The organism is Paenibacillus sp. SAFN-054, assembly GCF_051966755.1.
In the GTDB taxonomy this organism is placed as follows: Bacteria; Bacillota; Bacilli; order Paenibacillales; family Paenibacillaceae; genus Paenibacillus_AQ.
Genome location: NZ_JBQCKS010000001.1, coordinates 1150654 through 1208324 on the forward strand (window position 1 = coordinate 1150654; position 57671 = coordinate 1208324).

A 57671-nucleotide genomic window follows, 5' to 3' on the forward strand; every position below is an offset into this window, starting at 1 on the left:
TACCTTGAAGAACCGTATTACGATCGCTCTCGCCCCAGTCGGAGAAGCCTTGTTGCCGTTTGGCGAAGGGATGGTCGCTGCGATGGAGTTTGTCATGAAATATGCGGATATTATGGGCGCTGCCCTCCTCGGCATGAGTGCCGTATTGATCACCGCGTTTGCACCTGCTCTCTGGGCTTCGGTTACCGCTTTATGGGCATCCGCCATGGCATCCTGGGCGCTGGTCCTTCCATTTTTACCTTTAATCCTCATCGTTGCCGCAGTTGGAGCCGCATTCGCCTTATTGGCCTACCTGGTCAAATACCATATGGAGGATATTCAGAATATCATCGAATGGATTTCCGACGGGATCGTTACCGGCCTCAAGCGAGCTTCCGATTTCATAACGAATGGCTTCAATTCGTCTCTTGAAACCGTGATGGGGATCATAAGCAGCATCGGGACGGCTTGGGACGGCATATTCGGCGGCAATTCGGCTGCCGTCCATGTAAACACGGGCACGACGGGTCAAGTTGTTTCCGCCGGCGGGCCTCCTCAGAGCCGTTACCACGGTCTCGACTATGTTCCTTATGATGGCATGATGGCCAGACTGCACAAGGGAGAAAGAATTATGACAGCCAGCGAGAACCGGGAATTCTCCCGGGAAGGAACTAGCGGATCGATTTCCATTTCGGGAAATACGTTCAACGTTCGCCAGGAATCCGACATCGATGCGATCGCGAGAGCACTGGCCCGTGAGATCAAAGCGGCGGGGGGATTGATGGCATAATGGCTTCACTCGAATTCTGGCTGAAGACGATTGATGAAAAAGAGTGGTTGCGGCTGCCCGTCAACCCGGAGCAAATCGCAGTTAAAACCTCCCATGGCTATGAGGATATCCAAGTGACCCAACTGGGCGAGTACACGGTGATCGGAGAGTCGTTGCTGAAAGAATACGCGTTCGCCTCCTTTTTTCCACGGGATTATCACCCCGGCTATTGCGAATATGAAGATTTTCCGGAGCCGTGGGCGGTCGTCGATACTATTGAACAATGGAGGAGTGCGCGAAAGCCTGTACGGCTCGTCATCACGGGTACCCCCATCGAAAGTCTGGTTACCATCCGGAATTTTCAATACAGCGAGCGTGCAGGAAACCCGGGCGACGTATTTTTCGATCTGGAGCTCAAGGAGTACAGGGAAGTCAAGTTCAGGCAGGTGGAAACCTCTGGAACAGGCAAGTCTATGGTGGTTACGGGTGATTACCGGCCAGACACCAAGACGCCGCCCGCCTTTTATATCGTGGTACCGAATGACACGTTGTGGAAAATCGCCCAACGTACACTGGGCAGCGGAGATAGATGGAAGGAAATTTATGCGGCGAACGAAAAAGTCATCGGCAAAAACCCGAACCGAATGATTCCAGGACAAAAGCTGGTGATCCCGTCATGAGTCTCAGCGTCACCTACAAGGATCTGAAGCACGACGTGCACTTGGATCCGATCGTCAAGTCGGTCCGTTGGTCAGGAGATATCAAGCAGGCGGCCCGGAAGCTTGTCGTTGACATATCGAACACGGGAGACTTGCGCGAGTTGTACATGATGTTTGAAAAGGGCGGCGAACTGCGGCTGATTCTAGACGGGAAACAGGAACTGTTTCGAGGCGTGATTTTTGCGGACCAGGTTAATGCAAAGGGCCAGATGTCCCTGACAGCTTATGATGAAAATATTTATTTAACGAAAAGCAAAGACACGAAAATTTTTCGAGGCGAATCTGCTTCCGCCATCATCAAGCGGCTGTGCAATGAGTATTCCATCCCTACGGGAGAAATACAAGATACCGGTTACGTCATTCCGAAGCTGGTATTTCGCGAGAAAACGCTTTTTGAAATGATGGTGATGGCGCTCACCGAAACGCAGAAACAGAACGGACAGCATTTCTGGATCACATCGAAGGAAGGCAAACTAAAGCTGCTCGCCCGGAAGGAGCAGAAGGGAAAGTGGGTGCTGGAGAACGGGGTGAATGTGCTGGATGCGAGCTACTCCCAATCCATCGAAGAAACCCGCACGCAGATCAAGGTGATCGGTGGCGACGCGAATAAAAAGGAAATATCGGCAAGCGCCAAGGACAGTGAGCTCATGAAACGCTTTGGGATCATGCAGCACCTGGAGAAGCCCGACAAAGAGATGACCAAGTCCCAGATGGAGCAGCGGGCGAAGCAGCTGTTGAAGGATTTGGCCACGATTGACGATCAAGCGCGGATCGAATGTCTAGGCATTCCCGAAGTCGTTGCGGGTTCTTGCGTATATGTCAAAGAATCGGTGACGGGGATTCTTGGCGGATACTATATTTCCGCCGATGAACACCAGTTTGAGAATGGAAGCCATACGATGTCGCTGACGTTGTCGGCGACCGACGATATCCCGGCAATGGAGTATAAGGATGAGAAGGGAGCCCATTGATGGAACGCATTGAAGGCTCGGGGGCAAGTCAGCTCGTGCAGCTGATCCGGGCCCTCGGATACAATTCCGAGATCACCTTTGAATTGGCTACGGTGACGGCTGATCCCCCCGAGTTGAAGATCAAAGTGGATCATATGAACGTGGAACTGGAGAAGGATGATCTGATCATCGTCCAGTCGTTAATGAAGCATACACGGACGGTGAAATTGGTGAGCGGCGACAAGGCAAAAATATCTTCAAGCTCCGTATCCCAGGCATCAACATTGGCCTTAAGCCAAGGAACCGGAACCATTACCTTTACTTCCTTTGGCTTGTCCTCAGCAGAATTTACTGTCGAAGAAGCCGAACTTGAATTCACAGATGAACTCAAAAAAGACGACCGCGTTGTCGTCGTGGGCATCCGTCAGGGTCAGACCTATATTATTCTGGATCGGGTGGTGACGGAATAATGGCATTATCTCCGCTGCAAAGACTAGAAGAGCGCTATGTGGAAGCGAAGCCGGTTCCGATGCCTTCACGGACTTACGTTCTCAATTTTGACACGGGCCAAGTCACGGAAAAGGCAGTCGACGGGAAAGAAGCGGTCACGCAATGTATCCGCAAAGCGATTCTGACCGCAAGATACCGCTATCTCATTTATAACGGACAGTATGGCTGCGAAATCGAAAGATTGCTCGGCCAAGATATTTCGCCTCAATTGCTGCACAGCGAAATTAAACGAGTCATTACGGAATCGCTCCGGGAAGATGACCGGATCCAAGCCGTGGAGCAGTTTCACATCGTCAGGGAAAGCGACAAACTGTTCGTCAGTTTTACCGTGAACACGGCAGAAGGAGCGATCGAGCAGGAGGTGATCTTTTAACATGTATGAACATCAGACGAAAGAAGCGATTCTGGAGCGGATGCGGGAAGCGTCGCCGAAGGGAATCGATACGCGGCAGGGCTCCATAACTTACGACTTGCTCTCGCCGGCTGCCATCGAGCTGGCACATGCCTATATAGCCCTGGATCAGGTGCTAAGCTTCGGATTTGCAGGTCCCGGGCAGCCTTCGGAATTTCTTGATCTACGAGCTGCAGAATTCGGGGTAACCCGGCGTTCAAGCGAAAAAGCAACCGGAGAAGTTGTTTTTAAGGGAGACGAGGATACAGTTATCCCTATAGGAACGTCCGTATCCACCGATGAGGAAGATGCTGTAGCTTTTGTCACGGTCGAAGCCGGAGTCATCAAACAAGGAGCGGCGAAAGTTAGGGCCAAAGCCGTCCTGGGAGGCACGCGCGGGAATGTTGATGCCGGACGGATCAAGCTTATACTAGGAAATTTAACCGGGGTTATTTCCGTAACGAATCCTGAGGAATTTATGAACGGTGCCGAGACGGAGTCCGACGAATCGCTTTTGGGCAGGTATTTCGACCGTGTCCGCAGACCCGCGACGAGCGGAAACATTTGGCACTATCGCCAGTGGGCCCTGGAAGTCACCGGAGTGGGGGACGTGAAGGTATTCCCCACCTGGAATGGTGGCGGAACCGTCAAACTTTCGGTTTTGTCGGAGGACAAACGCAAGCCCAGAGAGGGGATTATCGAGGCGGTCACGGCAGCCGTGGAGCAGCGCCGCCCTGTCGGGGCCGAGGTTACCGTAAGTCCTGCCAAGGAAGTGGAAATAAATGCAACTGCCCGCCTCACGTTGGTTGAGGGTGCGGACCCGGAAAGAATCAAAGCATTGTTTCGCAGCAAGCTGGAAGATTTTCTGGCAAGCATCGCCTTTAAAACAACGACCGTTCCCTATAACCGGATCTTTGGTCTGCTGCTTGATATTGAAGAAGTGTGGGATTTTAAGGAACTAACCATTAATGGCCAGAGCAGCAACCTGGAAGTTAAAGAAGAGGAAGTTGCGGTAGCCGGGGCGGTGGATTTCCTTGTCTAACCCACAATTATTCGAGCTTCAGCGCGACATTGAGAAGGATATGCAAGATTATCTGCCAAGATATTACGTTCTACATGACCCTGAAAGAGGGCCGGGAATCGCCGGAAATGTAATCGATCGGGAAACCGTTGAGCTTACCGGGATCAATCAGCACATTTGGGATGTCCTTAAGCAATTTTTTGTAGAATACGCGACGTGGGGGCTTGCAAAATGGGAAGCCGTTTGCGGTATTCCCGCCGATGAAAGCAAGCCTTACGACCAACGGCGCTCCGTCATCAAATCCAAGCTTCGGGGAGCGGGAACGGTAACTCTCGAGGTAATCAAAAATGTGGCCGACTCGTTTGAGAACGGGGAAATCAATGTCGAGGAAAACTTCTCCCAATATGAGGTCGTCATCACCTTTATCGGCAAGAGGGGACGACCGCCGAACGAGCCGGATATGCGGAATGTGCTGCGCGAAATCATCCCGGCCCATTTGGAGCTGGTATTTAAATATACTTATTTAACGTGGGAGGAAATGGATGCTGCGAACTTATCATGGGAAACGCTTGAGGCGCTAAACATGACTTGGGATCAGCTGGAGGTTTGGAACCCCGCCCATTCCGGAAAGGAGAGAGCATGATGCCGCAGCCACTGCCAAGCGGACTAAAAAGATTCGAGCCGTCGGATATCGTCAGACGGGACGCCCAAAACGAGAACATCGAAGCGATGGACGCCCTTTTTCACGCCTCGGATGGCCATCGTCACACGGGAAAGGCTGGAGACGCTCCCCAGATTGGCCAAGAAGGGCTGTCCGATGGAGCGGTAACCACCGAGAAGCTCAAAGAAAACGGAGTCACGTCCGAAAAAATAGCCTCAAACTCAGTCACATCAGCCAAAATTGCCGATCATGCCGTAACCGCCGCAAAAATATCGGCTGGAGCGGTGACATCCGATAAAATTGCGACCAGTGCGGTAAATACGGAAAAACTTGCGGCGAACTCGGTGACAGCAGAGAAGATTGCAGCATCAGCAATTATTGCCGATAAATTGGCCGCCGGCTCGGTCGGCACCGAGAAGCTGGCTAACAGTGCGGTTACGACTGCCAAAATGGCCGCCACAGCGGTGACCGGCGAGAAAATTGCTGATGCCGCCGTGACTTCCGGCAAACTGGCCGACGGGTCCGTCAACGGGGATAAACTTGCCATAAACAGCATTAACCGCCGTCATTTGCATTCAGGCCAGCTTAGTACGAATATCGCCAAGTATAAGCGGGTATTTGTAACGGGCGGCGAGGTGACGGGACTGCCTACTTCGCCCTATCAAGACTATGGGGCGAGCCGGAACGGCTGGATGCTGTATGCTTCTTACGCGCCACTGCCTCAAACGATAACCATTTACCTGGAGAGGGAGTATCGGGATCTGGAGGGAATTTGCTTCCAAACGAGGGCTGACGCCTACCCTGCAGAATTTAAAGTGGAAATCAGTTTGAACGGCGATGTTTGGAATACGGTGTATACTTACGCAAACCAAGAGCTTGAATCCGAATTTCAAAATCATTTTTTCGATCAGCCGGTAAACGCCACTCATGTGCGAATAACGGTCACCAAGGCGTCCGACCCGCTCGCCAACGTATTTTTGTCAAGAATCGGGGTATATGCGGCGAACGATTACGGCTTTGAGCAGGAAGCATTAGGGGATGTCAGCACCTGGGGATTGACGGCAAGGCTGCAGGGATTGCTTATCATCCCCCAAGGCACCGTCGGGGACCATGGCCTGCAAAATGGAGGGATGGTCAGTTTCAGTGACAAGATATTGATCATGAATCCGGCGGCAGGAACCTATTTCTATATCCAAAGCGGAAGCTATACCTTGCCTGATTGGGGCTACCTCTACGTGGATATCCCGCTTCCATACAGCCATAGGGAAACGGTGACGCCTCAAATCAAGGTATGGGATCATAATCTCGAAAAGCCGAGATTGTACGATCATCCGGATCGCCTCATTTTAGCGCAGCGCATAAACGGCACCGTGTATTTCAATTCCGCGCTGAATACGAATCTGATCAACAGTCTTCGGATGAGTAACGGTTACCTGGAATATAACGACGGAACGGAGTGGAAAGGCGTGGGAATCAAAAGCGTGCAGCGGGGTTGGGTTGACCGTATGACGTCCAGAAACTTGTCTGTGAATATTAAAAAAGTCAATCCCGCCAAGTCCTTCGTAAATATTTCTTATTGCGGAAGAAACGAGTGGCACGACTGGACTTCCGGTACGAACGTGATTCATGTGACAGACGGCAATGTATACGCTGCGCTTAATGATACCGGATCTTCCGTGACTTTTGCTGCGGAAACCAGTTATTCATTTTATCAGGCTATCTCTTGGGAGGTGATCGAGTATGCCTAATTATTACGCTCAACTGGATGAAGAGGGCAGAGTCATCGCTTTAAGCAATCTGTCGGGAGAAGTCATCTCCGATCTGATGATTCCGATCACAGCTGAACAATTCAATAATCGGCAGCTGATGCGTTCCCGTTACATCGACGGCGAATTTCATTCCAACATCGCGCGCATTCATGCGGATAAATCCTCGATCCTGTCCGACGGCTCGGATTTGGTAACCGTAGAGGTGGCGGTGCTTAATGCACAAGGAGAACTGCAAAAGGAATTCAGCAAGGAGCTGACCCTGGAACTGAACGGAATGACCGGACAGGTGCCAGTCAAAAACGGGGTTGCCGCCGTTACGATTAGCAGTGATGAACCGGGGGTCTTTTTGCTGAGAACTGTAGGCCTGGATCAAGACGCCGAATTAAAGGTGGTGGTTACGAATGGCAAGTAAGAAGCCCCTTCCGAAAACGGTGCATTTTCATATTCCAGCGGATCCCCTTCGACTGAAATCAGAGGAGCTGCGAAACCGGCATAGCAGCAGGCAAGAGCAGAGCTTGAAAGGAATTAACGCCGCTACAGTAACGAATGAAATGCTGTTCGAGATGCTTACGGACCTGCTAGACCGCCAGGAATTGCTCGAAGCCAAGCTGGATCAAGCATTGAAGCAAGGGAATATAATCAGATAGTGCGTTTAGGGTTGCATTATCTTTTAACGGATTCCGGAGCTCCTCGGCTCCGGTTTTTGCATCCTTTGGCAAGGAATAAGGATTGCGAATTCAAATAAAACGATAATAGCCAAGGACATAGACATATGTAAATTTATGATTAAACACAGAAACCTTTTGGAGAGAAGGTACGTCTATGATGGCAAGATAGACCAACACAATACTCCAAGAGGTGATATGTATGAAATATCCGTCCAAAATCATTACCTTGTCCGCAGCCGTTGCCCTGGCACTCAGCTTGGCAGGACAAGACTTCGCTTCTGCTGCCGCTTTTAAAGATATCGATAACGTGCAAGATAAAGACAAAATTGTTGCTCTGCATGAGAGCGGATTGATCAAGGGCATCAGCGCAGAACAGTTTGCTCCGAATAAATCCGTCACACAGGCTGAGAGCATACAGTTTTTGGTTAGCGCACTGGGATTGAATCTGGACCTTGTCCGTTTCGTTAAAGAGCCCAAAGCTTCCGATTATTACAAGAATGCTAAAGATTCAGCTTGGTACGCTGAGGCTTTCATTATCGCCGCTGTTAATGGACTGGACCTGCCTGCCGATCTGAATCCGAATGACAAGCTGACGCGCGAAGCCTTCACGCACCAGCTCGTTCATGCGATTGAAATTACCGGCAAGCTGCCGATGATTCATCCTGTCGTTAAGAATTTCAAAGACCAGGATCAAGTCAAAGTCGAGTATTCCGGGTCGATTCAGCGCGCTCTGAACTACGGCTTGGTGAAGCTGGATCAAGAAGGCAAGTTCAATCCCCAAAGAGAAATTACGCGCGCGGAAGCGGCCATTGAAATCAGTAACGCGCTTCAGTATTTAAAAGCACACCCAGCGCCGGCGCAGGGTAGCGAGAGTGAAGCCATCACGGCAGAACAAGCTGTAGAATTAATCAAGAAAGCCGCTGGCAATAAGAACCTGCAGATTAAAATCAATCCGGAGGCCGATGTGACGCGCGAGTCCTTTACGTACCTGCTGGTTCATACGCTTCAAACGAGTGGCCAGCTGCCAATGTTGAAATTGGTCCCCACGGAAATCAAGGATAACGACAAGATCGATATCCTGAATCAGGGCGCGATACAAACAGCGCTTGCTCTGAAGCTCGTAGAACTGGATTCGGAAGGCAACTTCAATCCGAAGAAAGGGATTACCTTAGCAGAGGCGACATCAATGGTCGAACGTGTGCAGAAGATCCTGGCTAATAACGGAATACAGTAGTAAGATTCAAGGAATCGTTGAGACAAAGAGGTGGAAACCGCAATGAAAACGATCAAATGCATGATGGACCACCTGTATTGGGCGGACGGACGCATTTTGGACGCGCTAGAAGAAAGCGAGACGAAGAATAAAGATCTTTTGAAGCTCGTTCGGCACGTCGCAGTCGCAGAACAAGTCTGGCTGTCCCGTTTGCAGGGAAAGGGAAGCGAGCAATATTCGTTGTGGGAGGAAGCGGAAGACCTGGCGACAATCCGGTCGATGTTCGCAGAAAATGCCGAGCAGTATCGCATCTATATCGATGGGCTCGAGGAATCCGAGCTCGACGAGATGGTTGACTATGCGAACCAGAGCGGCAATCTCTTCCGCACGTCCGTACGGGACATCCTTCTCCAGGTTCTCTTACATGGACAATACCACCGGGGACAGATCAACCGGGCACTTCGGATCGAATCAGCAGAGCCCGTCCAAGTCGATTACATTACGTTTGCAAGGCTCGGCACACATTAACCGAATAAGATGGCAAGGACTGCATGCTTAATAAGCCGCGTAGCTGCGACTTTTCTATTTTAATGACTGTGAAGTCATGCTGGTGATGTACGTTAAGTAGGAAGCGTTACGAGAATTAAAAGCTCCCATTATGAAACGGCTCTTCGTCCTTTGGACGAGGGGCTTTTTGTGTTTTATATACGCCCACTCAACAATCATTCGTTCTGCTAATCTCATATCGTTATCTATACCTAAAGTCGTTTACGTTAATCTTGGTGACCAAAGCGGTTTAATGTGGGACAATACTCCTGAGCGGAGAGGAGGCCATCCACGGAATTGATATTGACGGCTGAACAGCTGCATGAATTGAATCATGACCAAATGGATTGCATACAGCTATGGTGGGCCAAGAACCACGAGGGTGAGCCTTTGCTGACAACGTCGGACATGATTGACTTGTTAGGAACAATTGGAGTTGAAGTGTCTCTAATCCCTATTTTAATATCAGAGAACAATATGCAGTTTAGGTTTTGAGACTCTTGTCATCATCCATTTGAATCAACAAAATATAAGGTATTAGTTTTAGAGGCAATCCATGAAGGGAAGCGGGTTAAAGTGAACTTCCGTTTAATGTCAGGTTTCAAAAACATGAAGCTTAGGACCAAGTTTCTGATATCATCCGTTCTCGTTACCTTTATTTCCATATCGATCATCAGCATTCTTCACTACTATATTTCCACGGATTCCACCAAGACTATTATTTCTTCCTCTTCAGAACAGTTGCTCGACCAAGTCGGATTGAATTTCGAACAGAAAATGAATGATATCTCGGAAACGACTTTCACGTACTATCAGAAATCGAATGTTTGCTCGCTGATGGAGAGCCATCCCGGCAGTATTATGCTCGCGCAAGCGACGAAACAGTTTTTGTATCGAATGATTAATTCCAACGAGTATATGAATTACGCGATGATGATCGGGGCGGACGGAAGCGAGAATCACTGGATACGCCAAGATTATTCCAAGGATCAGGTGCTGAATCGCTTTTCATTGCCGGATAAGGAGATTCAGGCACTAAAGGATAAAAGAGGTCAAGTTTCTTGGGCGCCGGGTAGCAATAAATTTTTCTATGCCGCGAGGGCAATGTACGAGCCCGAAAGTTATACGTATTGCGGTATTCTCGTTATAGGGGTGGATAGCCAACATTTCAATGATCTCATCCACTTGGATCAACCGAATTCCGTTTTGGCCGGCAATCTTATGTTTCTCAATGATCAGAATGAATTGATGATTTACAGCGATTCAACTGCAAAAGAGTTATATCAAGCGGCTATAGCGTCCAAAACGAATGAATTTTCCCATCAGGACAGCAAATACATCGTAACAAGTAAAACGACGGAACACATCGGTTGGAGAATCTTGAACGTGACTTCCTTCGACCGTGCGACATCGCACTTGAAAGCGCTTCGATATTGGATACTTGCAACCTTTGCATTTGCGTTCCTGCTGACATTTATCAATGCTGCGGTGATAAGCAAGTATATTACCAAGAAGTTATATGTGTTGGTCAACAGTATGAAAACCGTGTCCGTCGGTGCGCTGCATACGGTCATCCGAACCGATACGAAGGATGAAATCGGGATATTGACGGATAAGTTTAATCATATGGTTGGTGAGATTAGAGAATTGATCGAAAACATCAGCCAAGAAAAATTACGGACCCAGAAGGCGGAATATAATAGACTGCAATTTGAGTACAAAGCTTTGCAAGCACAGATGGACCCGCATTTTCTATATAACACCCTTGAATCAATCCACAGCTTAGCCAGGATCAAGGGAGAGCAGGAAATCGGCCATATGATTTACTTGCTTGGGAAACTCTTGAGGGAAAGTATTAACCGGAAAGAGGATTTCATTCCTTTGAAGGAAGAACTCTCTTTTATTGTCGATTACCTTACGCTGCAAGGGATTACCTATGAGTCAAAATTACAGGTGAAATACGAGATTGAAGAGGAGGTTCTCGCAAGCACTGTACCTCCGTTTATTTTGCAGCCCATTGTAGAGAATGCGATTGTCCACGGAATTGAGAAGAAGCCCGGCATCGGGTTGATTCATATTCGCTGCTACCGGAATAGCCGAGACCTTGTTATGGAGGTGGAAGACAACGGAGTAGGCATGGCAGAAGACACGGTGAACCGATTAATATCCACGGAACAGGAGGAAGTTGATGATCATAAGGGACGTAGTAATGTAGGTGTCATTAGTGTTCATAAACGGTTACAGATTTTATTCGGTCCTTCATATGGCGTTACGATACAGAGTGAGCTTCATCAAGGCACAAAGATCACAATTACTCAGCCTTTGAAATGAAAGGTAACGGAAGGGGACTTGATTCATGGGGGTTAAGGTTATCGTCGTTGATGACAAGCCGATCATTCGGCGCGCAATCGTTTCGACAATGAATTGGGAAGCCTGGGGCTGCGAGGTGGTGGCTGACGCGGAGGATGGGATCGAAGGGAAGCTTGCCATTGATCGGCATCAACCGGATATTATCATTACGGACATTCGCATGCCCGGTATGGACGGATTGAGTCTAGCGGAATATGCAGGGAAGGTAATTCCGCATTGCAAGGTCATCGTTATCACAGGTTATGAAGATTTCAATTATGCCAAAACCTGTGTCAAACTGGGCATTATCGAATTCTTATTGAAGCCCCTGAATGATGAGGAGTTTTCCAGCGCGGTGAGAAGAGCGGTTGAACAAATCGTGAATCATCGAAGATTGCAGAGGGAAAGAGAACAGCTTCTGCCATCAGCGCAGAAACAATTGATCACGGATCTCTTATTAGGCTTCCATCAGAGCGGAGAAACACCGGAATTGTTTCAAGAACTGCTGACCAGGAGATGCGCATTGTTGGTGATCGGTGGCCAAGCCGAATTGGAAAGGGAGAGGGTGACCAAGGAGATTGAAGCCTTATTGAGCTCACATGATGACGGCAATGAGCGATATACGATTCGCTTGCTGAACGATACCGTTATCGTATTTCTTTTCGATTCGTCGATTCCAGTGTCCGTGATGAAGAATCGACTGATCCAACGGCGGATGCAGCTGCAGCAAGCATTGCTATGTGAGAATAACGGCGGCTGCCCTTTGGAATGGAGTGGGCTGTTAAGGAATGCCCTTGAATTGCAAGACCACTACCAAAGGATATCCCGTAAGCTTAGACTGCAGTTTTTCTATGTTTGCGAAGGCCGATCCGAGGACGTGATCAAGCTGTCGATTCTGCATGAGTTGGATCAATTTGCAAGCCTGCTGGGTACGGATACAGAAGGAGAGATGGATGACCGAATCCAGTCGCTTCTCCATCAAATTTCCAACTATGCCGCGGGTAATATTGCGGTTGCAAAAACCCTGATTTCAGAGCTTTGTTTGACGATTGTGAAATACTATTACAAGCTATCAGGAAACGAATGGATCTTAAGCAAGTCTGTGAATGAGATGTTGGAGGACGTGCATCATTTTAAGGATATGGAGCAGGCAAGGAAATATATCGCAGACATGCTCAGCACGCTCCGGAGCAAGCAAGCGGAGGAGACACCCGCGTATAGCCCGCTGGTAACCAACATTCTAAACTACATCCATGACCATTACTACAGCCAGGAGATTTCCCTTCATAAGGTGGCCGAACGCTTTCAGGTCAGCCCGGGACATGTCAGCCGGCTGCTGCGAAAAGAAACCCGTTCCAACTTCGTAGACATCCTCACCCGTACCCGGCTAAAGGCAGCGAAGCGTCTGCTGCGCGATCCTACAAAGCGTATTCAGGAAATTAGCGAAATGACGGGATTCAAGAACTACATGTATTTTTATCAAGTTTTTAAGAAGTACGAAAATAAGTCGCCACAACAATATAAAAAGCAGACATAACGTGTCAAAACCACGGTAAGGGGAACTTTTTACTTCCCCTTACTTTTTTTTAGGAATTTTCTTAAGATATCAGAAAGTTTCAAATTCGAAGCAAGACCTTCCTGGTATCGCAAGAAAAACAACAACTAAATGCGGTCTGTCTACTTTGAAAGTACGTCGATTGATGTTTTTCTTTAGGTAGTGTGAAAAAATCTATTATAATGTTCTGTTTTTAGGATAGTATGCGCTTACATAACTTGGTTTAATGAAAAAGTGGACGTTAACCGAAGCAGTGAAATTGGAGGAGGAGGGATCGCACTGACAATGAAAACGGATGTTTTTCCGTCTCCGCTTAAGCGCGGCAGAAGAAGATTGTTGTCTAAAGAATTCAGGAAAAATTATGATCTTTATTTGCTACTCATACCCGGTATCTTATTTTTCTTCATTTTCAGTTACGTTCCCATGGGCGGAATTGTGATCGCTTTTAAGGATTACAACATCTTTAAAGGCATTCTGGAAAGCGACTGGGCGGGGCTTCATTATTTCAAGGAGATGGTCAGTCTCCCCAACTTTTGGACCATAGTAAGAAATACGTTAATGCTTAGCATTCTTTCCTTGATTTTCGGTTTTCCGGCTCCGATCATTCTCTCGCTTATGCTGAATGAAATTCGGCTCAAATGGTTCAAGCGGGTCTCTCAATCGTTACTGTATATTCCTCACTTTATGTCCTGGATTATTCTAAGCGGTATTGTATATAACATTCTGTCTCCTACCTATGGCGTCATCAACGAGCTGCTGCGCAAATTGGGCTTGGGAGAAATCTATTTTATGGTCAGCGAAAATTGGTGGGTGTCCACCTACATTGCTTCAGGTATATGGCAGAATGTTGGTTGGGGAACCATCATCTATTTGGCGGCAATGTCAGCCATTGACCCTTCGCTCTATGAAGCGGCCGAAATGGACGGAGCCTCACGAATGAGGAAGATTTGGCATGTTACCATTCCGGGTATCGCTCCGACCATCATTATTTTGTTGATTCTGAATATTGGCGATTTGGCAACGGTCGGATTTGAGAAGGTCTTCGCGCTTCAGAACGCGGCGGTTCTCGAAGTATCGCAAGTCGTCAGCACGTTTATTTACACGTACGGTTTATTGGACGGAAATTATAGCTTAGCGACTGCCGTAAATACAGTGGAATCGATCATCAATCTTATTCTCATTCTCGGCTCAAATTATATTGTCAAGGCAACGGGGAGGGAAGGATTATGGTAATTCAACTGAAGAAACCAACAAGACGCAAGAGAACGTTCGGTGATACGGTGTTTAGTATTGTCAATTACGGGTTACTGCTGGCGCTAACGTTTACTTGCCTTTTCCCGTTCCTGAATCAGTTTGCAACCGCGTTCAGCAGTGATTTTGCGATTCGGACCGGTAAAGTGTCCTTATGGCCGGTCGGTTTCCAATTGGATGCGTTTAAACAAGTGTTGTTCGATCCTGTCATTTTCCGTTCGTTGATGGTAACGGTTTTCTTGGCTACGTTTGGAACGTTTCTAAATCTGCTCATGACCGTGATCACAGCATATCCGTTGTCCAGGAGAGATCTTGCAGGTCGTCAGTATTTTATTACTTATATCCTCATTACCATGCTATTTTCCGGTGGCATGATCCCTGGATTTCTTCTGATGAAGTGGCTTGGTCTGGTCAATACCATTTGGGCGTTGATTATCCCGGGACTGGCCAGCGCTTTTAACATCTTCATCATGATGAACTTCTTTCGAGGTTTACCCGATGAAATCAGGGAATCAGCGACGGTCGACGGTTGCGGTAACATCCGTTACATATGGCAATTTGTGCTGCCGCTTTCCAAAGCGGTGCTGGCAACAATCGGTCTATTCTATGCGGTCGGTCATTGGAACACGTATATGGGTGCCGTGATCTATATCGACAACCCGGACCTATGGCCGCTTCAAGTCAAGCTTAGGAATATTTTGCTGCTATCCCAGATGGATACCTCGCTGGAGACTTTGCAGGAGGTTTTCAAGCTTAACGTAACGCAGGAATCGATCAAAGCAGCTGTCATTGTGTACTCCACGCTTCCCATTCTGCTCGTGTACCCTTGGCTGCAAAAGTATTTCGTGAAAGGTGTTACGATTGGTTCGGTAAAAGGTTGAGATATATTCCAATAAACAAGGTGAGGGATCGATATGAAAACGGCAAGCCGCTGGAAAAAAGCTACCATACTCCTGATAACAGCGATGTTGATATTCGTCTTTGGATGCAGCAATAACGGAGACACCGAGGCGAAATCGGGAAACAATCAAGCATCGAAAAAGCTGGAAAAGATTCGAGTCAGCATCTGGGATCGCGGCAATGCGCCTGAAGGGGCCAAAATTACAGATACGATTCTGACGAAATGGATCAATGAACAGGTGGCTTCGATCGGTCTCGAGGTTGAATTCGTACCGCTTCCACGCGCGGAAGAGAGCGCAAAGCTCAGCACATGGATGGCTTCGGGTAATGCCCCGGATGTCATTCTAACGTATTCTGTCGAGACGTTTCTGAAGTTTGCATCACAAGGTGGACTGGCGGAGTTGGATGAGTCGGTCGAGAAGTATGGGCAGGACATTATGGTGAACAACAAGCTTGCGATGGAATCGGCGGGTACCTATGACGGGAAACGATATGCTGTCATGTCTAACCGTCCGTCCGTCGGCGGATCCACCATGAAGATTCGTGCGGATTGGCTCGAAAAGGTGGGCATGGATGTTCCGACAACCATCGATGAGCTGTATGAGGTCTTAAAAGCATTCAAGGAGAAAAATCCTGGCGGCGTGAATCAAGTTATACCGTACTCGATCCCATCGTTTGATAACATGGTTCATTTTGGTCTCTCCTTGGGGGCGGGAATCGACATGGCGGGTCCGGGTACTACGCTGTATATGGCGAGCGGAAACATCGTGGACGGACATTTCGTTTCACAGATTGCGCTCCCCGAAGGACGTGAATATTTCAAATTCCTCCATAAGCTGTATAAGGAAGGATTGCTTCCGAAAGAGTTTATTACGGATATTAACGGACAGCAGCATACCGAGAATGTAACGAGCGGTCTTGTCGGCTTTCTCGAAGACAATAACAGCGTCGTAGGTCTTGAAGAGAAAATGAAAGAAGTAAAGGGAGCAGACTGGGAAGTGGTACCCCCTTTCATAGCTCCAGACGGGAAGCAGCAGTTCAATGCCGGATACCCCTTCGGAATGTTCATTATGGTTCCGAAAACAAGCGAAAAGAAAGCCGATGCGGTCGTTAAATATTTGAACTGGATGTCGAATGAGACCGTGCTGACTACACTGTTAAACGGTTTTGAAGGTGAACACTACTCGCTGAAGGACGGCATTCGCATGCCGATCGATCTGGATAAAAACAGTAAAGAGATCAACTGGTACTCTGCAGATATTACGATCATGAGCCTGGGATTAAAGCCGTATACTCCAGACCAGGTAAAAATTCAATTCGCTGATAAGGGAGAAAACTTCATTAAGGATGTTCTTGAGGAAAGAGAAGTGAAAGAAAAGTATGCCGTGTATCAACCGTTGTTCACAAACGACCGTCCGTGGACGAAAAAGAACGTGACAACGATGGACACCATGCTCCTGCAGGAATTATCTAATGTCATTATTGCCAACGATTTCGACAAGGCCTATGACAACATGTTGGGCCGCTGGAAACAGATGGGCGGTGAAACGTATGACAAAGAAGTTACAGAAGGATTAAAGGCGAACGGCGTCATTCAATAAGAAGGAATCCATAATACATTGGGAATGGCGGCGAAGAGATGATCGTCGCCGTTCTTGTTCGGAGGAGAGTAAGCGATGGATTGGAAAGCGAATTGGATCTGGATCGATGAGGAAGAACAGCCTGTGAATGCACAAGTGTGTTTTCGTAAAACCTTCTCGATCAGCGATACGAACATTGACACAGCTAGCCTCAGTATAAGTGCCGACACTCAGTTCCACGTGTGGATGAACGGATTCGAAGTCGGCGATGGACCGATCCGTTCATCCCCCGATCATTGGTACTACGAACGCTATCAGGTAGGTCATCTTCTAAAACCAGGTGTGAATGTGATTGCGGTGACGGTATGGCATCACGGCCATTCAAATTATCAATACATCGAGAACCGGGCCGGTCTTATCGCATGTCTCGAGGTACATGAGGATTCCGGCAGGTTGATTACCCATCCAACCGATGCCAGCTGGAAAGCACATGTTCATGAAGGCTTTGAAAAGCATGTGGTCAAGAGAAACATCAACATCGGGTGGATGGAAGTATTCGATGCCCGGCGCTCAGACGAAGCATGGTTAAACTCGGCATATGATGACTCGGGCTGGTCGCCGGCTTATACAATCTGTGACGGCGGTGAGGGGGAATGGGGGGAGCTGCATCCACGGATCATCGAGCCGTTCGCGAAGCGGACGCTTTACCCCCGGCAGCTCGTTTCGGAATCGGAAGTTCAGCCGGTGCGGAAGGTTATATCCGTCAATATGCGGGACAATTTCTATCCGGGGGATCGGGATGCGAATGCCAAGGTATTCACGGGTTATTTCGCAGCCGCCATTGAGGCGGATGAAGACATGACCTGCAAGCTGACGTTCGCGCACACGCCATGGAATGGGGTGCAAGGCCGATTCAAGATTGACGATCAATGGTATCGTGCGGGCGACGAGATCACCTTGGCGCGGGGAAGGCATTTATTCCTCGTTGAGATCGGCGGTGTACATAATGACGCCATCAGCCATATGGAATGGGATAGTCCCGCGGAACTTCGGTTCATCCATCCCTTTAGCGATGACGCTGAATCCGCCTTCGTCACTTTGGGACCATACCAAGTCATTCGTTCGAAGGCGGATGGGCGTCAGCCGAAATATGGAGGTGTGGAGAAGAAGAACGGGCTCGACCTGGAACTGCCGGCTTTTAAAGCTCCGGGGACTTGCGATTCCCTGCAAGCTTTCCAAAGGTTCCGGGATGAAGCGGCAACCGTCCCCGCCGTTCGCGTAATGGAGAATATGAGCTTGTATTCACTCATGCTGCGCAAGACGACGCTGGCAAGCTATGCAGTCAAGCGGGAGAAGGAGCGCATGCTGTACAGACATGAGCTGCCTACGGTTGTTCCCGTTCCCCAGTATGGCGGGCAGATGGAATATGTTCTTGACTTCGGAAAGCTGTATGTTGGCCGTATTGAGCTGGAGGTTCAAGCCCCGGAGGGTACTGTGTTCGATGTTTACGGCTTCGAAGCAATGGTAGATGGAAGGATTCGTTATACATCGGGACTGAACAACGGATTCCGCTACACGTCCAGGGACGGAAGGCAAACGTACAAGAGCGTCACCCGCATGGGCTTCCGATACCTAATCATAGCGATCCGGAATCAAACGGAGCCCGTCTCAATCTATAAGGTGACCGTTGAGCATTCCGGCTATCCGGTAACGGATCAAACACTATTCCGCTGTTCCGACCCGCTCTTGAATGATATATGGGAGATTAGCCGTCATACTTCTGAAGTATGCACCGAGGATACGTTCGTCGATTGCCCGACGTACGAACGCGTTTTCTGGGTAGGGGATTGCCGGGTAAGTGCGCTGGTAAATTATTATCTGTTCGGTTCCTATGAACTCGTCAAGCATTGCCTGGAGATGGTTCCACGTTCACGCGATCAGAGTCCGCTTCTCCTTGCATGTATGCCTACGGACTGGCAGAGCGTCATCCCGATGTGGACCTTCAGCTGGATGATCGCTTGCAAGGATTATGTCGAATATAGCGGAGATATGGATTTTATAGGCCAAATCTATCCTGAATATACACGGACCCTGGACGCTTACTGCGAGTTTCTCAATGATATGGACTTATTCGATATCAACTCCTGGAACATGGTGGATTGGGCTGACATGGACATCCCGCGCGCAGGAGTCGGCACTGCTCAGCATGCTGCACTCGCCTACTGCTGTCAACTGGCGTCGGAGATGGCGCTGAAGCTGGGCAAGCCCGAAGATGCAGAACGATGGACCGGCATAGTACGCCGGATGAGAGCAGCGCTTGACGCGCATTTGTGGGATGAAACGAAGCAAGCGTATGTCGATGGTCTGTACCGGAATGGGGAACGCTCCAAGACATATAGTCATCAGACTCACATTTTGTTGTATCTATTTGATGCACTGCAGGATGGAAAGCGGTCGTTAGTGGAGAGTCAATTGGTCCAGCCTCCGGAGGATTGGGTGCAGGTGATATCTCCGTTCATGTCATTTTACTTGTTCGAAGTATGGCAGAGGCTCGGAAGGCTGGATAAGATTCTGGATCGCATTCGGGATGTCTGGGGCACGATGGTTCGCAAGGGATCCACAACAGCATGGGAAACGTATCCGCAGACGCGCAGCTTTGCTCATGCATGGTCGGCAGCTCCCGCGTATACCTTAGGCAAACACTTACTCGGGGTAGCCAGAGTGGATAATGGGTTTAAGCGGATCATGCTGCAGCCTCCGGAGACGGACATCGAATGGGCAGAGGGCTCGATTCCAACCCCTTTCGGAAGGATTGACGTTGTCTGGAGCAAGGAAACGGAGCGGCACCACATGACAGTCAAGGTTCCGGAGGGTATTGCGATTGAGGATACAGGAGCGGTTGAAGCCGGCTGGGATGTTGAGATCCAGCGATATCAATAGGACAACGGATTGGTAAAACAACAGGAGTGTTAGAGAGGGGAGACTTTCGCACAATGATATCTTCCGAAAGCAGCAAATGGAGCAAAGAAGATATTTGCGCTCATCTGGGCGATGAATACGAGCGTTATCTTGGCGCGATCGTCCCGCCGATTTTTCAAAATTCATTGTTCACCCGCAAGACGAAAAGCCATGGATATACGTATACCCGCGTCTCGAATCCTACATTGGAAGTGGCGGAGAGGAAGCTTGCAGCCTTGGAGGAAGGGGAAAGTGCGCTGACCTTCTCCTCCGGCATGGCCGCCATTACGGCAGGCATCATGCACTTTGTCGGAACGGGGGATCACATTCTATCGCTGAAGAGCGTTTATACGCCCGCGCGCGTGTTCATGGAGACGTATTTACTGAAATTTGGCGTGGAAAGCACGTTCGTATCCGGTGAACGTGTGGAGCAATTCGAACAAGCCATTCAGCCGAACACAAAACTCATCTATTTAGAAAGTCCTGTATCGAATGTATTCACGATGCAGGATCTGCAGGCAATTGCGGATCTGGCGAGGAGCAGGGGAATTGCAACGATGGTCGATAACACGTGGGCTACCCCGCTGTATCAGAACCCGCTGCGATTCGGCATCGACGTCGTAGTTCATTCGGCATCGAAGTACTTGGGGGGACACAGCGACCTCATCGGCGGCGTTCTCATTGCTTCCAAGGATATTACCGAATCCCTGATGCATCAGGAGCGCAGCTTGTACGGTGCTGTGATGGACCCGCATCAAGCTTGGTTGTTGACGCGCGGGCTGCGTACTTTGCCGGTGAGAATGGCAAGGCATTCGGAGAATGCTAAACAGGTGGCCGCCTTCTTGCACAGCCATCCTATGGTCGAGCGGGTGTTTTATCCCGGACTTCCGGATTATCCTCAATATGCGCTGGGCCGGAAACAGCTGGGCGGATACTCCGGATTGCTCAGCTTCATTCCGAAAGGGGCGGTGAAACCGATTACCCAGATGCCGAAGTCGATGAAAGTATTCGAGGTAGGTCCGAGCTGGGGAGGATTCGAGAGCTTAATGAATTTCCCGGGTGCAGGGATTGATCCGGCGACCTCGGAGCGAACAGGGATTCCACAAGGATTGATTCGTATTTCCGTAGGGCTGGAGAATGTTGAGACGATTATGGAGGATCTCGACCGCGGGCTGCACAGTATTTCAAGGTCTATCTAACGATGAGGATGGAGAAGGGGTGGGAATATGGTAACGAACATACTGCCACGGGCGGAGTTAGAAGGGTATATTCAAAAGATTATTGACGGCATGATCCAATTGCGAGCTGAAAATGAAGGAAGCTCACGTATCAACATCATTTCGATGAATCACTGGGACTGGTCGCAGGGCGTCGGTTTGTTCTCGCTTTATTTGTATTACAAAGAAACGGGCAACCAAGCGATCCTTGAATATTTAATTCAATGGTTCGAGGATCGGATCGGGGAAGGTCTTCCCCCGAAAAATATTAATACGATGTGCCCGATGCTTACACTCAGCTATCTCTATGAAGAAACCGGACGCGAAGATTTCCTGGAGCTGTGCAAGGAATGGGTGGAATTCGCCGTAAACGGTGGAATTCCGCGCACCCCGGAGATGGGCATGGCGCACGCGACGATCTCCGGACCGAATGAAGGCCAGCTGTGGGATGATACGCTTTATATGACGGTTCTATTTGTAGGAAGGATGGGCAGGCTTCTGAAAAATGAAGACTACCATCAGGAGAGCATCCGTCAATTTCTAGTTCATCTGAAATATTTGACGGATACGTCGACAGGGCTCTTCTTCCACGGATGGACCTTCGAGGGAAATCACAATTACGCCCGTGCGTTGTGGGGAAGAGGTAATGCTTGGTATACCGCGGGGTTGGTCGACTATTTGGACATGGTTTCCTTGCCGAGAGGGGTATCGGACTACCTGATTACCTCTTTGGAACGCCAGGTTGAGGCCTTGGAGAAATGTCAGGATGAGAGTGGGATGTGGCGTACCATCCTGAACGATCCGACTTCATATGTAGAAACTTCGGCAACCAGCGGGTTCGCCTACGGCATACTTAAAGCCGTGCGAAAAGGATATTTGGATGCGAAATATCAAAAGACAGGGATGAAGGCGCTGCAGGCTGTGCTTTCACGAATCGACCCCGATGGCACCGTACGAGATGTTTCGTATGGCACCGTGGTCGCGGATTCCATTGACTATTATAAGCAGATCAAAACTTGCCCGATGCCATACGGCCAGTCGATGACGCTGCTCATGTTGGTGGAGAGTCTGAAGCATGTGTAGGTGCTGAAGAAGTATTGCGATATTGACTGGGTGAGACCCCTACCGCACTCTTAAACATTTTATTAAAGAAGCTTAGGTCATCGTAGCCGACATCCTGGGCAATGTCCATAATTTTGCGATCGGACTGCTCCAGCAGATGCTTCGCCATTCGAATGCGTATTTCATTGCGGAATTCTGTGAAGGTCTTGCCGATATATTGCTTGAATTTGGTTGAGAAACCAGTCTGGCTCATCCCGCTCATTTCGCTAACCTGGGCTAGTGATAAGGACTGTGCGTAATGCTTGCGAATAAACTCGCTGATGTGACGGATGATCTTCTCGTCCGATGAGAACGCCTGCAGAGGAGAATGCTTCCGGTCGTGGTAGCAGCGGCTTAAGAAAATGAAAAGTTCTATCAGGCGTGTCTTCGTTAAAATACGATATCCAAGCTTTTTCTCTTTGAATTCGAGAATCATGCGATGGAGCAGTGCTTCCATTTCCATCTGTTCGTAGGGCTTCAACCGGAGATGCCCTTGGAAATGCACTGTTCTTCGAAGGAAGGGTTCCAAGTAGAAAAAATCGACGAAGGAGGAGACATCGGAGAGCGCTTCCAGTTCGCGCCGCAACAGCTCAGGTTGAAAGAGCACGTTATATACGACCGGGATATGCTCATGACCTGCTCGATAAGCATGCTCTTCATCCGGCTCAATCATGAAGACGTCGCCTTCTGCGATCTGGTAGTACTCTCCCTTATAGTAATGCTCTCCTTGACCTTGGGCAACGTAAGCAAGCTCGAAGAAGTCATGCGAATGGGAGGAAACATTCTCTCCCGGACTGAAGCGGTAGGGCGCGGCATAAAACAGGAAATCCCGGCTTTCCAGGAACATTCCGCTGTCCATTCGTGTCATGTAATCAACTCCAAAATATGGCGTAGTATGCTCATAGATTCATTATAATGCTTCGCAGGCGAAGGGGTAAGACAGAAATAACGGGCGGGATCATAGTGACCCGCCCGCTACTTTCTTATGGCTGTTTGGCGACTAGAGGAAATAAACCTCCACCGAACGGTTGCCCCTTCTCAAGACCTGCATGCTCTGTCACTAGGTGGCTTTTGCCATTGAAGATGGTTCCGTCCGGCATATAAATAATGGCCAATACGCGCCTTGGTTCGTCGCTTTGGTTCGGGTGCGCGAAGTGGAATGTGAGACCATGGTGGAATGTGCAGCTGCCTCGTTTCAAGGGAACCTTCACCGGCTTCGTCTTCTCCAGCTCTGTTCCCCTGACCTGATCATATAGATCCTGCGGCTCCGCTAAGTTAATCCCTCCCAGCGTACCTACCTTATGGGAACCCGGAACAAACATCATGCAGCCGTTATGATCGTCGACATCATGCATTGGAATCCAGATAGACAAGGCGCCGGGCGCTGTCATCGGCCAATAGGGAAAATCCTGATGCCAGGCCGTCGGTTTGGAATCCTGCGGCATCTTCCATAATCCGTGATCATGGAAGATACGTATGCCGCTCGCCCCGCTTAGCTTCATGGCCATCTTAGCCAGCTTCGGGTGGAACGTGTATCGACTCATGCCACCATGATCGCGCCAAAGGTTTACCTTCTGGTTCAAAACCTTATAGTAGCTTCCGCCTTGGACAGAGGTGGAAACCGAATGGCTGCTTTTCTGTGTCATCGCTTCCTCCAAAAACCCGGATAACTCATTCATTTCTTCTTCCGTAAGCGCGTTCTCGATCTCAACAAATCCATTCTCCTGGTAAAAGTCAATTTTGCTTTGCGGTAACGATATATCCATCGTGATAACTCCTTCCACTATATAGGGTGGGCGGCTTTGATTACACATTACCAAAGGGATACATTCTAATTCTCGGTTTTTTTTACAATAAATTCGGGTTATTTTTCAAAGCGGAAAAGTAACAACCCGCCTATTTAGGCGCAAAACATAAAATCTAATATAATGTTCGTTTTTTTGAATAGAAAGTGCCTTCAGAGCTTGATTTAATAAGGCAGTAGGCGAGTTTATCGGAGGTCGTCAGTAAGATCGGGCGGGAAATAACCAAGCTTGAGCAGAAAATCGTCAACGGACGGAGGATGAAAAGGATGAGTGAGGCTTTAAGAATCCTAAGATTGGTGGAAGGTCATTGGGAGGATCTATTGTCCAGAATTGAAACGGAAGAGGATGAATTAGAGAGGGGCGCTTTGATTACCAGAGGATTGGTCCATTTGCTGTCACCTCTCTATTGTCACTCTGAATCTCGTTATTATAAGGATCCATCGCTCCTTCCGTGGATGAAGCTTGGAGTGGAATGTCTGCTAAACGACCAATTGGAGAGCGGATGCATCTCCCTGGCGAACTGCAATATTGATTCACCCCCCGACACGGGCTTTCAAGTACATGGCACCGCGATCGCGTATCATGTGCTGGAGAAGTTCGGTTCACCGGAACTTCAAGAGGTGATCGAGGGCATTCGATTGTTTCTTGAACGGGCGAAGCCTTGTTTGCTAACCGGCGGAATACATACGCCGAATCATCGCTGGGTGCTATGTGGTGCGCTCGCGAATATGTATGAAATTTTCGGGGATGAAGCATTTAAGAACCGGGCTATGCAGTTTCTTGCCGAGGGACTGGACATCACGGAATACGGTGAATGGACGGAGCGCAGTAATGCCATGTATAATTCCGCACTGGCCATCCACTTAATCGACGTTAGCGTAGTATTTGGACATGAGCCTTCATATGATGCGGTGTGCAGGAACTTGTTGATGATGCAGTACATGTTCCATCCGGACAACAACATCGTAACGGAGTACTCCGGGCGTCAGGATCTGGGTCAGCGCGCGAAGATGAATGATTGGTATTATACTTCCCTGCATCTGGTCGCAGCAAAGAGCCGTCATCCTGTATTGATCTCATTAGCAAGGCTTGCGGAGGAAACGGCGTCCGTTGGCTCCAATGCGCTGATGTATTGGATGCTGTACCCCGAGAGAATGGCTATACCCGAAAGTCCGGTTGAAGCAATGTCCGATACCTATACGGTATTTCTAGGCAATGGACACCGGGTAAACGTCCCTGTGCAGGTTCCATATGGCAGCCATGTAAGAAAACATCCGCATGGCGCCCCGCTCGTCAGACATCGGCGGGGCAAGTTCAGCGTTACGGTCATGGCGGGGCAGCCTGAACTGCTCTACGTTCAGTATGGCAAGGCGAGAATGGTAGGGTATAAGCTTGGGCTGGGTTGGTTCGGAATTGCGAACGTAACCTTCCCGTCCCTTGAACAAACTGGAGATTCGCGTTATCGCATGGTGATTGAGTTGGAAGGCAGCTATTTCGATGCGCTGTCTCCAGAAACCGTGCAGGGGCTGGACGGATCTTATGTCGATATGCCCAATAGGGAGCGCGGCAAGACGCATGTCACGACCCTTCAAGCTGCTGTGGAATTCGAATTGCTGGAAGACGGCGTGGAGATCACACTCATCTCCGAGAATGTACCGAATATCTACTACCAGCACATATTCCAGTTCGATCCTGATGGTGTGATGGCAGGAGAGGGGATTCGGGCGACGGATCTTCCTGGAATTCAGCAGCTAGTTCAAGGGTATGCCGTCTTCGAACAGGATGGGGATTGCATCGAGATTGGACCAGGGGAGAAGCGTCATCGTGAAGTGGTGATCCGTAACGAGAAGCCGAACCCGGGGGTTGCACGCTTAACCATCAATAGTGTCACACCATTGAGACAGACTTTATCCATTCGCGTGTATGAATCAAAGCAGAATATCCAATCCGAATAAATGCGGAAACATGATCTCATGAGGAGAGTGATGACATGACGGGTTTGTGTTTGAATGAAGACAACAACCACTTTTATTATAACCGGCGAAATCGCGAGGTGTCCCGAGCCGATATCGAAGCACTTGTGGATCAATATGCCGATACCCAGGTCAAAGAATTTATCGTGAATGTCAATGCCATGCGTACGTCTTACGACAGTAAGGTGTGGGATTCCTTCTGGACGGGATACGATCCGGAGGCGGGGGACGATCAGCAGCTCTTTCAGAGCCTGCCGGCTGAATCGCGCCAAGTTACGCGGGCCTGGATTCACCGCGCCTGGCAAATCCACCAGGGTGGTTTGGACTTCTGCGGAATTCTTCTGCAGCGCGCGCAGGAGAAGGGACTATCGCCGTGGGTGTCGGTCCGGATGAACGATGTTCACTGCGTGGATGACGAAGCTCACCCGCTGATCTCTGGATTTTGGCGCGAACGGCCAGAGCTTAGACGGGTTCAGCACCGCTTCACGGCGTGGACGGACAAAGCGTTCGACTTCGGCAGAGAGGAGGCCCGCGAGCATCATTTCCAATTGATTGAAGAAGTCGTGAACAGGTACACGTTTGATGGCATTGAATTGGACTGGATGCGATTTGCTCTTCATTTTAAACCGGGAGAAGAAGAAGCAGGCCGAGCGCATTTGACAGCTTTCCTGCGCCGGGTTCGGGAGCTGCTTGATCGTAAAGGAGCCGAGCGCGGCAAGCGGATCAAGATTGGATGTCGGGTGCCCTCGAGACCTCAGACAGCCTTCGATCTGGGGATGGATGCGATACTATGGGCACGCGAAGGACTTGTCGACATGCTCGTCCCGACCCCATTCTGGGAGACGGTTGAAACCGATATGCCGATCGATCTATGGAAGCGCCTTCTCGAAGGCAGCGGAACGATGCTGGCTGCAGGACTTGAAGTCCTGCTCCGGACGTATCCGGCAAGCCCTCTGCGGCAGACCAATACGCTCGAGACCGTTCGCGGGACAGCCGCCTCGTTCCTCGCGCGTGGAGCCGATCGCATTTACTTGTTCAATTATATGGATTCCGATACGGCCATCTCGGACTTGCACAACTACCCTACCCTGCTGCGGGAAGCAGGAGAACTGGGCACGCTGCAGGGGAAGCCAAGGCGTCATGTTCTCACGTACGCGGATACCTGGTCACCCGGGGAACCACAGGCAACAGCGCTGCCTATTCATCTGAGAAGCGGTCAGAACCGTGAGGTTCGCATGCCGATCGGGCATAAACCACAGCCAGAAGAAGAGGCATCTGTTGTGATTGCGGCAGGATCCAATTTTAGCGTGGAGCAGCTACAGGTGTATGTGAACGGGGAGCCTTGTGGAGCGGGCCAGCCTGTGGAACTGCCGATGCCTAAGCCTGAAGGTCAAGCCTATTCGTATGCTCTGCCAACGTCCGCGATGAAAGACGGTTATCAAATAATCGACTTTGTGTCCGTTGCCGAACAGGATCAGACGCTAACGATCCAATGGGTAGAATTGCAAATCGGATTCCGCGTAGAGGATGGCTTGGAAACGAAGAACGTTATGGAAGGTAGGAACGGAGAATGAAGTCATTGGACCTAGGTAAATTCAAAGGTGTAATCGTTGCCATTCCGTCATGTTACGATGACAAAGGCGAAGTCCAGCCGGAAGCTGTTCAACGAATGGTCCGGTTCCTGATCGATAAAGGAGTCAATGGAGTCTACGTTTGCGGCAGCACCGGCGAGGGGCTGCTGCAGAGTGTGGAGGAAAGAAAGCAGGTGCTTGAAGCGGTGATCGCAGAGAGCAAAGGAGAAGTCGCGGTTATTGCACATATCGGAGCGATGAATACGAGGGATAGTATTGAGCTGGCGATTCACGCCGAGCGTGTTGGAGCGGATGCCATATCGGCGGTCCCCCCTTTCTATTACCGGCACAGTGAAAATGCCGTACACAAGCATTGGATGGACATCATAAGCAGCACCGAACTGCCATTTATTATGTACCATATTCCCGCAACAACAGGCTTCAACCTTACATTAGATTTGCTGCGCCGGATGATAGTTAATCCCAAGGTTATCGGCGTCAAAGTTTCCGTGAGCAGCACTTACGAGCTGGAACGCTTTAAAAGGATCTCAGACAACGATTTCCTGATTTTCAACGGACCCGACGAACAATATTTGGCAGGGCGAATCATGGGAGCCGACGGCGGAATCGGCGGAACTTACGGCTGCATGCCCGAATTATTCGTGCGCTTAGAACAGTATTATGTCAGTGGCATGATAACGGAAGCGCAGCATCTGCAGACTCTGATCAATGATATCATTTCCGATCTTCTTTCACTCCCCACCCATTCCGCACTTAAAGAGATCATGCGGCTGCGAGGGATCGACTGCGGCACGGTCCGTGCGCCGTTGGAAGAGATACATGAGTCTCAGGCGCCGCTTGTAAGGCAAATACACGAAAAAATCATGCAGACGATCCGTGAGCTGGTACCGATCCCAAATGGAATGTAATATTCGATTCTCAGAAGGCAAGGGATATTAGTTAGCATGAGCAGTAAAAGCCACTCCGGATAAGGGTAAAAGGAGTGGCTTCTTTGGATCAAATGGCCGAGTGACTGGGCTCCGTGAAATAGTTAAAAAAGGAGGACAACATGATGAATTATGCACAGCAAGACATTGCCGAGCACAAAGGAGACCCTGCAAACGGGATTTGGCGGTTTGCCAAATGGCTTCCGGTTGTTCCTTCGAATAAGCAGATCACCTTGGGAGAAGGAAATACACCGCTTGTCGAAAGCCGAAATCTTGGAAAAGAGATGGGCTTGTCCGCTCTGCATTTCAAGCTTGAAGGAGCCAATCCGACGGGTTCTTATAAAGATCGCATCTCTGCGCTCGGTGTATCTTTGGCTTTGACCAAGGGGAAGGCAGGATGTATTGGAACCTCCTCGGGAAATGCTGGGGCTTCCGCTGCCGCCTATGCCGCTCGGGCCGGAATTCCTTATTACTTATATGTACTGGAGAATATACTCCAGGTTAAGCTGGTTCAGGCTGCGCTGCATAAGGCATCGATCACCCGAATTCAAGGATTCGGTGTCAGTGCGGAGATCGGGGAACGGGTATTCGAATGGATTGAAGAGCAAGCGAAGGAACGAAATCTCGAAACGATGATTACTGCGTACAAATATAATGCGTATGCGATGGAAGCCGTCAAGACGATTTCGTTCGAACTCGCGCAGCAGCTGGCATCCTGCCCGGCGCCTGATGCTGTATTCATTCCTGTCGGAGGCGGAGGTTTGTACGCGGGCATTAGCAATGGCTTCCGGCAGCTTCGACAATTAGGACGAATCGATTCGATTCCGCAATTGGCAGCGGTTCAATCGGAAGGCTGTTCGAACATCGTCCGGGCTTGGACGAGCGGCGAAGAGGTGCCCGCACCGGGTGATTCAAATTCGATGATATCCGGTTTGCAGGTGCCGAACCCGCCAGATGGAGAGAGGGTATTGGAGTCGCTGAACAGCAAGGAGGGTTTCGGAGTCTCTGTCCGTGATTCAGACGTGTGGTATTGGCAAGAGAGACTTGCCGCCCAGGAAGGGATCTGGTGCGAACCGGCGGCGGCAGTTTCGTTAGCTGGAGTGGCTCAAGCTGTCAAGGATGGCCGTTTAAAAGCCGGCGGCTCCGCCGTGTGTATTCTAACAGGAGCAGGATACAAGGACGGGGAGAGAGCAGCTGCAATGGCGGGTGTGCAGGGAAATATACCTCTTATCGATATCCATCGATTGGAGAATTAAACGATGAGGATAACGGATCGCGTCTATTTAGTCGGAAGCGGTAAACTCGGAAGCTGCTTGACCGACGATTACGATTGTAACGTTTATCTGCTCGATGCCGGAGGGGTCTATGTTCTGATCGACAGCGGCGCGGGTATTCGTCCGGAAGCCATTCTTCAGGAGATCAGAAGAGATGGATTGGATCCTCGCCAAATCGAGACGATCGTCCTGACCCATGCCCATTCGGATCATTCTGGTGGTGCTGCGGCGCTTAGCCGAATGACGGGTGCTTCCGTCGTCGGATCAAGTGCAACCGCAGCTTTGCTTCGGGACGTGGATGAAGTGGGAATCGGACTAGAAGCTGCGCGTCAAGCGGGAATTTACCCTGCAGATTATCGAGTTGAGGCTATTGAATCGATCCGGGAAGTGTTCTTTGAAGATATATTGGCCATTGGTGACTTAACGCTGGAAATCATTCAAACACCAGGACACAGCGCGGATTCCATTAGTTGTTATATTGAGCAGCTGGGGACGATGTTCTGTGGAGACTTATTGTTCGAGGGTGGGCGGATCGCTATGCAGGTCGCCCCTGATTTCTCTTTGTACGAGCTGGCTCGAAGCGTGGAAATTCTGGCAGGGTACGAGATTCATGCGTTAATGCCGGGACATTTGTCACCTCTTGTAGGTCAAGATGATCATACTTTACGGCAAGTGTTAAAACAATTCCGGGCTCTGCAGATTCCGCGGAATCTAGTGTGAAGCTTATTTATAGGAGGACAGAACATGAGGAGCTTGGAAAAGTCAGAGCAATTATTTCATTTATCCCAAGAGACGTTAGCTGGAGGCGTATCGAGTACGCTTCGAAACGTCATGAGGCCCGTTCCCCTCTATTTGGAGAAAGGGAAAGGTTCTCGGGTGTGGGATGTAGATCAGAATGAATACATTGATTACATTATGGGCTACGGTCCCTTAATTCTAGGGCATTCGAACTCTGAACTGCTGGATGAAGTGAATCGGGCTACTTTGAATGGCCAGCAATTCGGTATGCAGCATCAGGCTGAGATCGAGATGTCTCGCATGATCGTAAATCAGGTACCGTGCGCGGAAAAGGTAGCTTTCAGCGGCTCCGGCACGGAGGCGGTCATGCTTGCACTCCGGCTTGCGAGGGCCTTTACCGGAAAACAGAAGATCGTCCGATTTGAAGGACATTATCATGGCTGGTCCGACGGGATTTATACTTCCTTTCCTGCCGCGGGATCCGCCGGCGTCCCGGATTCGATCGCAGCTACCCAAGGGCAAAGCGAGAATGCGCTAAAGGATATTCTGATCGTTCCATGGAATGATGCCAAGAAGCTCGAAGCAGTTATGAAGGAGCAAGGCCACGAGATTGCAGCGGTCATAACCGAACCTGTGCTGTGTAATTCAGGCTGCATCTACCCGGTAGAAGGGTATATGGAACTCATTCGACGTTTGACGACCGAGCATCATGCTCTGTTTATATTAGATGAAGTCATCACGGGCTGCAGGGTAGCAGCAGGGGGTTCTCAAGAACGATTGGGCATCCTGCCTGACCTGACGACCATGGGCAAAGCGATTGCTGGCGGTTATGCTCTTAGTTTAGTCGCGGGACGCCGTGACGTGATGGATTTGATATCGAATGGGAAGGTCGCACATCTTGGGACCTTGAACGGGAACATGGTCGCACTATCGGCTGGAGTAGCCACGCTGAATATCCTCAACCGCAACGACGGTGAGGTATTCAAGCGGATGGAATCCGTTTCAGATGCCTTAGTCCAAGGACTGGATAGGCTGCTGGATGCGAAGGGATTGCCCCATCTGATTCATCATTTTGGGTCCGTTTTCCACTTAATGTTTACTGAGCTGAAGGAAGTTCGGCAATATTCACAATTCCTGACACGGGATGCCGCCCAATATAATGCGTTTGCGGAAGCCGCGCTGCATGAAGGCGTCCTGCTTCGGCCGAGCGGTTTATGGTACACGTCGGCTGCTCACTCGATGGAAGATGTGGAAGAAACGCTGCTGAGACTCGCGAAGGCTATCGATCGAATATAAGCGGATCGAATAGGGGGATATGCATGATTACGGACACATTGAACATGTTTCAACTAACAGGACAGGTCGCGATTGTCACCGGAGGCAGCGGTGTCTACGGAAGTCATATGTGCCTTGGTCTATGCGAGGCTGGTGCGACGGTCGTCGTAGGCGGACACGATGGGACAGCTTGCGAGGAGACTGCTGCTGTCTTGCGTGACAAAGGGTTCCAGGCGATCGGCCTTGGCGTTGATCTTCGTGATGAAGCGAGTATTATTGAATTCATTCGTCAGGTTCGAGTCCAGTACGGCCGTATTGACATTCTGGTGAATGCAGCAGTATCTCGATATGAGAATCGTAACCTCGAGCATATTACACGTGATGGCTGGGAAGCTACGGCTCAGGTGAATGGACGGGGTACGATACTGATCACCCGCGAGGTCGTCAAGCAAATGCGCGAACAGGAAAAAGGAACGATCATCAACGTTTCATCGATTATGGGAGTCGTGGCACCTCGTTTTCCGATGTATGAACTGGACGACATCATCAGTGGAGTGGAATACACCTATAACAAGTATGGGATGATGGGCTTAACGCAGTGGATGGCTGCTTATTATGGAAGATATAACATTCGAGTGAACTGCCTGAGCCCGGGCGGCAACAATCTGAAAGGGACCAAGGACGAAATTCGTTCGCAAGCGGTCGCAGATGAGTATTTGCGCCAGACTCCGATGGGGAGGTTTACCGATGAACGAGATCTGAAAGGCCCGGTAGTGTTCTTAGCCTCAGAAGCTTCTCGTTATATGACTGGACAGAATTTGATTATTGATGGCGGTTATACGATTTGGTAAGGAGATCACAATTCGCTGATTAGGGGAGATTATCATGACAATTCGTAAAGAAATCATCACTAGCAAAGCATGTAAACCGGGAAGTCTGTATTCGCAAGCCGTAGAGGTGGACGGATGGATCTATGTATCCGGTCAGGGAGCATTGGATATGGAGGGACATGTGATCCGAGGGCTTAATATGAAGGAACAAACGAAGCTGACGATGGATTATATTCAAGCGATTCTTGAAGAAGCCGGGGTCACGATGGGCGATGTGGTCAAGATAAACGCGCATATTACGGATTATTCGATGTTTGGCGATTATAACGAAATGTACCGGCAATATTTCGAATTACCATTTCCTGCACGGACCACCGTTGTTAGTGTTCTTGCGCCGGGAATGCTGGTGGAAATAGACGCTATAGCTAGGAAAAGAAGTCTTCCAGGTGGAGATCAGGCGTTATGAAAATCGGAATTGCGGGCTGCTTTCACGAGACGAATACCTTTGCGCCGGGAATAACCAGGTTATCTGCATTCGAGCGGGAATGGTACGTGGGAGATGCTGCTTTCCGGCAGGCGTATGCTGGCACGAAGACGACTATGGGTGCTGGTTTGGATGCCTCGGACATCTTGGGGATCGAAACGGTCCCGCTATTTTACACCTATACCACTCCATCAGCTATGATTGAGGAAGAGGCTGTTGACGCGATTGTTAATACCCTAATTCAATCGGTCACCTCAAAGGCAGAACAAATGGATGGCTTATTGCTGATTGTTCACGGTGCGATGGTAAGCGAATCGACTCCTGACGTAGAAGGTCGCATTCTAAAAAGGTTACGTGCGGCTCTAGGGGACATGCCAATCGCCATGACGATTGATCTGCATGCCAACGTTAGCGATGAAATGATAAATCTGGCAGATTTTATTGTCGGTTATGATACCTATCCGCATATCGATTCCTACGAACGAGGTCTTGAAGCGTGCAGTCTGTTGTATAAACGCATTAAGGGACTCCATAAGCCAACACGTTATTTAGCGCGGCCGGGACTGCTCATTGCACCAACATTAATGAATACGAATCAGGCACCGATGTCCGATTTAATGGATTTGGCCTTTCGTTTGGAGAGAGAAGAGAGGGTTCTGAATATAACCGTGGCAGGGGGGTTCGCCTTTGCGGATGTACCTTGCGCGGGATTCACCTTCGTCGTTACGACGGACAATGATCCGTCACTTGCGAAACGAATCGGGGATGAGCTTGCCGATTGGTTGCTCCTGCATCGGGAGCAGTTCGCACCACAGTTAATGGATGCACGAACAGCGATTGATCAGGCGTCGTTGCAGGGGCGCTTCCCCACAGTGCTTATCGAATCGTCCGACAATGTCGGTGCAGGTTCTCCGGCAGATGCAACCCATGTTCTTCGGGCGTTACTCGAACAGAAGCAGCATTCCTTTTTGGTTGTTATTTGCGATAGAGAAGCGGTAGCGTCGGCAGAACGTGTTGGCGTTGATCATTTGTTGTGCTGCTCCGCTGGCGGAAAGACAGATCAGACATACAACAAACCCCATATGCATGGGGAGCCGGTAGAGATATCAGGTACGATCCGCTGCTTGTCTGATGGAAAGTATAAGCATCGCGGTCCTTATCTGACAGGAATGGCTGCTGAAATGGGTAGAACGGCAGTCATCGAATTGGACCGGGGAGATGGCTCTACCGTCGTTCTGACCGAGCAACGAGTAGCGCCATGGGATATTAATCATGTCCACTGCTTGGGAATCGATCCCACGAAATACGATTTTATCGTCGTTAAAGCAGCCGTTGCATGGCGGACTGCCTATGGTGAGCTAGCTGCACAGGCGTTAGAGCTCGACACGCCCGGTTGTTGCAGTTCAAATCTGTCTCGTCTACCCTTTCGGCAATTAGCAAGCGACACGATCGTGATCAGCGGGAAGGTGCCGGATCATGAATAAAGAACACATGGATGTTATTAAACTGGACATCGAAAACTTTGATCATAAGTCATTGCCTCTCGGAAGTAAAACTTATTATCAGATTCATTATGATTCCGGAATGTCTGAGCAAGGAATCCTGCCCGTATGCGTTATTCGTGGACACTCCACTGGCCCGATGCTGCTCGCAATGGCAGCTGTGCACGGGGACGAATATGAGGGAATTCGGGCATTGTCGGAGCTCATTCCGCATATGGGACCTGCTGACGTGCATGGGGACCTGGTTATTATTCCCGTTGTTAACGTATCTGCCTATTATGGCGGAACACGCTGCTCACGGGCCGACGGCAAGAATCTCGCCCGCACATTCCCTGGTCATGAAGAAGGAACTTATACAGAACGTCTAGCTTGGCATATACGCAGCAAATTCATTGCGAAGGCCGACTTCATGCTGGATCTCCACAGTGGAGGGACGCATTATGCCATGCCCTTAATGGTCGGTTATGATTGCAGCCGGAATAGCCAGGCAAGCATATTATCCCAGGAAGCAGCCGAATCCATTGGTGTGGAGGTCATCTGGGGCCATGAATCGAATCCCCCGGGGAGGACCGTATCGGCGGCTTCTGAGCTAGGCGTTCCTTGGCTCTACATGGAGGCATATGGTGGACAGAGGATCCGCCAGAACGAGCTGGATTCGTTCCGGAATGCGGTTCTTCATCTCATGAATCATATGGATATGTTAATTGAACCCAGTCACTGGCTCAAGGCCCCCGCCGCACCTGCCCGTCTCCGGCTCATAGGAGATGGCAACCTCGATCTGTCGGATGTAGCCCATTACGAAGGGCTATTTGTTCCCTCCGTCCGGCTGCTCGATGAAGTGCAGAAGGGGACGCAAATCGGAGTCATTCATGACTGGTTCGGTCGCCCGTTACAGGAGATCATAGCTCATTCTGAAGGGATCGTCATGATGCTAAGAGAGGTTCCTTACACAAAACCGGGTGATGGACTGTTCACATTAGCGCTCCGGGATAGGGATACGAAACACCTAAGTTCTATAAATAAAGATTTTGAATGAGGTGAAGGACGAGGATGAAACTATTAACTTTTCAAACCGGTGCAGGCTTAGCAGTCGGAATGGTTACCAAGAAAGGTGTGCTGGACATTGCTTCCGCTGCAGCAGCTTTATCTTTTAATGAAACGATTCCTACTGTCATGAATGACATTCTTGAGGGAGGAAGGCAGGCGCAGGATGTTCTTAAGCAATTAGCCCGGAAGGCTGAGACGGAAGGCGATGACAGTCTGTTTATTCGGGAGGAGCAATTGGTCTGGGGGCCGTGCGTTCCTAAACCCGGTAAAATCATCTGTGTCGGGCTGAACTATCGGAAGCATGCTATCGAAACGAATTCGCCCATTCCTCAAACCCCTATTTTATTCAGCAAATATAACAACAGTCTTAGCGGTCACGGACAAGACGTTGAGATTCCGGATTTGACACAAAAACTGGATTACGAGGCGGAGCTCGCCGTCGTCATCGGTAGCCAAGCGAAGAACGTTGGTCGCGAAATAGCTCTCGATTATGTGGCCGGATACTGTTGTGCCAACGATTTGTCGGCAAGAGATTTACAACTGCAGACCTCCCAATGGCTTGCAGGTAAATCCTGTGACGGCTTCTGCCCGCTTGGGCCGTATCTTGTTACGAGCGATGAGGTGGATAATCCGAATTCGTTACAAATTCGCACGTACGTGAATGGCAAGATTCGTCAGAACTCCAATACATCGGATATGATCTTTCATGTAGATGAGATTGTTAGCTTCATTTCCGGTCTGATGACTCTGGAACCAGGCGATGTGATCTTGACAGGAACTCCAGAGGGTGTGGTTATGGGATATCCACCTGAGATGCAAATATATCTGCAGCCAGGCGATGAGGTTATGATCGAAATCGAGAGTCTGGGTTCCCTTACTAACCGGGTTAAGGCGCCGTTATAAGCAGACATATGTTGAATACAGCAACGGTTGATAAAATAAAAATTGCCGGCTTCGCCTTTCCCGGTGGAACACGCTGGCATGCGATGAAATAAGAAGCTCCGGGCGGACCTTAAAACCAGGCAAATCAAACCCTTGATTTGCCTGGTTTTTTTACCATCCTGAGATCACAAGAATAACAACATCTGAAGTGCGGTCCTTCTAATTTAAATCCACACAATCGATGTTTTCTTGAACTTGCGGAATCAGGCTCATGAAGGGAAGGTTGATGATTTCGTGTATAGATTGGCTTCTTTTTATCGGATGCTTCATTTTTTACATGAGATCTATTCATGACTTACTTCAAAATGGATGAGGGGGGAAATCAGATGCTCCATAAGCTGATGAGGGTTTCAAAAGGCCGGAATTTTCTGATCAAGCTGGTAACACTTACGCTACTCGTATCCGTAGTTCCGCTTCTCCTTCTCAGCCTTTTGTTTTATCAGAATACGAGGTCGACGATGAAAGCTGAGCTGCAGGCAGCGAATCAGGCATCACTGAGCAAATCCGTACAAGCGATGGAAATCGTGATCGATCAGATCGGGAACAGCTTCATGCAGTTTATTTCCGACAGTACCTACCGCGATTATGCTCAGTTTCCCCGCGGTGAATACTATGAGCAATTGAATGGCGCTTTAAATGAGGAAGATATGCCGGGCCTGCAGAAATATCTGGTGAGTAAAGCGAAGCTCAGTTTCAATATCGACAATCTAAGGATGTCCAGCAGTTTCATTGATTCCGTGTACATGTATGATCGCAGCAAGCAAATCATGCTGACGCAGAGTGATCTGCAATATCCAATCGATCGCTTCTACGACAAGGACTGGAATCTCGGACTGCCGGAGAAAAGTTATGCGTATCCGGACATTATGGATGTGCGTAGCGCTGTTAAATCGAATGGTTCGCGAAAGCTCGTCATTCCGCTCGTATTCAGGTCCAGCAACGAAGACAACTATATCGTATTTAATCTCGATGCGCAGCTCGTTTACGATAACATTTTCAAGAGGCTGGATGGCAAGCAGAGCGGCAGCATCCTGGTCTACTCCAAGGAAAAGAAGCTTATGTTATACGATCATACCGATAAGCTCGTCAACAAGGATGATGTCGAGCTGCAGAAATCGGAGCTGCTTGGTCGCTCTGAGGGAGCGGAAGAGCTTCGTTTGGAAAATTCCCGCCAATTGGCAACCTTAGAGAATTCACCGCTGCTCGGCTGGACGTTCGTTAGCTTAACCGATCTGGATATACTCTACACGAGCATCAACAATTTGCGCGGTATTATGGCCACCATAGGAATACTCTTGTTCGTTGCGACGACGCTTCTCGTGTTACTGACTAGCCGCAACATATACAGTCCCATCCACAATTTGCTCCATTATGTTATCAGCAACAGCAGCCCCAGCTCGGTATCACCACTTCCCGGTCAAGGTCAACTCGGGGAACTCAGGACTATTCGCAACTGGCTGGTCGAAGCCAGCGAGGACCGCAAGAGCTTGCAGGTAAGACTGAAGGAAAGCTTGCCTGCTTACCGTGAAAAGTTTCTGCACACGTTGATCAAAGCGGGGACACATACCATGGAAGAAATCAGCGAGGGGATAAGCTTTCTCGATATCGACCTCCATTTGAAGAACATCATGCTGCTGTTGATTAGGGTAGAAGAACAAAAGGAAAAGAAAATCGACGTCGAGAGAAGAAGCATGAACATGCTGCGGGCGACGGATATTATCGAGCGGCAAAACGTCGGCGCAGGCGAGCGGAAGATGGTGCTCGTTGAACTGAGCGAGGAAACGTTCGCATTGTTGGTTCACTGCCTTGAAGACGAATTCATGGATATTTTTTCGCTTGCCGAACGGATCCAAACCGGAATCCTCGACGAAGTAGGACTCCACTGCTCGATTGGTATTGGCACTCACTGCCTCGAGATTACGGATTTAAAGATCGCTTACGAAGAAGCCGTGGAGGCACTCAGTTATCGCGATATGACGGGCCAAGGCGATATTATCTATATCGAAGATATTCGGCCTGAGAACGGGAGTAGTGTTCATTATCCAAAAGATAAAGAAGATTCGTTGCTGCACTATATCAAGATCGGCGATCAAAGGGAAGCCACTCGTGTGCTAAACGAATTGATCGATCAGAGTATTCACATTCAGGGAGGGAAAACGCAATTCCGACAGATGCAGCAAACGTTGATACGTCTGTTGGTAGGCTTAATGGATACGACAGGTCAGTACGGATTCGATCTGCAGAAGACCATACAAGCGAAGCACAATTTGTATTCGGAGCTGCTGCACAAAGGCGACCTCGATGAAATACGCACTTGGTTCACTTCTATCGTCTCGGCGATGTCCGACTTGATCGGTCATGAGCATAGGGAGAAGACGAACAGGCTTGCCCAGGAAGTCATCGCGATGATTGAACAGGATTGCGGCAGTTCGATCTCGCTGACGATGATCGCCGAACGGCTCGGATTGAATCCCTCCTACCTGAGCCGAAGCTTCAAGGAGAAGACTGGACAAACATTTCTTGCGTACTTAACGACCGTTCGGATTGAGAAGAGCAAAGAGATGCTGGTTAACTCCGATCTGAAAGTCAAGGACATAAGCGAACGGGTCGGGTATGTGAAGGTGAACTATTTTATCAAATTGTTCAAAGAGTGCACAGGTACAACTCCGGGAGAGTTTCGAAAAATGCACCGTTGAACGGCTGAACCTTATCGTACATGGGGGGCGTAGCAATACGTCCTTTTCTAACGGAATCAGGAATAACCTGAATTTTTCGGGATGCCCGATTTCTTACCTTTTCAGTGTAATGAAGGAACAGATCAAGAATGAGGCATTTCTAAGATAGCGGTTGCAATCTATGATGAACATGGTTAACCGTATGTCCGGATTCCGGAACCCGGCCCGCGTGTTATCGATTTACCCACTTATCGGAGGGAGGTTCACTCTTTGTTAAAAAAAATGTTACTACTCATCCTGACTGCCTCTGTAACCCTATCGGTTGCGGCTTGTTCGCAAAAGAAAGGAAGCGATGGTGCAAAATCTGAAACCGCTTCCAACTCAGAGTCCTCAAAAAAGGTTGTAAAAATCTATTCCTACGCAAATGGTGGTCAAGTATCGCAAACGAAGTTAAGCAAGCCGGAAGATCTTGAGCTCGTCAAGCAGGCCATCATCGACAAGATTGGAATCGAGGTCGTCCCCATTATTCCTCCGAAAGGAACAGAGGGGGAGAAGCTAAACATTCTGCTGGCGTCAAATGAACCTCTGGATGTGTTCTTGGCAGGCAAATTGCCTGATTTCCAAAGTAAAGGGGCTCTGATGCCACTGAATGAGCTGCTGGATAAGCATGGCGAGAATATTAGAAAGCTTTGGCCAAAGGAATGGGCATCCTCTTGGGACGCTGTATCGACACCGGATAAGAACATATGGGGGATTCCACGATTGCCAGCAATCGCGGGAAATACGGTCTACTTGCGTAAAGACTGGCTGAGCAAGCTGGGGCTGCAAATGCCGAATACGATTGATGAATTGGAGAATGTGTTGACAACATTCAAGGAGAAGGATCCGTCCGGATCTGGCCAAACCATTCCGCTTCTTACGACATATTCCGGCTTGAACAACTCGCTGGCTGCTGGCTTCATGGGTACCGGATATGGCAATTGGATTGACTCAGACGGCAACGTGAAGCCAGCTGTGATGCATCCGGGCTATAAGGAGTTCGTCGCCAAGATGGCCGACTGGTATCAGAAGGGCTATATCTACAAGGAAGCCTTTACGGCCAAAAATGAACGGATCGTCGAGTTGATCAAGCAAAATCGCGTCGCTGCTTATGCAGGTTGGTATTCGACTTTAGCGGGTAACGAAAGTGCATTGCAGCAGAACGATCCCGGAGCCCAGTATGAGGTTGCCGTTGATTTGCAAGGACCGAAAGGATTCGTAACAAGTATGGGCGGCATTGATGTTAGCGGATGGGCCATCAGCAAAAATTCAAAGAACCCCGAAGCAGTCATCAAGTATATCAATTGGCTCCATTCGGATATTGAGAATTATTTCCTTGCTTTCTATGGCATCAAGGGCAAGCACTGGAGATATGTAGACGAGAAGAATCATGTGCTGGAGACGTTAAACAACGATTATGCCGGTGAGATGGTTCTCGGATCGACCTTTGCCTATACAGTCCAGTTTGAAACGAAGGACCCGGTCAACAAACCACAATTTGACTATATGCGCAAATATATTACGAATACAGATCGCGCTGTCATGCCTGGCGATGCGAATGAAGCCTATAAATACGACAATGTCGCCATTAACGAGCAAGTACCGACCCTTTCGGATTTGAACCGGATGATGGAAGAGGAAGTCACGAAATTCATTATGGGAGCAAGACCGATGTCCGAGTACGACAAATTCCTTGAAGAGCTGAATAAGGCTGGTATGGACCAATGGATTGAGGCTTACACGGCTCAGAATAAGAAGGTTAAGGAAGGTAAATAACCACGGAAGCGGCAGCCGCTCTAATCAGGCAGCTGCCGAAGGATTTTGCAGGGAAGGAGATCGTTGTTATGAAGTCACTCGGTATGTTGACGTCCTTGCGCAAGAACAAGCTATACTATGTGCTTATATTACCGGGACTGCTCTATTTTCTCGTCTTTCAATATGTGCCGCTGTACGGGGTTATTATTGCTTTCAAAGATGTGGCCCCGTTTGACGGTCTCAGCGGCATCTTTACTGCGGAGTGGGTCGGACTGAAGCATTTTCGTACATTCACTTCATCACACTATTTCTGGGAGATATTAGGGAATACGGTGCTTATTAGCTTGTACCGATTGTTATTCGGATTCCCAGCCCCGATTATACTGGCGCTCCTCATGAATGAGGTGAGGGCTGCCTGGTACAAGAAGCTTGTACAAACGATCTCCTATCTTCCTCATTTTATTTCTATGGTCGTCTTGGCGGGATTGATTACAACCGTCTTTGCGTTGGATGGGGGCATCCTCAATTTGTTGCTGCAGAAGCTCGGGTTTGATCCCGTTTATTTTCTTGGAGACAATAGATACTTTCGAAGCGTACTCGTCGTGTCAGGCATCTGGAAAGATATCGGATGGGGAACGATCGTTTATTTAGCCGCAATCTCGGGGATCAATCAGGATCTGTACGAAGCAGCTGTCGTAGATGGAGCCAGCAAGTTCAAGCAAATATGGCATATTACCCTTCCTGGAATCATGTTCATTGTTGTCATCATGTTCATATTCGCCATTGGAGGATTGCTGAATGCGGGATTCGAACAAATATTCTTACTGTATTCACCGCCTGTCTATAAAGTAGCTGACATTATCGACACGTACGTCTATCGAAAGGGCATGGTGGAAATGCAGTACTCCTTCGCGACAGCTGTCTCTTTGTTTAAATCGTTTATTGCCATGTTCTTGCTGCTGGGAACCAATTACTTGGCCAAAAAATTTAATCAAGAAGGCATCTGGTAGAGGTGGATCATCATGATGAATAAAAATGTATCGTTCGGTGAGCGACTGTTTAGAGTCAGCAATTATGTGTTCTTGCTGCTGCTGTCACTGACGTTCCTGATTCCCTTTGTGGTGATTCTGTCGACGTCATTCGTGAGTGAAACGGAGCTGATCCGCAGAGGAAGCTTCATTCTCTTTCCACAGAAATTTGATTTCACCGCTTACAAAGTGTTACTCAGCGGAACGTCGTCGTTGTATCACGCATACCTCATCACCATTCTGCGCGTCGTTGTCGGTACAACGCTTAATCTGATCGTTACGGGAATGATGGCCTACGGGCTGGCACGCAAACAACTGCCAGGACGGAATGTGGTGATTGCCCTGGTCTTCGTTACCATGCTGATCGATGGCGGACTTATTCCAAATTATCTGCTCATGAAGGGGCTGCATCTGACCAACACCTTCTGGGTCATGATCCTTCCCGGGCTAGTGAGCGCTTGGTATCTCATTATCATGAAAAATTTCTTCACTCAAATTCCGGACAGTCTCGAGGAATCCGCGATGATGGACGGCGCTTCGCCGCTGCGCGTGCTTGTCAGTATCGTATTCCCGCTCAGCCTACCGACGTTTGCGACTATCGGGCTGTTCTACGCCGTCGGTCACTGGAACGCCTGGTTTGACGCAATGATATACATCAATGACACCGACAAACTTCCGGTGCAAGCGATTATGAGGCAAATTGTGCTTCAATACAGCGCAGTGGATATCAATCAATCGGTCTTTTCAAGTTTAGCTGAGAAACCCACAGCGGAGAGTGTCAAAGCGGCTGCCATCATCGTGACGACGTTGCCGATTCTGTTCGTATATCCATTTCTGCAGAAGCATTTTGTCAAAGGTGTATTGACAGGATCGGTCAAAGGATAAGAAACACTGGCCGTTTACCTATGCCCACCCCGGTATTATAATGAATAAGGAATTTATTCATCATGAAACCGAATGGGAGAATTTACAAAATGGGGAAATTAGCAGGAAAAGTAGCTATTATTACAGGTGCCGGCCAAGGCTTGGGCAAAGCTTACGCTACCGTATTTGCGAAAGAAGGAGCACGAGTAGCCATTGTGGACCTTAACGCGGACAATGCGGCACAGACCGCCAAGGAAATTATAGAAAATGGCGGACAGGCAATTGCTATGGCAGCCGATGTAAGCAACCAGGAGCAGGTGAACGATGCCGTCAAGCAGACCGCGGAGGCATTCGGCACGGTAGATATCCTTGTCAATAATGCTCAAGGCCTTGCCAAATCCAAACCTTTAATCGAAGTCACCACCAAAGATATGGAAATCACCTGGAGAACCGGGCCGCTCGGAAGTTTGTATTTCATGCAGGCTTGCTATCCCTATATGAAAGAGAATGGCGGACGTGTCATTAATGTCTGCTCCGATACCGGCATCGAGGGATTTGCCGGCTTTACCGCATATGGATCTGCCAAAGAGGCAATCCGGGCCATTACCCGGGTCGCTGCCCGCGAATGGGGGAAAGACAATATAACCGTGAATGTGGTGTCACCCGGTGCAATGACGCCTGCTGCCAAAGCCTTCATGGAATCGGAGCCGGAGAAATACGCTGCGATCATGGCCCCTGTGCCCATGGGCAGATTGGGCGATCCTGTCGAAGATATCGCACCAGGCCTTGTATTCTTGGCAAGTGATGACGGCAAATTTATTACGGGCCAAACCATCGAATTAAACGGCGGGCATACATTCGTCCGTTAATGAATAAGACCCTCAGAGGATATAAATCTTCTGAGGGTCTCTTTTGTATATGGACTATTATATTTTAATCAAAAATTGCTGAATTAGCTCACTGATCTCATTCGCATGCGTTTCCAGAGCAAAATGCCCCGTATCAAGCAAATGGACTTCCGCTGATGGGATATCCCGTTGATAAGCTTCAGCTCCAGCAGGGAGGAAGGCAGGATCATTTTTACCCCATACGGCTAAAAGTTTAGGCTGAAATTGACGGAAATAAGCCTGAAATTCAGGATAGAGATCCACGTTAGTTCTATAGTCAAGAATCAGGTCCAGTTGAATTTCTTCCGCTTCCGGACGCGACATGTAAGCAATATCCAGGGAATACCCGTCTGGTGAAACCAGGCTGGCATCCGCTCCATGCAGATACTGAAAGTTGCGAATAGTCTCAGGGGTCAAGGAATCCCGGCACGCTTCACGATTTTCAGGTGTTGGAGAGCGCCAATAATTCTCCCAGGATCCCCATGCATCACTAAATCCCTCCGTATAAGCATTGCCATTCTGACTAATAATGGCTTGAACCCTTTCCGGGTGAGCCATTGCTAACCGATAACCGACAGGTGCCCCATAATCAAACACATAAAGTACATACTGTTTAAGAGCTAAAGCTTCAGTAAAGCCTTCAATAACCTGGAACAGGCTGTCAAACGTGAAGCTAAATCGGCTGCGAGGCGGGGTAAGCGTATGACCGAATCCCGCGAGATCTGGAGCAATGACGCGGTATTGATCTGCCAGTTTGGGAATGAGGTCGCGAAACATATGACTTGAAGATGGAAACCCATGTAACAATAAAATAACTTGGCCGTCTTTAGGGCCAGCCTCGCGGTAAAAAACTTCGACATCTCCAACTTTTTGCTGATGATAACGAATTTTCATGTTCACACTTCCTTCTGTCTTATTTAGTAGTCCAAATACGGTTTGTCTATCATCGTGTATCCGTGATTGGATGGCGTAGCTATTATTGGCTTTGAACTAAAGTTATCGTATAATAGAACAACCTATTTGACTAACGAATAAATAAAATATCTGCTATTTCAAATTGAAATACATTGAAGGGTGATCCATTTGATCGATGCATTGGAAGGACGCTTTATTATGGCCTTTATTGCACTGCTGGAAGAGAAAAGCTTCAGTCGGGCTGCTGATCGCTTAGGTTATGTACAATCCACAGTGACGACTCACATTCAACAGCTGGAGAAGATCAGCGGGCATAAATTGTTTCATCGATACTCACGAGGGACGGAGCTTACGGAAGCGGGAAAGGTGTTCTCCAAGTATGCCTATCAGTATGTCCACTTCATTCAATCGCTTAAAGAGAGTATGGATGAACTAGAACAGCCGTGCGGAACCCTGCGTATAAGAACACAGGAATCTTTTTTTCTCACACGAATGCTGCCTTTTCTTCAGGAATATACAAGTAACTTTCCAAGCGTAAATTTACGTATGGAGCAAGGCTCGCATCAAGACATTATAAATGGTATTTTGGATCACGTACTGGATTTTGGCATAGTCCCACAAAATCCGAATCGTCATGATATTCTTTTTTATCCGTTGATGAATGAGAACATTGTTTTTGCTGCGTCTTTGGATATCGCTCGAAAAGTGGAGAGCGCGGGAGTAGAGGTTCTAAATGAGGAGCTATTTATCAGCAGCGGCACATCTTGTTTATATCATACGACTGCTGTAGATGTTCTGAAAAATGCCGGGATTATCGTAAAAGATCCGTTAGAACTGCAAAGTCTTGAGATGATAAAACAATATATAAGCCTCGGAAAAGGTTTTGCCTTGGTTCCTGAAATTGCTGTCAGCAGCGAACTAAAGACGGGTGTACTAAAGCTCCTGCCTTTAAGCCGTCAATTAAATTTCTCGCATGGGCTGATTGTTCACAAAGACCGTGCGCAAAGTTTTACTGCACAAAGTTTTCAATCTGAACTCCTGCGTTTTTTTAATAGGCAAATGAGTTCATAATGAGGATTAATTTATGATGGGGAAGATCTATAGCTGATTGGAGGGACTGTCTATGAAATACGTACAAGATATACAGGAACCGGGAATGGGGACTTGGTATTTTGAAATTGATAACGATGGTGTAGCATACAGGCAGATGGTTGTTCATGAGGATGGGACCTGCATCACATCGAATCGAAAGCATGATCTTTATCATTTCATGCTGGCGGAACATCCGATCGATGTGCAGGAACCCTATTACAAGGAGATTAGTCAGGCACAATTCGAGGAACTCTGGCAGGAACAGCTTCAACTTGGAATGGAAGACTGGTATCGGACTCAAAGTCTGTGTCCTGTCGGGAGTCGAGTAGAAGGATATATTGAAGCTTTTTTCCCACAAGGGACCTTGATGAACCTATTGGAACCTCACGCTGTAGGTATCACCGACACCTCCGCTCTGAAAGATAAAACACCTGCGGAATGGATGTATCCACGCTATCGTGTGAATGCCGTGGTGTCTGGATACGATGAAGTGAATCAGTGGGTGCTTCTATCCAATGCAGAAGTGACGGGAAGTTGGCATGAGGATGATGAAGTAAAGTCATCAACGGAGACGGATTCTTAATGAAACTGAACATTTTCCTCCGCGGATCGGGAGACGATGCAGGCGAGTTTCTGCAACTTTATTCATCAAAACTGCGTTTATACAACTGATGTGAGCGTATTGCTTAAAGATTCGCAGACTAGAATTTTGCAGGAACTAAAATCTCAGATAACCGTGGGAGGAAGTCATCCTTGAAACAGAGAATACTCGCACTTACGCTGTCAGTAGCGTGTACCCTACTAATCGGTAATCCAGCGGTTAGCTTCGCCAATCCTGCACCCAATACGGTTGGCAATGGAAAAATTGAACATGCGCGTATGCTGATTCCACTCCGCGCTGTCTCAGAGAGATTCCATGCCGAAGTGCTGTGGAACCAGCCCCAAAAGAGCATCACCATTACTCGTGGCACACGAGAGCTGTTGCTCCATGTTTATTCTGCTACTGCCTTTGTTAATGGCACTGCTATTCGCCTTGACATGCCAGCAAAAGTTGAAAATGGAACCACTTATATACCCGCACGTGCTTTTGCTGAAGCCCTTGGTGGAACAGCGTTATGGTCGGGTAAGGAACGTAAAGCTACCATTACAATCGGTTCGCAGCAGGTCTTTATTTATACAGAGCCACTCCAGAATGTGAGAATGACTCAAGATCGAATCAACTTGCTTCAAGAACAGATCAATGCTGCTACCGATCTCTCAAGCTATTCGCAAATTCGAACACATTTCAGACCCTATTTCACGGACTCGTTTATAAACAAAATAATTCAAAGCAAGGGCATTACAAATAACGAAGTACTCACAAAAAAGGCCGATATTACCTACAGCGGCACCATCGAGGCGAGAATGCACCAATCTGCTTATTTTGAAAGCGGTCCTAACCATCTCGAGCTCGTTGATCGCTATGTATTCTATACATATGTGGATAATCAATGGAAAGTTGACGATGTGAATGTAAGCAGACAAATCATCGAACCCTGATATGAACAAGAAGGGGATTAAGGCCAGATGATTGTTGTTGCACCACTATACATCACATCGGAATGTAAACCTGACGAAATTAATTTTGTCAGGTTTTTTTGCTGCATTCTTATTTTTCAGTTATTAAAGTATAAAAAGAAATTATTATTATATATTTTGTTTTTGTATAATTAAACTTTACTTTTATAATGTATTAGTTTACAATTCAAGTCAAGAGGTGATGGTCTTGAAGAAAGATTTTGGCGATTCGATAGCCAATAAGGTTTATGAATATCGTGTACTTGCCAGAATGTCTCAGCAAGAATTAGCAGAGAAAGTCGGGGTGTCCAAACAAACCATCTTCGTCATGGAAAAAGGTAATTATGTTCCGACTCTGCTGTTAGCTTTTCGAATTGCTGAATTTTTTAACGTTAATGTCAACGATATTTTTACTTATGAGAAAGGAAATGATCAAAATGATAACTAAATTTTTCTCAGATATCCATAACGCCATGTTTTCCCCTTTGAAATCCTGGGCTGAACAATCTACGGGAAACTGGAATATGCTTATCGGAATTGGTTTTGTACTGACTATGGCCAGTGCGATTTTTGCCTATGTTTTTTATAAGAAGATGGGGCAAGACGACGAACGGACCCATAAGATCTTCTTGAAAAGCGGCTCCTTTATGCTGTTGTCCATTATTTTGTGCGACATGATTTTTCCTAAAGACGATATGTGGACCATTTTTTTCTTATTTAAATATACGCTGGCATTTTTAGCTGGTGGGATTTATCTTGCAGTCCGATATAAAAAGGATTTTTCATAGAGTTCAACCGATGAGCAGTCGTTGGTCTGACTCGAGGAATATCGCTGGCAAAAAGAACACTGATGAAGATCAGCTGGACGCGATTCAGCAATAAAAAGAAAAGGCCCAGGGGCAGGTTCCCTTGGGCCTATGTACGTTGAAATCAAATGGCAAATACATGACGTCCGATATTTACGGTACGGGCGCGTGTCCAAATCCACTTATTCGTTGCCGTTCTCGGATTATAGTAATAGAGCGAGTTATGGGTCGGGTCCCATCCGCGCACAGCATCGATGGCGGCACGGTAAGCAGTTCGGTTCGGCTTCATGCCGTACTGGCCGTCGCTGACGGCGGTAAATGCGTTCTTCTGAAAGACAACGCCTTGAATTGTGTCCGGGAACTCGTCCGACTGGATCCGGTTCATGACGACGGCACCGACGGCTACCTGTCCTTTGTAGGACTCGCCGCGGGCTTCGCTGTAGATGATTTTAGCCATAATCTCCATATCGTTTTTGCTTAAGGTATACTTTCGGAGCTTTCTCCATGTAGTGGGACCGACTGTACCATCTGCCGCCGCGCCGTACTCCTTCTGGAATCGTTTGACGCTGGCCTCTGTCCCGGTGCCGAAATTTCCGTCAAGCGGGCCGGCATAGAGACCAAGCACCTGCAGACGGTACTGTAAATCTGAAACTTTGGGATCCTCGCTCCCTAATGAAAGGACTGGAGCTGCTTCGGCATGGTCAGCTTTCCATGCGAAGTTTTGAATGACTAGGAGGACGACGAAGATCGAAATCATCGTCCATTTTTTGGTTGTCATCGACATCATCTCCTTCACGAGGCATTATAACGGGAAATGGGTAGTGTAGGCAAAGTCATAAACTGGAAAATAAGTGGTAAAACCTTGCGGCTCTAAGCGAAATTTTGGAAAGATTAACATAAAAAAATATATATTTAGTGAGAATCGTTTAAAATAGGGATGAAATAATATTTCGTAATTCTGTTGGATTCATGAAATTTTATTAGGAGGATTGTCATGGTAAACCGTGTCTGGCAAACGTATCGCACTGTGCTGTTTTGTAGGTTCTTCGCTAATTACTTCGCGCTGATTCTTATCCCAGTCATCGTAGCCGCCGTACTGACTAATTTTTTTGTCGTCCGGTTGATTGAGCATGATGCGGAAAGATTGAACAATACCATCATGCAGCATTTCTCGGAACAAACCGATGACACCTTCGCCATTCTTGAACGTGACATGGTGAACATGCTGTCGGCGGTGAGCGTCAGGAACTTTCCGAGAACGCCGGACGATCCGGCCGAACTCATGCAGCACTTCGAATGGATCCACTCGCTTATGCAGCAAATGAATAAGCTGGATTCGGAACATTTGGTGTACAAATCGTTCCTGTACTTTGCGAGCGAAGATCTTGTCATTGACGGCAATACATACAACACCAAAGACGAGTATTTCAAGGAGCAGTATCCGGTAAAAGATACGGATTTACCATCCTACTTTGCCCATTTTACCGGCAAGAAGTCGATGGTTTTTACTAGACCGCACACCATATTCGAAAGGCCGCAATTCACCCGGGACACCGTCTCAACTCATTCCAACATCGCCATGCTGATGAGCTATCCATTCAACAGCACGAATCCCGACGTTTATTTGGTCGTGAATCTTGATTTGAATAAGCTTCGCGAGCTAATGGGCATTCAGGAGAAGTGGATAACGGATACGATGATGGTCAACTCGTCTGGCTCCGTCCTGATCTCTAGCGGATCATCCGAGCTGAAGCCTGATTCATTTGCAGCGATGTTCCATGCGATTCCGGAACAGACATTATTTTTAAACCCAAATAAGAAAGCGCTATCATTTACAAAATCTCGATTCAACGATACGTGGTACTATGTCAGCATGATTGATCTGTCCGCCTTAATGAAGCCTGCCAGCACGATTCGCATGATGACGTTCGCGCTGCTTGGCATGTTTATTGTCGTAGGCGGCTTCGTTTCTTATTATTTGAGCCGAAGGCTGTATAACCCGATCCGCGAAATTAAGACGGGATTGGAATCGCAGCATAATCATGATGACGACGCACCCGGCTCTCCCAGAGGCAACGAGTTCGATACGATAAAACGGTTTTCGCATTCGCTTATCTCGAAGAATAAAGAGCTGATACAGACGGTTAACGGCATGTTCCCGATTGTCCAGGAGCAGTTTATTGTTCGCGTGTTGTTTGGTGAATACCGGGACAGCCTGTCGATCGAATATTACGCCAAAGAAATTGCCTTCCCATACAAACCATTATCATCCGCAACGGTCCTATGCATCGATATCGAATACTATTCGCCATATGCGGAACAGCTGTCTGAGACGTCCAAGTCGTTTATGCTGGCGGAGATGAAGGAGAACATTCGCAAGCTGTCCCCCGCGATCATTTGGGTATGCCAGACACGTTCCGAGCAATTGTCCTGTGTATTGCATCACGATGAGAACCCGTTCTGCGACCCCTTGGAAACAGCGAATGTTATGAAGCAGCTCCTGGAGCATCCTTACTACAAAGCCTCCATTGGGATCGGGATCACGGTTCATTCTGTCGCTGCCCTCCATCAGTCATACAATCATGCGATTTCGATGCTCCATTATAAGAGTTTGCATGCTGGGGCCGAAATTTGCAGCGAACAAAGGGTGTGGAAGGAGCGAGCGTCAGGAGACAGTTTCTTGTCTTCTCAAGAAGTGAACCGGATCTTCAACAGGTATAAAGCAGGCGATTTCAAAAGCTTGCTTCAGTCCATGTTCGACCTGCTGGACGCCGGGATGCGGAGCAATGCGAACGCAAGCCAGATGAGGAACTTGGGCACCGATGTGCTGAATACTTGGGCCCGCGCTATCGAAAGCCAGCGAAACGATTTTGACATCTCGGTATATTCCGAGCTGTTTGCCGCCATCAACCGCTGTGTAACCTGGGAAGAAATGAGACACACGTTCCGGGAAATACACCACGCATTGTTTCAGAAGACCGAAGCGCCGGACCGGAAACAACAGTTTGGCGAAATTTTGGATTATATTCAGGCTCATTATAACGAAGAGCTTTCGATTGAATATTTCGCGGAACAAATGAACATGTCCGCCGGGCATTTCAGCCGCATGTTCAAGGAAGAGGTGGGCGAGAAGTATGTGGAATACATCGCCAAGTACAGGATTTCGAAGGCAAAGCAATTTTTGCTCGAAACGGATATGAAAATCGACGATATTGCCGGACAAATTGGCTATTGGGGGAGGAACTCGTTCATCCGTAATTTCCGCCGTTACGAAGGAATTACCCCGGCCAAATATCGCACGATTCATCAAACGTGAGTCTTCTTTTTTTCGATGTCTCATTTTTTGCACCTGCTTATCATGCAAGTGGCGTTCTTATGCGGGTTGTAAAAATGAAGACATCCCGAAAACATGATGCTTTACCCGCGGCGTGTCACAACCTATAGTCAGAGCAACGATTCGGCTCGCGTTCAAACGCCTGCCAAAGGAGGTGAAACCGTTGTCATTGAATCGAAGCGATGCCGCGAACACACAAATACCAGCCCGTATCCCTAGTCAAAAAGGGGTTTCTCTCCGATTTAAGCTGAAGAAGTACAGAACTTTATATTTGTTGATGCTGCCCGGCATCCTGTATTACATCCTCTTCAAATACGCACCGATGTACGGGGTGATCATCGCGTTTCAGAATTTCTCGATTGGCCGTGGTATCTTGGGCAGCAAGTTTGTCGGCCTGCAGCATTTCATTGATTTTTTCGTCAACACGCCGGATGCCTGGAAGCTGGTCCGCAATACGGTCATGCTCAATGTGTACGATCTGCTGTTTCGTTTTCCGGCACCGATTATTCTTGCCTTGCTGTTCCATGAAATCCGAATCCGGAAGTTCAAATGGTTCGTGCAGAGCGTCAGCTACATGCCTCACTTTCTGTCAACCGTCGTAATCGCCGGCATTATGGTGACCTTTTTGTCGCAGCAGACCGGAATCGTGAATCATCTGCTCGACTGGCTCGGCTTCGGGCGAATCATGTTTCTTGGAGAGCCCGGATGGTTCCGTACGATTTATGTAGGCTCGGAAATTTGGCAGACGATCGGCTGGGGCACCATCCTGTATTTGGCGGCTATTGCCGGCGTCGATCCGACCTTGTATGAGGCTGCTAAAATCGACGGCGCCAACCGGTTTCAGCAAATGCGTCATGTGACCTTGATCGGCATGATTCCGGTTATGATCGTCCTGTTCGTCCTGACGCTGAGCCACTTTATGGAAACTGGCTTCCAAAAAATTATGCTGCTCTACAATCCGATGACCTATGAGACCGCGGATGTCCTCAACACATACATTTATCGCCGCGGCATCCTTTCCGCTGACTTCAGCTTTGCTACGGCTGTCGGTTTGTTCCAGTCGGTGATCGGATTTGTGCTCGTCGTCTCCGCGAACCGAGTCGTCAAGAAATTTTCGGACACAAGTCTTTGGTGAAGGGGGCCGAGAAAATGAAAATCAAGGAAAGCTTCGGCTCGAAGCTGTTTGACGCTGTCAACATCCTCCTCATGGCCGCCCTGATTATCGTGATGGTATATCCACTCGTATATGTGTTCTCCGCTTCCATCAGTGATAACGCGATGGTCATGAGCGGGCAGGTCGTTCTCTGGCCCAAAGCGATCAATTGGGTTGCTTATGAGCGGCTCCTCAGCAATCCGGATCTATGGATCAGCTATTGGAACACGATTCGCTATACGGCGGTTCAAACCTTCTTATCACTCGCCGTTACGTCAGCCATGGCTTATCCGCTCGCCAAAAAGGGGCTCCCAGGCCGTCCGCTGATATTGTTTCTGGCTGCCTTCACGCTGATGTTCGGCGGGGGGATGATCCCGACCTTCCTTGTGGTGCAGAAACTGGGACTGCTTGATACGATGTGGGCGATCGTGCTGCCGTCGCTAGTCAGCACGTGGTATTTGTTTATCATGCGCACCTTTTTCGAGGGATTGCCGGATGAGCTTGAAGATGCCGCTACGATGGATGGCTGCGGTACGATGCAGGTGTTCCTGCGGATTGTACTGCCGCTATCGCTCCCGGTACTCGTCTCCATCGGTTTGTTCACCGCCGTCAACCAATGGAACTCGTTCTTCGATGCGCTGATCTATTTGAACGACCGGAGCATGTATCCTTTGCAGATCATGCTGCGCAATATCATTATCGCCGGTTCAAATGTGCAGGGCGAAGGCAACACGGACTATATTGAGACGCTGAAATACGCCATGATCACTATTGCTACGTTGCCGATACTATGCGTGTATCCGTTCATTCAAAAATACTTCGTACAAGGCACCATGATCGGCGGGATCAAAGGGTAGATGCATATTCCGCTGGAGTCTATTCCTATATAACCGATGTCATTATAAGGAGGGTGTAAATAAGTGAGTAAACGAATGATGGCCATCATACTCTCTGCCGTGATGCTGAGCGTTCTGACCGCGGGCTGCAGTGGGAAAGGCGGGGCGAAAGAAGGGGCAGATGGCGGAGGGACAGACTCGCAAAAGCCAATAACCTTCTCCTGGCTCGTTTATGATCGTACGGAAGGAAAGGTAAAGAACGATTGGGAGATTTTCAAGCAAATCGAAGCGAAGACGGGCGTCAAGGTGGATTGGCAGGTCGTCAGCCAAGAAGGCTTGACGGAGAAGCGGCAGATTATGATCGCTACCAACACGATCACTGATTTTAGTCAGCCGACGAATCAAGAGGCCAGAGAGAACGGCCCGGAGAAAGTGTTCCTGAATTTGAACGATTATTTGGATATCGCGCCTAATCTCAAAAAGTTTTACGATACGTATCCCGAAGCGAAAGCCGTGGCAACAGGTGCGGACGGCGGCATCTACAACGTTCCTGTACTCGAGGGTGATCCCGCAGGGAAAGGCTTCAATTATATTTGGATGGCGCGCAAAGATTTGATGGATAAATACAGCTTGAAGGCCCCGACGAATCTCAATGAATTTTATCAGTTTCTGAAAGACCTGAAGGCAAAAGAGCCGGACAGCTACCCGCTCAGCTTCAATACACCGGTCACGGCGGATACCGGAATGTATACCGTATTCGGAAAGATATTCACGGGTATTTCGGGCTTTTTCAATCAAAATCCGACGGAAGATAAATACGAGTTCGCGCCGTACAATAGCGGTTATAAGGATGCACTTGTATTTATGAATAAGCTGTATGCCGAACAGCTGCTAGACCCGGAATTTTATTTGTTAACTCAGGATCAGTGGCAAGAACGGTTCTTAAAAGGAAAGTCGTCCGTAACCTACTTCTGGAAAGCGGAAGTGAACCCGACGATCGAGAAGGCGAAGCAAGCCGGCACCCCGGATTACGATCTGGACGCGCTTCCCGAGTTTGCCGCAGACGGCGTAAAGACCTACCAGTTTTCCCGTCCGGTTGTAGGATCGGTGGGGCGGGCCATCTCGGCGAAAGTCAAAGATAAGGAAAGAGCCGTCAAATTTCTGGACTATCTGGTGAGTGAAGAAGGCACCCGTTATTTGTCGCTCGGCATCGAAGGCAAATCGTATACCGTTGAAAACGGGGAGCCTGTCTACATGAAAGAGTTCGGAGTTAGCCCCTATGTGCCGCTGCGCCGTGATTTCGGCGTCTGGTACGATAACATTTCACTGAACAACGCACTGGCACGCCAAACGTGGGAGAGGGGCCTCGACGACAAGAGCAAAACGATCAACAGCAGCTACGAAAAGTTCATCATCCCTGCGCCTAAGGCGCTCGTGAAGACGACGGAAGAGCTTGATCTGGAAAAATCGAAGCTGACCCCGCTCACCAAGTTTCTGGAACAGAAAATTACGGAATTCGTCACAGGCAAGACGCCGATTACCGACGCGAACTACCAGCAGTTTTTGGACCAATTGAAGCAGCTCGGCGCCGATGAACTGTTGGATATGTATAATACGTCATATAAGCGCACGTATGGTTCTAAATAAGCGGCCAGACTTTAGCCGAAGGAGGGCATGGAATGCGATCCGCACCGTTTATCGTTGATGCTGACATCCACAATGCGATCGACAAGCTGCAGGACTTGCTGCCTTATTTACCGAAGGTATGGCACCAACAATGGCTCGAAAGCGGGATTGGTGTGCATGGGCAGTATTATTCGCCCGTTGGTGTGTTGCGACAGGACGCAAAGACCGACAGTGGCGCTACGCCTGGAAGCGATCCGCGGTTTGTCCTGAAGCACTATATGGAACCGTTCGGAATCCATTACGGCATACTGACTGGCGGGGGAGAACAAGGCCTCTCCCTTCACGCCGATCCGGACTATGCGAATGCCGTAGCCGCCGCCTTCAACGATTGGCTGGCGGATCAATGGCTCAGCGTCAGCCCGAAATTCAAAGGATCCATCCAGATCAATCATTCCGATCCGGCCGAAGCCGTCAAAGAGATTGACAGGATGGGCACGCATCCGGACATGGTGCAGGTCGTGATGGGAAGCGGAGCACGAATGCCGTACGGCAACCGCTTCTACCATCCGATCTACGAAGCGGCGGAACGGAATGGACTGCCGGTGGCCATTCATCCCGGTACGGAAGGGAAGGGGATATCCGGCCCTCCGACACCTGCCGGGTACCCGTCCAGGTATATGGAATGGCACAATATTCTGCCAGCCAATTTCATGACTCATATCAATAGTCTGGTGTGCGAAGGGGTATTCGAAAAATATCCGAAGCTCAAATTTGTAGCGATTGAAGGCGGCATAGCCTGGCTGCCCCATTTGATGTGGCGCATGGACAAAAACTACAAAGCGCTTCGCGATACCACGCCGTGGCTTAAGCGTCTGCCATCGGAGTATATTGTGGAGCATGTGCGGGTAACAACGCAGCCGATCGAAGAACCGAAGAAGACGGAACATCTGCTGCAGATTTTTGAGATGATGCATGCCGAACAGATCGCCATGTTCTCGTCCGACTACCCGCATTGGGATTTCGACAATCCGAAGGTCGTACTTAGAGGTCTTCCTCAGAAGTTGAAAGAACGTATTCTAGGGTATACCGCGGCAGAGCTGTACGGCTTCACGATCCCGGAGGAGCACAAGGGGGCGGAGCCCTCATGAGAGTGAAAGTGGCAGAGCCGGGTGCGATTAGCGACGGCGGTAGACTTATCGTAAAAGTGAAAGAGATGGAAATCGGCCTGTTTCGGATCGAAGGTGAATACTATGCGTGGCGTAACGTTTGTCCGCATGCCGCGGCGCCGGTATGCGCGGGAGCGATACGGGGGACCCGGCTTCCTTCCGGGGTTTACGATTATCATTACGGGTTGGAGAATCGGGTCCTGCGCTGCCCCTGGCACGGCTGGGAGTTCGACCTCGTGAGCGGCCATCACCTGGCTGCTGGCAGCGACGCGAAGCTGCGCGGTTATCCAGTGGAAACCGACGATAATGGGGTGTATGTCGTGCTCAGCGAGCGGAATTGAGGTTTGATTAGCACTAAGGATATGATTCTACAGCTTTAACGAATGAAGAAAGATACTCTTCTGCATACGAACAAAAAGGTCGACCATTTCGCTGGTCGACCTTTAATTTTTCTATTGTATTTCAATTGTACTTAGACCCTATTTCTATTGCGCGGTCAAAATTTGCGGGCCTTCAGCCGTGATGGCGATCGTATGCTCGTACTGGGCGGCGAGCTTGCCATCCATCGTCCGTGCGGTCCAGCCATCTGGATCGATTGTCATGGAATAGGTGCCTTCGGTAATCATAGGCTCGATCGTGAATACCATTCCTTCCTTGATACGGAGGCCTTTACCCGGCTTGCCGACATGCATATAAGTCGGCTCCTCGTGCAGGTCGCGGCCGATGCCATGAGCAAGAAGGTCGCGTACGACGCCGAAACCGTGTGATTCCGCATGCCGCTGAATCGCGCTTGTCACGTCGCCCAGTCGATTGCCGGGCTGGGCCTGCCCGATACCCAGGTCAAGACACTCCTTCGTGACACGCATCAGCTTCTCGGCCGTCTGAGAAATCTGTCCGACCGCATAACTCCACGCCGAATCGCCGAGCCAGCCATCGAGCTCAGCGACCGTGTCGATCGTCACGATATCGCCTTCTTCAAGTGGCTTACTGCTGGGGAAGCCATGTGCGATCAAATCATTGGCGGAAGCACAGGTCGCATATGGATAGCCCCTATAGCCTTTCTGGTATGGCTTGGCGCCGTGCTTCAGCATAATGTCCTCGAATATACGCTCAATCTCGTTGGTGGTAATACCCGGTTGGATAAGCGGCGCGATGGTCCGATGGCATTCAGCCACCACTTGGCATGCCTTGCGGATCGCCTCTATTTCATGCTTGCTTTTTAAAATCACCATGTTCGTATCAGGACTCCTTCGTCATAGCTTGCATTGCGAGTCGGGCAATTCGATCGACGTCCAGGTCGGAATTGCCCGCATAGTAGTACAGCCCACAGCAACCAACCATTACGGCTAGCATATGGTCCACGCTGTCGTCTTCGCACTGGGCAATCGCTTGAAGCGGGACGTACAGCCGTTCCATAAAGCGTTCCTTGGCGTGGGATCGATC

General features: G+C 48.9%; 53 protein-coding genes (2 of these 53 only partly in view). 47 read left to right on the plus strand and 6 right to left on the minus strand.

The window, feature by feature from the left end; translation table 11 throughout:
* The 20 genes from ACTHPM_RS05405 to bglB all read left to right on the plus strand — a co-directional run.
* Positions 1–769 carry the end of a phage tail tape measure protein gene (locus tag ACTHPM_RS05405; RefSeq protein ID WP_440394168.1) on the plus strand. Its footprint begins 1427 nt before the window's first position, so 769 of the gene's 2196 nt are visible here — the last part of the coding sequence; its start codon lies beyond the left edge, outside the window; the stop codon is at positions 767–769.
* The gene (locus ACTHPM_RS05410) at positions 769–1428 is read left to right on the plus strand and encodes a LysM peptidoglycan-binding domain-containing protein (RefSeq protein ID WP_440394169.1); all 660 of its coding nucleotides are present in this window, start codon (positions 769–771) and stop codon (positions 1426–1428) included. The genes ACTHPM_RS05405 and ACTHPM_RS05410 overlap by 1 nt, the downstream gene beginning before the upstream one ends.
* A complete protein-coding gene (locus ACTHPM_RS05415) occupies positions 1425–2438 on the plus strand; it encodes an XkdQ/YqbQ family protein (protein ID WP_440394170.1) in 1014 nt (337 codons plus the stop codon). Before ACTHPM_RS05410 ends, ACTHPM_RS05415 begins: the two co-directional genes overlap by 4 nt.
* Positions 2438–2887: a DUF2577 family protein gene (locus ACTHPM_RS05420; protein WP_440394171.1), complete on the plus strand. Its 450-nt coding sequence runs from the start codon at positions 2438–2440 to the stop codon at positions 2885–2887. Before ACTHPM_RS05415 ends, ACTHPM_RS05420 begins: the two co-directional genes overlap by 1 nt.
* Complete coding sequence (locus ACTHPM_RS05425; protein ID WP_440394172.1) at positions 2887–3300, plus strand: DUF2634 domain-containing protein; 414 nt, start codon at positions 2887–2889, stop codon at positions 3298–3300. Before ACTHPM_RS05420 ends, ACTHPM_RS05425 begins: the two co-directional genes overlap by 1 nt.
* A 1-nt stretch (position 3301) precedes the next feature.
* Entirely contained in the window at positions 3302–4360 is a 1059-nt protein-coding gene (locus ACTHPM_RS05430) for a baseplate J/gp47 family protein (protein WP_440394173.1), read from the plus strand.
* Positions 4353–4982: a putative phage tail protein gene (locus ACTHPM_RS05435; RefSeq protein WP_440394174.1), complete on the plus strand. Its 630-nt coding sequence runs from the start codon at positions 4353–4355 to the stop codon at positions 4980–4982. The genes ACTHPM_RS05430 and ACTHPM_RS05435 overlap by 8 nt, the downstream gene beginning before the upstream one ends.
* Positions 4982–6748, plus strand: a complete 1767-nt coding sequence (locus tag ACTHPM_RS05440; protein WP_440394175.1) for a discoidin domain-containing protein — start codon at positions 4982–4984, stop codon at positions 6746–6748. The genes ACTHPM_RS05435 and ACTHPM_RS05440 overlap by 1 nt, the downstream gene beginning before the upstream one ends.
* Positions 6741–7181 carry a hypothetical protein gene (locus tag ACTHPM_RS05445; protein WP_440394176.1) on the plus strand — a complete coding sequence of 147 codons (441 nt, stop codon included), beginning with the start codon at positions 6741–6743 and terminating at the stop codon, positions 7179–7181. Before ACTHPM_RS05440 ends, ACTHPM_RS05445 begins: the two co-directional genes overlap by 8 nt.
* The gene (locus ACTHPM_RS05450) at positions 7171–7416 is read left to right on the plus strand and encodes a hypothetical protein (RefSeq protein ID WP_440394177.1); all 246 of its coding nucleotides are present in this window, start codon (positions 7171–7173) and stop codon (positions 7414–7416) included. Before ACTHPM_RS05445 ends, ACTHPM_RS05450 begins: the two co-directional genes overlap by 11 nt.
* 220 nt (positions 7417–7636) lie before the next feature.
* Positions 7637–8671, plus strand: coding sequence for an S-layer homology domain-containing protein (locus tag ACTHPM_RS05455; protein WP_440394178.1), 1035 nt, complete (start codon positions 7637–7639; stop codon positions 8669–8671).
* A 42-nt stretch (positions 8672–8713) separates the two neighbouring features.
* A complete protein-coding gene (locus tag ACTHPM_RS05460; protein ID WP_440394179.1) occupies positions 8714–9178 on the plus strand; it encodes a DinB family protein in 465 nt (154 codons plus the stop codon).
* 879 nt (positions 9179–10057) lie between these two features.
* Positions 10058–11527, plus strand: coding sequence for a sensor histidine kinase (locus ACTHPM_RS05465; protein ID WP_440421459.1), 1470 nt, complete (start codon positions 10058–10060; stop codon positions 11525–11527).
* Between the two features lie 25 nt (positions 11528–11552).
* On the plus strand, positions 11553–13082 hold the full coding sequence (locus ACTHPM_RS05470; protein ID WP_440394181.1) for a response regulator transcription factor: 1530 nt from the start codon (positions 11553–11555) through the stop codon (positions 13080–13082).
* Positions 13083–13385: 303 nt separating this feature from the next.
* Positions 13386–14333, plus strand: a complete 948-nt coding sequence (locus ACTHPM_RS05475; protein ID WP_440394182.1) for an ABC transporter permease — start codon at positions 13386–13388, stop codon at positions 14331–14333.
* Entirely contained in the window at positions 14327–15232 is a 906-nt protein-coding gene (locus tag ACTHPM_RS05480) for a carbohydrate ABC transporter permease (RefSeq protein ID WP_440394183.1), read from the plus strand. Before ACTHPM_RS05475 ends, ACTHPM_RS05480 begins: the two co-directional genes overlap by 7 nt.
* 33 nt (positions 15233–15265) lie before the next feature.
* Positions 15266–16852 (plus strand): extracellular solute-binding protein, encoded by a 1587-nt coding sequence (locus ACTHPM_RS05485; RefSeq protein ID WP_440394184.1) that lies wholly within the window; start codon positions 15266–15268, stop codon positions 16850–16852.
* 75 nt (positions 16853–16927) lie between these two features.
* Positions 16928–19771, plus strand: a complete 2844-nt coding sequence (locus ACTHPM_RS05490) for a family 78 glycoside hydrolase catalytic domain (RefSeq protein ID WP_440394185.1) — start codon at positions 16928–16930, stop codon at positions 19769–19771.
* 53 nt (positions 19772–19824) lie between these two features.
* Positions 19825–20988, plus strand: coding sequence for a trans-sulfuration enzyme family protein (locus ACTHPM_RS05495; protein ID WP_440394186.1), 1164 nt, complete (start codon positions 19825–19827; stop codon positions 20986–20988).
* Positions 20989–21015: 27 nt separating this feature from the next.
* A complete protein-coding gene (gene bglB, locus ACTHPM_RS05500; RefSeq protein WP_440394187.1) occupies positions 21016–22089 on the plus strand; it encodes a beta-galactosidase BglB in 1074 nt (357 codons plus the stop codon).
* Here bglB and ACTHPM_RS05505 read toward each other — a convergent pair.
* Together ACTHPM_RS05505 and ACTHPM_RS05510 are read right to left on the minus strand one after the other, a co-directional pair.
* Entirely contained in the window at positions 22058–22975 is a 918-nt protein-coding gene (locus ACTHPM_RS05505) for a helix-turn-helix domain-containing protein (protein WP_440394188.1), read from the minus strand. The two genes, bglB and ACTHPM_RS05505, sit on opposite strands and share 32 nt — an antisense overlap.
* Positions 22976–23090: 115 nt before the next feature.
* A complete protein-coding gene (locus ACTHPM_RS05510; RefSeq protein ID WP_440394189.1) occupies positions 23091–23873 on the minus strand; it encodes a phytanoyl-CoA dioxygenase family protein in 783 nt (260 codons plus the stop codon).
* Between the two features lie 335 nt (positions 23874–24208).
* On the opposite strand from ACTHPM_RS05510, the gene ACTHPM_RS05515 reads away from it, so the two are divergent.
* The 16 genes from ACTHPM_RS05515 to ACTHPM_RS05590 all read left to right on the plus strand — a co-directional run bounded on the left by ACTHPM_RS05515 (position 24209) and on the right by ACTHPM_RS05590 (position 43725).
* Positions 24209–25867 carry a hypothetical protein gene (locus ACTHPM_RS05515; protein WP_440421461.1) on the plus strand — a complete coding sequence of 553 codons (1659 nt, stop codon included), beginning with the start codon at positions 24209–24211 and terminating at the stop codon, positions 25865–25867.
* Positions 25868–25902: 35 nt separating this feature from the next.
* Positions 25903–27459 carry a hypothetical protein gene (locus tag ACTHPM_RS05520; protein WP_440394191.1) on the plus strand — a complete coding sequence of 519 codons (1557 nt, stop codon included), beginning with the start codon at positions 25903–25905 and terminating at the stop codon, positions 27457–27459.
* Positions 27456–28385, plus strand: a complete 930-nt coding sequence (locus ACTHPM_RS05525; protein ID WP_440394192.1) for an N-acetylneuraminate lyase — start codon at positions 27456–27458, stop codon at positions 28383–28385. The genes ACTHPM_RS05520 and ACTHPM_RS05525 overlap by 4 nt, the downstream gene beginning before the upstream one ends.
* A gap of 143 nt (positions 28386–28528) precedes the next feature.
* Complete coding sequence (locus ACTHPM_RS05530) at positions 28529–29659, plus strand: threonine synthase (protein WP_440394193.1); 1131 nt, start codon at positions 28529–28531, stop codon at positions 29657–29659.
* A gap of 3 nt (positions 29660–29662) precedes the next feature.
* Complete coding sequence (locus tag ACTHPM_RS05535) at positions 29663–30397, plus strand: MBL fold metallo-hydrolase (RefSeq protein WP_440394194.1); 735 nt, start codon at positions 29663–29665, stop codon at positions 30395–30397.
* Positions 30398–30421: 24 nt separating this feature from the next.
* A complete protein-coding gene (locus ACTHPM_RS05540; RefSeq protein ID WP_440394195.1) occupies positions 30422–31711 on the plus strand; it encodes an aspartate aminotransferase family protein in 1290 nt (429 codons plus the stop codon).
* A 23-nt stretch (positions 31712–31734) separates the two neighbouring features.
* Positions 31735–32541 carry an SDR family NAD(P)-dependent oxidoreductase gene (locus ACTHPM_RS05545; protein WP_440394196.1) on the plus strand — a complete coding sequence of 269 codons (807 nt, stop codon included), beginning with the start codon at positions 31735–31737 and terminating at the stop codon, positions 32539–32541.
* Positions 32542–32575: 34 nt separating this feature from the next.
* Positions 32576–32986 (plus strand): RidA family protein, encoded by a 411-nt coding sequence (locus tag ACTHPM_RS05550; RefSeq protein WP_440394197.1) that lies wholly within the window; start codon positions 32576–32578, stop codon positions 32984–32986.
* A complete protein-coding gene (locus tag ACTHPM_RS05555; RefSeq protein ID WP_440394198.1) occupies positions 32983–34488 on the plus strand; it encodes a M81 family metallopeptidase in 1506 nt (501 codons plus the stop codon). The genes ACTHPM_RS05550 and ACTHPM_RS05555 overlap by 4 nt, the downstream gene beginning before the upstream one ends.
* On the plus strand, positions 34481–35542 hold the full coding sequence (locus ACTHPM_RS05560; RefSeq protein WP_440394199.1) for a succinylglutamate desuccinylase/aspartoacylase family protein: 1062 nt from the start codon (positions 34481–34483) through the stop codon (positions 35540–35542). Before ACTHPM_RS05555 ends, ACTHPM_RS05560 begins: the two co-directional genes overlap by 8 nt.
* A 14-nt stretch (positions 35543–35556) precedes the next feature.
* Positions 35557–36456, plus strand: coding sequence for a fumarylacetoacetate hydrolase family protein (locus tag ACTHPM_RS05565; RefSeq protein ID WP_440394200.1), 900 nt, complete (start codon positions 35557–35559; stop codon positions 36454–36456).
* Positions 36457–36821: 365 nt separating this feature from the next.
* Entirely contained in the window at positions 36822–39191 is a 2370-nt protein-coding gene (locus ACTHPM_RS05570; protein ID WP_440421462.1) for a helix-turn-helix domain-containing protein, read from the plus strand.
* Positions 39192–39440: 249 nt separating this feature from the next.
* Positions 39441–40985, plus strand: a complete 1545-nt coding sequence (locus ACTHPM_RS05575; RefSeq protein WP_440394202.1) for an extracellular solute-binding protein — start codon at positions 39441–39443, stop codon at positions 40983–40985.
* 68 nt (positions 40986–41053) lie between these two features.
* Positions 41054–41974 carry an ABC transporter permease gene (locus ACTHPM_RS05580; RefSeq protein WP_440394203.1) on the plus strand — a complete coding sequence of 307 codons (921 nt, stop codon included), beginning with the start codon at positions 41054–41056 and terminating at the stop codon, positions 41972–41974.
* Between the two features lie 15 nt (positions 41975–41989).
* Positions 41990–42877, plus strand: coding sequence for a carbohydrate ABC transporter permease (locus ACTHPM_RS05585; protein ID WP_440394204.1), 888 nt, complete (start codon positions 41990–41992; stop codon positions 42875–42877).
* Positions 42878–42966: 89 nt separating this feature from the next.
* Positions 42967–43725, plus strand: a complete 759-nt coding sequence (locus ACTHPM_RS05590; RefSeq protein WP_440394205.1) for an SDR family NAD(P)-dependent oxidoreductase — start codon at positions 42967–42969, stop codon at positions 43723–43725.
* A gap of 57 nt (positions 43726–43782) precedes the next feature.
* On the opposite strand, the gene ACTHPM_RS05595 is transcribed toward ACTHPM_RS05590, so the two are convergent.
* Positions 43783–44637, minus strand: coding sequence for an alpha/beta fold hydrolase (locus ACTHPM_RS05595; RefSeq protein ID WP_440394206.1), 855 nt, complete (start codon positions 44635–44637; stop codon positions 43783–43785).
* Between the two features lie 180 nt (positions 44638–44817).
* Between ACTHPM_RS05595 and ACTHPM_RS05600 the strand changes: the two genes are divergently transcribed.
* The 5 genes from ACTHPM_RS05600 (at position 44818) to ACTHPM_RS05620 (ending at position 48095) form a co-directional block, all read left to right on the plus strand.
* A complete protein-coding gene (locus ACTHPM_RS05600; protein WP_440394207.1) occupies positions 44818–45729 on the plus strand; it encodes a LysR family transcriptional regulator in 912 nt (303 codons plus the stop codon).
* A 52-nt stretch (positions 45730–45781) separates the two neighbouring features.
* A complete protein-coding gene (locus ACTHPM_RS05605; protein ID WP_440394208.1) occupies positions 45782–46333 on the plus strand; it encodes a hypothetical protein in 552 nt (183 codons plus the stop codon).
* Between the two features lie 170 nt (positions 46334–46503).
* The gene (locus ACTHPM_RS05610) at positions 46504–47289 is read left to right on the plus strand and encodes a stalk domain-containing protein (protein ID WP_440394209.1); all 786 of its coding nucleotides are present in this window, start codon (positions 46504–46506) and stop codon (positions 47287–47289) included.
* A 220-nt stretch (positions 47290–47509) separates the two neighbouring features.
* Positions 47510–47755, plus strand: a complete 246-nt coding sequence (locus tag ACTHPM_RS05615) for a helix-turn-helix transcriptional regulator (protein WP_440394210.1) — start codon at positions 47510–47512, stop codon at positions 47753–47755.
* Positions 47745–48095 (plus strand): DUF2178 domain-containing protein, encoded by a 351-nt coding sequence (locus tag ACTHPM_RS05620; protein WP_440394211.1) that lies wholly within the window; start codon positions 47745–47747, stop codon positions 48093–48095. The genes ACTHPM_RS05615 and ACTHPM_RS05620 overlap by 11 nt, the downstream gene beginning before the upstream one ends.
* A 142-nt stretch (positions 48096–48237) precedes the next feature.
* On the opposite strand, the gene ACTHPM_RS05625 is transcribed toward ACTHPM_RS05620, so the two are convergent.
* Positions 48238–48891: a cell wall hydrolase gene (locus ACTHPM_RS05625; protein WP_440394212.1), complete on the minus strand. Its 654-nt coding sequence runs from the start codon at positions 48889–48891 to the stop codon at positions 48238–48240.
* Positions 48892–49107: 216 nt separating this feature from the next.
* Between ACTHPM_RS05625 and ACTHPM_RS05630 the strand changes: the two genes are divergently transcribed.
* The 6 genes from ACTHPM_RS05630 (at position 49108) to ACTHPM_RS05655 (ending at position 56569) form a co-directional block, all read left to right on the plus strand.
* A complete protein-coding gene (locus ACTHPM_RS05630; RefSeq protein ID WP_440394213.1) occupies positions 49108–51429 on the plus strand; it encodes a helix-turn-helix domain-containing protein in 2322 nt (773 codons plus the stop codon).
* A gap of 295 nt (positions 51430–51724) precedes the next feature.
* Positions 51725–52582, plus strand: coding sequence for an ABC transporter permease (locus tag ACTHPM_RS05635; RefSeq protein WP_440395361.1), 858 nt, complete (start codon positions 51725–51727; stop codon positions 52580–52582).
* Between the two features lie 14 nt (positions 52583–52596).
* Positions 52597–53457 carry a carbohydrate ABC transporter permease gene (locus ACTHPM_RS05640; protein WP_440394214.1) on the plus strand — a complete coding sequence of 287 codons (861 nt, stop codon included), beginning with the start codon at positions 52597–52599 and terminating at the stop codon, positions 53455–53457.
* Positions 53458–53532: 75 nt separating this feature from the next.
* Positions 53533–55083 (plus strand): extracellular solute-binding protein, encoded by a 1551-nt coding sequence (locus ACTHPM_RS05645; RefSeq protein WP_440395362.1) that lies wholly within the window; start codon positions 53533–53535, stop codon positions 55081–55083.
* Between the two features lie 32 nt (positions 55084–55115).
* Positions 55116–56210, plus strand: coding sequence for an amidohydrolase family protein (locus ACTHPM_RS05650; protein ID WP_440394215.1), 1095 nt, complete (start codon positions 55116–55118; stop codon positions 56208–56210).
* Positions 56207–56569 carry a Rieske (2Fe-2S) protein gene (locus ACTHPM_RS05655; protein WP_440394216.1) on the plus strand — a complete coding sequence of 121 codons (363 nt, stop codon included), beginning with the start codon at positions 56207–56209 and terminating at the stop codon, positions 56567–56569. The genes ACTHPM_RS05650 and ACTHPM_RS05655 overlap by 4 nt, the downstream gene beginning before the upstream one ends.
* 144 nt (positions 56570–56713) lie before the next feature.
* On the opposite strand, the gene map is transcribed toward ACTHPM_RS05655, so the two are convergent.
* Positions 56714–57460 (minus strand): type I methionyl aminopeptidase, encoded by a 747-nt coding sequence (gene map, locus ACTHPM_RS05660; protein ID WP_440394217.1) that lies wholly within the window; start codon positions 57458–57460, stop codon positions 56714–56716.
* A gap of 7 nt (positions 57461–57467) precedes the next feature.
* On the minus strand, positions 57468–57671 hold the final stretch of the coding sequence (locus ACTHPM_RS05665) for a TetR/AcrR family transcriptional regulator (RefSeq protein ID WP_440394218.1). 381 nt of this gene lie beyond the right edge of the window; the window shows 204 of its 585 coding nt (coding positions 382–585); the start codon falls outside the window, past its right edge; its stop codon occupies positions 57468–57470.

Coding starts and splice junctions, on each gene's coding strand:
- ACTHPM_RS05630 (WP_440394213.1), top strand. CDS start 49,108: ATGGTAAACCGTGTCTGGCAAACGTATCGCACTGTGCTGTTTTGTAGG.
- ACTHPM_RS05455 (WP_440394178.1), top strand. CDS start 7,637: ATGAAATATCCGTCCAAAATCATTACCTTGTCCGCAGCCGTTGCCCTG.
- map (WP_440394217.1), bottom strand. CDS start 57,460: ATGGTGATTTTAAAAAGCAAGCATGAAATAGAGGCGATCCGCAAGGCA.
- ACTHPM_RS05555 (WP_440394198.1), top strand. CDS start 32,983: ATGAAAATCGGAATTGCGGGCTGCTTTCACGAGACGAATACCTTTGCG.
- ACTHPM_RS05635 (WP_440395361.1), top strand. CDS start 51,725: ATGCTGCCCGGCATCCTGTATTACATCCTCTTCAAATACGCACCGATG.
- ACTHPM_RS05505 (WP_440394188.1), bottom strand. CDS start 22,975: ATGACACGAATGGACAGCGGAATGTTCCTGGAAAGCCGGGATTTCCTG.
- ACTHPM_RS05450 (WP_440394177.1), top strand. CDS start 7,171: ATGGCAAGTAAGAAGCCCCTTCCGAAAACGGTGCATTTTCATATTCCA.
- ACTHPM_RS05595 (WP_440394206.1), bottom strand. CDS start 44,637: ATGAAAATTCGTTATCATCAGCAAAAAGTTGGAGATGTCGAAGTTTTT.
- ACTHPM_RS05445 (WP_440394176.1), top strand. CDS start 6,741: ATGCCTAATTATTACGCTCAACTGGATGAAGAGGGCAGAGTCATCGCT.
- ACTHPM_RS05415 (WP_440394170.1), top strand. CDS start 1,425: ATGAGTCTCAGCGTCACCTACAAGGATCTGAAGCACGACGTGCACTTG.
- ACTHPM_RS05545 (WP_440394196.1), top strand. CDS start 31,735: ATGATTACGGACACATTGAACATGTTTCAACTAACAGGACAGGTCGCG.
- ACTHPM_RS05640 (WP_440394214.1), top strand. CDS start 52,597: ATGAAAATCAAGGAAAGCTTCGGCTCGAAGCTGTTTGACGCTGTCAAC.
- ACTHPM_RS05570 (WP_440421462.1), top strand. CDS start 36,822: ATGCTCCATAAGCTGATGAGGGTTTCAAAAGGCCGGAATTTTCTGATC.
- ACTHPM_RS05440 (WP_440394175.1), top strand. CDS start 4,982: ATGCCGCAGCCACTGCCAAGCGGACTAAAAAGATTCGAGCCGTCGGAT.
- ACTHPM_RS05525 (WP_440394192.1), top strand. CDS start 27,456: ATGAAGTCATTGGACCTAGGTAAATTCAAAGGTGTAATCGTTGCCATT.
- ACTHPM_RS05560 (WP_440394199.1), top strand. CDS start 34,481: ATGAATAAAGAACACATGGATGTTATTAAACTGGACATCGAAAACTTT.
- ACTHPM_RS05585 (WP_440394204.1), top strand. CDS start 41,990: ATGAATAAAAATGTATCGTTCGGTGAGCGACTGTTTAGAGTCAGCAAT.
- bglB (WP_440394187.1), top strand. CDS start 21,016: ATGGTAACGAACATACTGCCACGGGCGGAGTTAGAAGGGTATATTCAA.
- ACTHPM_RS05510 (WP_440394189.1), bottom strand. CDS start 23,873: ATGGATATATCGTTACCGCAAAGCAAAATTGACTTTTACCAGGAGAAT.
- ACTHPM_RS05470 (WP_440394181.1), top strand. CDS start 11,553: ATGGGGGTTAAGGTTATCGTCGTTGATGACAAGCCGATCATTCGGCGC.
- ACTHPM_RS05535 (WP_440394194.1), top strand. CDS start 29,663: ATGAGGATAACGGATCGCGTCTATTTAGTCGGAAGCGGTAAACTCGGA.
- ACTHPM_RS05480 (WP_440394183.1), top strand. CDS start 14,327: ATGGTAATTCAACTGAAGAAACCAACAAGACGCAAGAGAACGTTCGGT.
- ACTHPM_RS05410 (WP_440394169.1), top strand. CDS start 769: ATGGCTTCACTCGAATTCTGGCTGAAGACGATTGATGAAAAAGAGTGG.
- ACTHPM_RS05580 (WP_440394203.1), top strand. CDS start 41,054: ATGAAGTCACTCGGTATGTTGACGTCCTTGCGCAAGAACAAGCTATAC.
- ACTHPM_RS05625 (WP_440394212.1), bottom strand. CDS start 48,891: ATGACAACCAAAAAATGGACGATGATTTCGATCTTCGTCGTCCTCCTA.
- ACTHPM_RS05430 (WP_440394173.1), top strand. CDS start 3,302: ATGTATGAACATCAGACGAAAGAAGCGATTCTGGAGCGGATGCGGGAA.
- ACTHPM_RS05550 (WP_440394197.1), top strand. CDS start 32,576: ATGACAATTCGTAAAGAAATCATCACTAGCAAAGCATGTAAACCGGGA.
- ACTHPM_RS05655 (WP_440394216.1), top strand. CDS start 56,207: ATGAGAGTGAAAGTGGCAGAGCCGGGTGCGATTAGCGACGGCGGTAGA.
- ACTHPM_RS05490 (WP_440394185.1), top strand. CDS start 16,928: ATGGATTGGAAAGCGAATTGGATCTGGATCGATGAGGAAGAACAGCCT.
- ACTHPM_RS05620 (WP_440394211.1), top strand. CDS start 47,745: ATGATAACTAAATTTTTCTCAGATATCCATAACGCCATGTTTTCCCCT.
- ACTHPM_RS05645 (WP_440395362.1), top strand. CDS start 53,533: ATGATGGCCATCATACTCTCTGCCGTGATGCTGAGCGTTCTGACCGCG.
- ACTHPM_RS05530 (WP_440394193.1), top strand. CDS start 28,529: ATGAATTATGCACAGCAAGACATTGCCGAGCACAAAGGAGACCCTGCA.
- ACTHPM_RS05460 (WP_440394179.1), top strand. CDS start 8,714: ATGAAAACGATCAAATGCATGATGGACCACCTGTATTGGGCGGACGGA.
- ACTHPM_RS05495 (WP_440394186.1), top strand. CDS start 19,825: ATGATATCTTCCGAAAGCAGCAAATGGAGCAAAGAAGATATTTGCGCT.
- ACTHPM_RS05540 (WP_440394195.1), top strand. CDS start 30,422: ATGAGGAGCTTGGAAAAGTCAGAGCAATTATTTCATTTATCCCAAGAG.
- ACTHPM_RS05475 (WP_440394182.1), top strand. CDS start 13,386: ATGAAAACGGATGTTTTTCCGTCTCCGCTTAAGCGCGGCAGAAGAAGA.
- ACTHPM_RS05650 (WP_440394215.1), top strand. CDS start 55,116: ATGCGATCCGCACCGTTTATCGTTGATGCTGACATCCACAATGCGATC.
- ACTHPM_RS05520 (WP_440394191.1), top strand. CDS start 25,903: ATGACGGGTTTGTGTTTGAATGAAGACAACAACCACTTTTATTATAAC.
- ACTHPM_RS05590 (WP_440394205.1), top strand. CDS start 42,967: ATGGGGAAATTAGCAGGAAAAGTAGCTATTATTACAGGTGCCGGCCAA.
- ACTHPM_RS05465 (WP_440421459.1), top strand. CDS start 10,058: ATGCTCGCGCAAGCGACGAAACAGTTTTTGTATCGAATGATTAATTCC.
- ACTHPM_RS05615 (WP_440394210.1), top strand. CDS start 47,510: ATGGTCTTGAAGAAAGATTTTGGCGATTCGATAGCCAATAAGGTTTAT.
- ACTHPM_RS05425 (WP_440394172.1), top strand. CDS start 2,887: ATGGCATTATCTCCGCTGCAAAGACTAGAAGAGCGCTATGTGGAAGCG.
- ACTHPM_RS05605 (WP_440394208.1), top strand. CDS start 45,782: ATGAAATACGTACAAGATATACAGGAACCGGGAATGGGGACTTGGTAT.
- ACTHPM_RS05565 (WP_440394200.1), top strand. CDS start 35,557: ATGAAACTATTAACTTTTCAAACCGGTGCAGGCTTAGCAGTCGGAATG.
- ACTHPM_RS05485 (WP_440394184.1), top strand. CDS start 15,266: ATGAAAACGGCAAGCCGCTGGAAAAAAGCTACCATACTCCTGATAACA.
- ACTHPM_RS05420 (WP_440394171.1), top strand. CDS start 2,438: ATGGAACGCATTGAAGGCTCGGGGGCAAGTCAGCTCGTGCAGCTGATC.